Annotated in this window: 47 protein-coding genes (1 of these 47 only partly in view); 43 read left to right on the top strand and 4 right to left on the bottom strand. The window is 49.6% G+C overall.

The window, feature by feature from the left end; all coding sequences use genetic code 11:
- Positions 1-208 precede the first annotated feature (208 nt).
- Positions 209-2,857 carry a cation-translocating P-type ATPase gene (locus CLOSYM_RS05745; RefSeq protein WP_021641332.1) on the top strand — a complete coding sequence of 883 codons (2,649 nt, stop codon included), beginning with the start codon at positions 209-211 and terminating at the stop codon, positions 2,855-2,857.
- A gap of 129 nt (positions 2,858-2,986) precedes the next feature.
- Here the strand turns inward: CLOSYM_RS05745 and CLOSYM_RS05750 are convergent, their stop codons facing one another.
- Entirely contained in the window at positions 2,987-3,496 is a 510-nt protein-coding gene (locus CLOSYM_RS05750; protein WP_003510304.1) for a helix-turn-helix domain-containing protein, read from the bottom strand.
- 21 nt (positions 3,497-3,517) lie between these two features.
- Between CLOSYM_RS05750 and CLOSYM_RS05755 the strand changes: the two genes are divergently transcribed.
- The 9 genes from CLOSYM_RS05755 to lepB all read left to right on the top strand — a co-directional run bounded on the left by CLOSYM_RS05755 (position 3,518) and on the right by lepB (position 15,047).
- Positions 3,518-9,658, top strand: a complete 6,141-nt coding sequence (locus CLOSYM_RS05755) for a hypothetical protein (protein WP_021641333.1) — start codon at positions 3,518-3,520, stop codon at positions 9,656-9,658.
- A gap of 19 nt (positions 9,659-9,677) precedes the next feature.
- Positions 9,678-10,220 (top strand): hypothetical protein, encoded by a 543-nt coding sequence (locus CLOSYM_RS05760; protein ID WP_021641334.1) that lies wholly within the window; start codon positions 9,678-9,680, stop codon positions 10,218-10,220.
- A 189-nt stretch (positions 10,221-10,409) separates the two neighbouring features.
- Entirely contained in the window at positions 10,410-11,078 is a 669-nt protein-coding gene (locus CLOSYM_RS05765; RefSeq protein ID WP_044902171.1) for a hypothetical protein, read from the top strand.
- Positions 11,079-11,205: 127 nt separating this feature from the next.
- Positions 11,206-11,895 carry a hypothetical protein gene (locus CLOSYM_RS05770; RefSeq protein ID WP_021641336.1) on the top strand — a complete coding sequence of 230 codons (690 nt, stop codon included), beginning with the start codon at positions 11,206-11,208 and terminating at the stop codon, positions 11,893-11,895.
- Positions 11,896-11,914: 19 nt separating this feature from the next.
- Positions 11,915-12,499, top strand: coding sequence for a hypothetical protein (locus CLOSYM_RS05775; RefSeq protein ID WP_021641337.1), 585 nt, complete (start codon positions 11,915-11,917; stop codon positions 12,497-12,499).
- Between the two features lie 10 nt (positions 12,500-12,509).
- On the top strand, positions 12,510-13,064 hold the full coding sequence (locus CLOSYM_RS05780; RefSeq protein ID WP_009298336.1) for a hypothetical protein: 555 nt from the start codon (positions 12,510-12,512) through the stop codon (positions 13,062-13,064).
- A gap of 25 nt (positions 13,065-13,089) precedes the next feature.
- A complete protein-coding gene (locus CLOSYM_RS05785) occupies positions 13,090-14,016 on the top strand; it encodes a hypothetical protein (protein ID WP_021641338.1) in 927 nt (308 codons plus the stop codon).
- Entirely contained in the window at positions 14,003-14,266 is a 264-nt protein-coding gene (locus CLOSYM_RS05790; RefSeq protein WP_003510325.1) for a hypothetical protein, read from the top strand. The genes CLOSYM_RS05785 and CLOSYM_RS05790 overlap by 14 nt, the downstream gene beginning before the upstream one ends.
- Positions 14,220-15,047, top strand: coding sequence for a signal peptidase I (lepB, locus tag CLOSYM_RS21960; RefSeq protein ID WP_049943573.1), 828 nt, complete (start codon positions 14,220-14,222; stop codon positions 15,045-15,047). The genes CLOSYM_RS05790 and lepB overlap by 47 nt, the downstream gene beginning before the upstream one ends.
- Positions 15,048-15,196: 149 nt before the next feature.
- Here the strand turns inward: lepB and CLOSYM_RS05800 are convergent, their stop codons facing one another.
- Positions 15,197-16,054 (bottom strand): DMT family transporter, encoded by an 858-nt coding sequence (locus CLOSYM_RS05800; RefSeq protein ID WP_044902172.1) that lies wholly within the window; start codon positions 16,052-16,054, stop codon positions 15,197-15,199.
- A 75-nt stretch (positions 16,055-16,129) separates the two neighbouring features.
- Between CLOSYM_RS05800 and CLOSYM_RS23995 the strand changes: the two genes are divergently transcribed.
- From CLOSYM_RS23995 to CLOSYM_RS05815, 4 genes are all read left to right on the top strand, one after another.
- Positions 16,130-16,345, top strand: a complete 216-nt coding sequence (locus CLOSYM_RS23995; protein WP_334291427.1) for a DUF6783 domain-containing protein — start codon at positions 16,130-16,132, stop codon at positions 16,343-16,345.
- A gap of 203 nt (positions 16,346-16,548) precedes the next feature.
- A complete protein-coding gene (locus tag CLOSYM_RS05805) occupies positions 16,549-17,235 on the top strand; it encodes a TetR/AcrR family transcriptional regulator (RefSeq protein ID WP_021641342.1) in 687 nt (228 codons plus the stop codon).
- A gap of 430 nt (positions 17,236-17,665) precedes the next feature.
- The gene (locus CLOSYM_RS05810) at positions 17,666-19,114 is read left to right on the top strand and encodes an aminoacyl-histidine dipeptidase (RefSeq protein WP_021641344.1); all 1,449 of its coding nucleotides are present in this window, start codon (positions 17,666-17,668) and stop codon (positions 19,112-19,114) included.
- A gap of 60 nt (positions 19,115-19,174) precedes the next feature.
- On the top strand, positions 19,175-20,638 hold the full coding sequence (locus CLOSYM_RS05815) for a YfcC family protein (protein WP_003501228.1): 1,464 nt from the start codon (positions 19,175-19,177) through the stop codon (positions 20,636-20,638).
- 67 nt (positions 20,639-20,705) lie between these two features.
- Here CLOSYM_RS05815 and CLOSYM_RS05820 read toward each other — a convergent pair whose 3' ends face one another.
- On the bottom strand, positions 20,706-21,674 hold the full coding sequence (locus tag CLOSYM_RS05820; protein WP_021641346.1) for a LysR family transcriptional regulator: 969 nt from the start codon (positions 21,672-21,674) through the stop codon (positions 20,706-20,708).
- Positions 21,675-21,965: 291 nt separating this feature from the next.
- Here CLOSYM_RS05820 and CLOSYM_RS05825 point away from each other — a divergent pair, with 291 nt between their 5' ends.
- From CLOSYM_RS05825 to hxlB, 28 genes are all read left to right on the top strand, one after another.
- Positions 21,966-22,667: an RraA family protein gene (locus CLOSYM_RS05825; protein ID WP_003501231.1), complete on the top strand. Its 702-nt coding sequence runs from the start codon at positions 21,966-21,968 to the stop codon at positions 22,665-22,667.
- Between the two features lie 14 nt (positions 22,668-22,681).
- Positions 22,682-23,560, top strand: coding sequence for a DUF1932 domain-containing protein (locus CLOSYM_RS05830; protein ID WP_003501233.1), 879 nt, complete (start codon positions 22,682-22,684; stop codon positions 23,558-23,560).
- Between the two features lie 304 nt (positions 23,561-23,864).
- Positions 23,865-24,227: an Hpt domain-containing protein gene (locus tag CLOSYM_RS05840; RefSeq protein WP_003501249.1), complete on the top strand. Its 363-nt coding sequence runs from the start codon at positions 23,865-23,867 to the stop codon at positions 24,225-24,227.
- A gap of 1 nt (position 24,228) precedes the next feature.
- A complete protein-coding gene (locus CLOSYM_RS05845) occupies positions 24,229-28,167 on the top strand; it encodes a hybrid sensor histidine kinase/response regulator (RefSeq protein WP_021641349.1) in 3,939 nt (1,312 codons plus the stop codon).
- A gap of 246 nt (positions 28,168-28,413) precedes the next feature.
- A complete protein-coding gene (locus CLOSYM_RS05850; protein WP_044902173.1) occupies positions 28,414-29,136 on the top strand; it encodes a polyphosphate polymerase domain-containing protein in 723 nt (240 codons plus the stop codon).
- 18 nt (positions 29,137-29,154) lie between these two features.
- On the top strand, positions 29,155-29,823 hold the full coding sequence (locus tag CLOSYM_RS05855; RefSeq protein ID WP_021641352.1) for a DUF4956 domain-containing protein: 669 nt from the start codon (positions 29,155-29,157) through the stop codon (positions 29,821-29,823).
- Positions 29,824-29,834: 11 nt separating this feature from the next.
- Entirely contained in the window at positions 29,835-30,794 is a 960-nt protein-coding gene (locus CLOSYM_RS05860) for a ComEC/Rec2 family competence protein (protein ID WP_021641353.1), read from the top strand.
- A gap of 14 nt (positions 30,795-30,808) precedes the next feature.
- A complete protein-coding gene (locus tag CLOSYM_RS05865) occupies positions 30,809-31,474 on the top strand; it encodes a DUF4956 domain-containing protein (protein ID WP_021641354.1) in 666 nt (221 codons plus the stop codon).
- A gap of 243 nt (positions 31,475-31,717) precedes the next feature.
- Positions 31,718-32,413, top strand: a complete 696-nt coding sequence (locus tag CLOSYM_RS05870; protein WP_021641356.1) for a sigma factor — start codon at positions 31,718-31,720, stop codon at positions 32,411-32,413.
- 13 nt (positions 32,414-32,426) lie between these two features.
- On the top strand, positions 32,427-33,605 hold the full coding sequence (locus CLOSYM_RS05875) for an anti-sigma factor domain-containing protein (RefSeq protein WP_169728234.1): 1,179 nt from the start codon (positions 32,427-32,429) through the stop codon (positions 33,603-33,605).
- 364 nt (positions 33,606-33,969) lie between these two features.
- Positions 33,970-34,389, top strand: coding sequence for a potassium channel family protein (locus tag CLOSYM_RS05880; RefSeq protein WP_003501276.1), 420 nt, complete (start codon positions 33,970-33,972; stop codon positions 34,387-34,389).
- 32 nt (positions 34,390-34,421) lie between these two features.
- Positions 34,422-35,090 (top strand): potassium channel family protein, encoded by a 669-nt coding sequence (locus tag CLOSYM_RS05885; protein ID WP_003501278.1) that lies wholly within the window; start codon positions 34,422-34,424, stop codon positions 35,088-35,090.
- Positions 35,090-36,583 (top strand): TrkH family potassium uptake protein, encoded by a 1,494-nt coding sequence (locus CLOSYM_RS05890; protein ID WP_021641359.1) that lies wholly within the window; start codon positions 35,090-35,092, stop codon positions 36,581-36,583. The genes CLOSYM_RS05885 and CLOSYM_RS05890 overlap by 1 nt, the downstream gene beginning before the upstream one ends.
- 4 nt (positions 36,584-36,587) lie before the next feature.
- A complete protein-coding gene (locus tag CLOSYM_RS05895; RefSeq protein ID WP_021641360.1) occupies positions 36,588-38,084 on the top strand; it encodes a DUF4118 domain-containing protein in 1,497 nt (498 codons plus the stop codon).
- A gap of 240 nt (positions 38,085-38,324) precedes the next feature.
- Positions 38,325-39,485: an ABC transporter ATP-binding protein gene (locus CLOSYM_RS05900; protein ID WP_009298318.1), complete on the top strand. Its 1,161-nt coding sequence runs from the start codon at positions 38,325-38,327 to the stop codon at positions 39,483-39,485.
- The gene (locus CLOSYM_RS05905; RefSeq protein ID WP_009298317.1) at positions 39,482-40,231 is read left to right on the top strand and encodes an ABC transporter permease; all 750 of its coding nucleotides are present in this window, start codon (positions 39,482-39,484) and stop codon (positions 40,229-40,231) included. Before CLOSYM_RS05900 ends, CLOSYM_RS05905 begins: the two co-directional genes overlap by 4 nt.
- A 69-nt stretch (positions 40,232-40,300) precedes the next feature.
- On the top strand, positions 40,301-41,194 hold the full coding sequence (locus CLOSYM_RS05910; RefSeq protein WP_009298316.1) for a glycine betaine ABC transporter substrate-binding protein: 894 nt from the start codon (positions 40,301-40,303) through the stop codon (positions 41,192-41,194).
- A 155-nt stretch (positions 41,195-41,349) separates the two neighbouring features.
- Positions 41,350-44,046, top strand: a complete 2,697-nt coding sequence (locus CLOSYM_RS05915; protein ID WP_021641362.1) for a translation factor GTPase family protein — start codon at positions 41,350-41,352, stop codon at positions 44,044-44,046.
- 428 nt (positions 44,047-44,474) lie between these two features.
- Entirely contained in the window at positions 44,475-47,330 is a 2,856-nt protein-coding gene (locus tag CLOSYM_RS05920; RefSeq protein ID WP_044902183.1) for a transglycosylase domain-containing protein, read from the top strand.
- A 311-nt stretch (positions 47,331-47,641) separates the two neighbouring features.
- Entirely contained in the window at positions 47,642-48,481 is an 840-nt protein-coding gene (locus tag CLOSYM_RS05925) for a MurR/RpiR family transcriptional regulator (RefSeq protein WP_003501287.1), read from the top strand.
- A 47-nt stretch (positions 48,482-48,528) separates the two neighbouring features.
- Positions 48,529-49,581, top strand: coding sequence for a sugar ABC transporter substrate-binding protein (locus tag CLOSYM_RS05930; protein WP_044902174.1), 1,053 nt, complete (start codon positions 48,529-48,531; stop codon positions 49,579-49,581).
- Between the two features lie 110 nt (positions 49,582-49,691).
- A complete protein-coding gene (locus CLOSYM_RS05935; RefSeq protein ID WP_003501302.1) occupies positions 49,692-51,176 on the top strand; it encodes a sugar ABC transporter ATP-binding protein in 1,485 nt (494 codons plus the stop codon).
- Between the two features lie 18 nt (positions 51,177-51,194).
- Complete coding sequence (locus tag CLOSYM_RS05940) at positions 51,195-52,160, top strand: ABC transporter permease (protein WP_003501304.1); 966 nt, start codon at positions 51,195-51,197, stop codon at positions 52,158-52,160.
- 13 nt (positions 52,161-52,173) lie between these two features.
- Entirely contained in the window at positions 52,174-53,868 is a 1,695-nt protein-coding gene (locus tag CLOSYM_RS05945; protein WP_021641368.1) for a ribulokinase, read from the top strand.
- The gene (araD, locus tag CLOSYM_RS05950) at positions 53,865-54,572 is read left to right on the top strand and encodes an L-ribulose-5-phosphate 4-epimerase AraD (RefSeq protein WP_003501308.1); all 708 of its coding nucleotides are present in this window, start codon (positions 53,865-53,867) and stop codon (positions 54,570-54,572) included. Before CLOSYM_RS05945 ends, araD begins: the two co-directional genes overlap by 4 nt.
- A 19-nt stretch (positions 54,573-54,591) precedes the next feature.
- Positions 54,592-55,182, top strand: a complete 591-nt coding sequence (locus CLOSYM_RS05955) for a KpsF/GutQ family sugar-phosphate isomerase (protein WP_003501309.1) — start codon at positions 54,592-54,594, stop codon at positions 55,180-55,182.
- The gene (locus CLOSYM_RS05960; protein WP_009298311.1) at positions 55,179-55,916 is read left to right on the top strand and encodes a ribulose-phosphate 3-epimerase; all 738 of its coding nucleotides are present in this window, start codon (positions 55,179-55,181) and stop codon (positions 55,914-55,916) included. Before CLOSYM_RS05955 ends, CLOSYM_RS05960 begins: the two co-directional genes overlap by 4 nt.
- Positions 55,864-56,412, top strand: coding sequence for a 6-phospho-3-hexuloisomerase (gene hxlB, locus CLOSYM_RS05965; protein WP_009298310.1), 549 nt, complete (start codon positions 55,864-55,866; stop codon positions 56,410-56,412). The genes CLOSYM_RS05960 and hxlB overlap by 53 nt, the downstream gene beginning before the upstream one ends.
- A 12-nt stretch (positions 56,413-56,424) precedes the next feature.
- On the opposite strand, the gene CLOSYM_RS05970 is transcribed toward hxlB, so the two are convergent.
- Positions 56,425-57,348 (bottom strand): LysR family transcriptional regulator, encoded by a 924-nt coding sequence (locus CLOSYM_RS05970; RefSeq protein WP_242828646.1) that lies wholly within the window; start codon positions 57,346-57,348, stop codon positions 56,425-56,427.
- Positions 57,349-57,611: 263 nt separating this feature from the next.
- Between CLOSYM_RS05970 and CLOSYM_RS05975 the strand changes: the two genes are divergently transcribed.
- Positions 57,612-57,671: the start of an enoyl-CoA hydratase/isomerase family protein gene (locus CLOSYM_RS05975; RefSeq protein WP_003501314.1), read on the top strand. It continues 729 nt past the right edge of the window; only the first 60 of its 789 coding nucleotides appear in the window; it begins with the start codon at positions 57,612-57,614; its stop codon lies off the right edge, out of view.

Genomic DNA, 57,671 nt, shown 5'->3' on the forward strand with positions numbered 1-57,671 from the left:
CTCGCGGAATACATCATGGCTGAACTGTTACCAACAATTTGCATTGCGGGGCATAATCATTGTATGGATCCGGCATAATAACCCAATAACGGATACTGTGCCGGCGCTGCGGATCCTGAGCGTGTGAAGTGCAGATAAAAGGAAAGAAGTTGCGATTCGGCCGGGCGGCAGCCGACCGGTGGGATCGTAATGGTAAGGAGGCAGGTCAATGATAAAGTTTTACATGGAAGACGCCGGGGAGGCGCTCAAAGAGACAGGCAGCACCCTTCACGGACTTGAGAGCAGGGAGGCTGAAATCCGGCTGGAAAAAAACGGTCCCAATAAGCTGGCGGAACCGGAGCGGGAGTCTTTGCTTCTGCGCTTTGCAAAGCAGCTTAAGGACCCGATGATTATTGTACTTCTGGCCGCAGCGCTGGTATCGGGAATTACTGCATTTTATGCAGGGGAATCATTTGCGGATGTGATAATTATCCTGGCTGTGGTGGTGATAAATGCCGTACTGGGAGTGTATCAGGAGAGTAAGGCAGAAAAAGCCATAGAAGCGCTGCAAAAGATGTCGGCGGCCGTTTCCAAGGTGTACAGGGACGGAAAGATGCAGAGCATCAAGAGTGAAGAGCTGGTGGTGGGAGATGTGATACTTCTGGAGGCCGGCGATGCGGTACCGGCCGACGGACGCATACTGGAGTGCGCATCCCTGAAGATTGAGGAAGCGGCTCTGACCGGCGAGTCTGTTCCGGTCGAAAAACAGAGCGAAGCTCCGGGCAGCAGCGCAAGGGCCGGGGATAATAAGGCAAAAGAGATTCCGCTGGGCGACAGAAAAAACATGGTCTATATGGGAGGCACGGTAGTCTACGGAAGAGGAACGGCTGTTGTGACGGCCGCCGGCATGGATACGGAGATGGGAAAAATAGCAGACGCACTTGCCAGGGCCAAAGAAAACCAGACTCCGCTCCAGAAGAAGCTGACACAGCTCAGTAAAACGCTCAGTGTGCTGGTTCTGGGCATCTGTGTGTTCATCTTCATATTCAGTCTGGTCCGGGCCGGAGATTTTCATACTGAGGTTTTGATAGATACATTTATGGTGGCTGTCAGTCTTGCAGTGGCTGCAATTCCGGAGGGGCTTGCAACTGTAGTCACAATCGTGCTTGCGATCGGCGTTACCAATATGTCGAAGAAAAAAGCGATCATCCGGAAGCTGACGGCAGTGGAAACGCTTGGCTGCGCCCAGGTGGTCTGCTCTGATAAAACAGGCACACTGACGCAGAATAAAATGACGGTAACGGAATTTGCGGGAAGTGATGAAACACTTCTGGCCGAAGCTATGGCGCTCTGCAATGATGCCGAAGCGCAGGAGGGGGAGGAAGCCGTCGGAGAACCGACGGAGGCAGCCCTTGTCAATTATGCGTCATCCCTTGGGATTTCCCAAAAAGAGCTGCAAAGCAGAATGCCCAGGGTGGGAGAGGCGCCGTTTGATTCCGTAAGAAAAATGATGTCGACCGTCCATCGTAATGCAAAAGGCCGGTTTATCCAGTATACGAAAGGTGCGCCGGACGAAGTATTAAAATGCTGTACCTCTATCTGGGAAAACGGGGCAGTCCGTCCTATGACGAAGGAAGACAGAGAACGGATTGAGTCGGAAAACAAGAAAATGGCAGATAAAGCGCTCCGGGTACTCGCAGGAGCTTTTAAAGAGACGGAGCTGAAACCGGAGGATACCTCCCCGGCGGCCCTGGAACGCGGGCTTGTTTTTATCGGTCTCACCGGAATGATTGATCCGGTAAGGCCGGAAGTTAAGGCGGCAATCCAGGAATGCCGTCAGGCCGGAATCAGGCCGGTCATGATCACCGGTGATCACCGGGATACGGCTGCCGCCATAGCCATGGAGCTTGGAATCATCACATCCCCAGACCAGGCGGTAACGGGAGCGGAGCTGGATGAAATGAGTGAGGCTCAGTTTTCCGATAAGATAGAGAATTTTTCCGTCTATGCCAGAGTTCAGCCCGAACACAAGGTCCGTATCGTACAGGGCTGGCAGGAAAAGGGAATGGTTACTGCTATGACGGGGGACGGAGTCAACGACGCTCCTTCCATTAAAAATGCCGATATCGGTGTCGGTATGGGTATCACAGGTACGGATGTAACGAAAAATGTTGCCGATATGGTTCTCGCAGACGACAATTTTGCCACCATCGTGGCGGCTGTCAGGGAAGGGCGGAGGATATACGATAATATCCGCAAAGCCATCCAGTTTCTGCTGGCCTCGAATCTGAGCGAAGTCCTCAGTGTCTTTGTGGCCACACTTCTCGGCTTTGTCATTTTAAAACCGGTGCATCTGCTGTGGATTAACCTGATTACAGACTGCTTTCCGGCCCTGGCTCTGGGAATGGAGGAGGCGGAGGATGATATTATGGAACGGAAGCCGAGAGAGGCAAAGGACGGAATATTTTCCGGCGGCCTGGGGACGGACGTAATTTACCAGGGAATCCTGATTTCGGCGCTTACACTGGCAGCCTATTTTATCGGCCACCGGATCGAGTCCGGGATATGGGAGATTGCGCCCAGTGCCGATGGCATTACGATGGCCTTTCTGACCATGTCCATGACGGAAATTTTCCATTCCTTCAATATGCGCTCACAGAGGAAATCGGTGTTCAGCCTGAAAGGTCATAATAAGGTTTTGTGGGGCGCCATGCTGTTCTCGCTGGTGCTGACCACACTTGTCATTTATGTGCCGTTTCTTTCCAGGGCATTCGGCTTTGAGCATATTTCACTGATGGAATATATTACGGCGCTTTTGCTGGCATTTTTAATTATACCGGCGGTGGAAATTGTAAAGTGGATCCAGAGGCATCGGTAGCAGTATTCAATAAAACCTGCAATACCTGAGCGATAAGCAAAAGTTTCAGATGCATTGAAGATAAACAGAGAGCAAAAAAGATCAGAAGGAAAGAAGCGGCAGCCGGTATGCGGCACCGTTTCTTTCCTTCTAATCTTTTTTTAATTCACAGATGCTTTTAGCTTTGTTTATAATCTTAAGCCGTTCAATGGCAATCAGCAAATCCTCCCTGAACAGCTTGGCAGTTTCCGGATAGAGAGCCTCTCCGTCGTAAAATGCAGGCTCCGTTCCTCCGGCAGTCAGCTGGGCCAAAATAAAATCCAGATAAATTTTTATATCACGTGTACCGGATTCCCGATATTTATTAATCATTTCTTCCGACTCAAATAATCGGGCCGCACTTGAACTGCCGGAATACAGTTGTGCGGCTGTATAAAGAGAATCAGACCCCTGCTGATCATTTTCAGCAGATTCCGTACCCATCAGGTTTTCCATGGTGGTATCTAAAAAATCAGATATCTTCCGGAGCTTATCCACACTTGGCTTATTCTTATTAAATTTACTGATCGAGCTTCTGGCAAATCCTAATTCCTGTTCCAATCGGTTAACCGAGTATCCTTTTAATTTGGCGAGATCACGAATTCGTTCATACAATCCCATAATTATACCTCAAATTTTGCGTTGGTATCAAAGGAGGAAAACGCTGCAACTCCCAGCGTGGCGACTGCATGCGATGCAGACGAAATCAAAGACGAAAGCTCCCATGGAGAAACAGATAAGAAGAGGAAAAACCGTAAGTACGAATTAGTCTTAACAGGCGAAGACCTGCTGACAGAAGATGCTTATGTAACAGACATTAAAGGGGAGCGGCAGCCTGATATAGAGGTATCGATTAAAGACGACACAGGTTTACAAGCTGCCGTAAAGATTCAGGAAAATGAGGACGGTAAGGCGGAGGTCTTCCTGCTCCCCGGCACTTACCCTGTCAGGCTGACGGCCACAAATCCGGAAACGGGGAATCCGGTAACCGACGTCCGTTATGTGACGATAGAAGCAGGGGAACAAATCCTGTTCGACGCCCCCACCCTGTTTGTGGGGACAAGAAATACGGGCTTTGATCTGCTCTCCGGAGTGCGCGCAGTCAGTGAAGATGGCCAGACGGTCCCGGTGAAGGTAAAAGACGACAGTGAGCTGGATGCAGCCAGAGTAACCGTTACGGATGAAGAGACAGGGCAGGAGAACGCGAAGCTGAAGCAGGGAGTATACAGCGTGGTATTGGCTGCCGACCATCCGGTGAGCAAAGAGGAGTTCACCTGCAAACGCCGGGTGGAGATTAAAGACGGATATTATATCTATGCTCCTGATTTAGAAGTCCGTGCCAATACGACGGATTACGATCCCCTGGAGGGAGTTGTCGTAAGGGATGAAAAGGACGAGCCCATCGAGCATGCAGAAGTCCGTATCAAAGACATGTCGTCACTTTATACTACCGGAAATCCTCAGAACGCGCTGCCGGACGACGTTCCCCGGCCGGCGACTATGTCCGATGCGGTTCCGGAACAGCCTGCCGGCATGCGTTCCCGCAGGGCCGCAGCAGTTACGGTAACGGAATACCCGCCGCTGCAGGAAGACCAGTCGTATCAGATTCTTCTTGCGTCGGAGGATGAGGGGGGAAACGAGATCACGACAGTGAGAAACATCCGGGCCACTGAGGCGGCTACCCATGTTATCTCCTACCTGTTAAACACGATTGCACCGGTAAAGTATGGGAATGCAGTCGACCTGGATCCGAAAGCTTCCGGCGGGACAACGGCCGGCCAGGTGATAAAACGGCTTACCAGCGACCCGGCATATAAGAAATTGTACAATGTCCAGATTGAAATGGGTAAAAACGACACCCTTGGCGGAACCGGTGCGGCCGGCAATGTATTAGAGGTCGTGCGTCCGGGGATGAACGGCAGCGGCCTGAGCAGTTTTATGATAGTCATTAATGATAAGACATTGACTCTTACAGAAGATATCGAGTTTAGGAGCGGACTGTCTACGTCCTTGCGGAACGGAACCATCGTTACGGATGGAAATCGGCTGTCGCTGGGAGCGAAATCAGCGGGAACCTCCCTTAGCTTAATCAGTATTAATTTTAAGCTTCCGCCCGGAACTACGGACTTTTTGGAACTCAGCAACCGCTTGTTCTTCGATGAAGTGAAGCTGCCCCCGGAAATCGTAAGCAGACAAAGGCCGGATACCTCAGATGTATATATTACTACCAGAAACAGGGTACAATTTGGCGGCGCTCTCGCAGGGAGCGGGCTGGTTTTAAATGTCGATGAGAATACCAGAGAGAGCTTTGTGGGATATAACCGCGGTTTCAATGCACCGACAGGAATCGACGGCGCATCCATAAATATGCGAAAGAACTCGGAGCTGTGGTCGAGCCGGCTGAAGCTTAGCGGGAGCCTGAGTTTTGAGAAGGATAATTCCCAGCTTAAGCTGGTCAGCTGGACGGAGGAGGGGAAGCCTCTTGTGTCAAACGTGAGGGACCTTGAAGTCGCCGGACTCAACAATACGCTCTATCTTTATAACCATCAAAACAGAGATGTAAATTCGGACAACCCGATGCTCATAATCGACAACCGTATGACTACGAGAAACGGGCCATTGATTCTGGATGATCTGGATCAGAATGGCTCCGCTTCCACCAGTGTACAAAAATTTGAAGCGCTGCAGAAAAATAAGGACGCAACTTCCCGTCCATTCAAAGCGGGGGATGTCATAGTTAAGTTTAAGGAGCCGGCCAATGCCGATGCGACCCATTTTGAGAGCAGAATCGATAATGCGGTCCAGGGCTCCGGCACTAAGATATTTAATCTTAAGGCCAACAGGCAGACGGGGGAAATTATCCTTACAGATGAGAAACCCATCCGGATTACGAATGAGGCCAATGGTGACATAAGAGATTTTTCCACCCATAAGGAGGCGATTGATTTTATTACGTCGCTAAGCGGCGATCCGGACGTCACGGTAAAGCTGATGACGGACTATGCGCTGACGAAGGAGGATCGGGATGCATGGGCAGAGCTGAACGGATACCAGGGCATAATCACGCTCACTTCTGACACAGCCCTGGACGGCACGCCGAGAAGGCTTAGGATCCGGAACGGCAGCCCCGCAATGAACTTGCCGGTAGCGGCAAAGGGGGTTGTATTTAAGGATATCGCTTTCCGTGTTGATGAGGCAAAATATTTCTATGCAAACGGCACGCCGGTGACCTTTGGCGAGAATGTGACATTTGTGGATAACAACCCTTTTACCGGGGTTTTTGGCGGCAGCAATCTGACGGATCTATCCGGCGATGCCAGCATTACCATCCGTTCCGGACTCTTTGAAAATGTGTATGGCGGAGGACGGGATAGGAAAGTGGCCAATGCCAGTGTCAATGTTACAGGAGGCACCATAAAGTCACTTTACGGAGGCATGAAAGGCGACAACAGCAAGCCGACAGGAAAAGCGGAATTGACGGTCGGCAATGCCGTCAGTGAACTTGCAATCGACAATATCTATAATTTTGATCAGGTAAACATTGCACAGAATGCAGAGGTGACCGTAAGCGGCAAACTGAACTACCGTCAGTCGGATACCATGGATTATCAGGGAAAGCTGGAACTGGGGTCAGGCTCCATTCTGAGATTCCTTGAGGCGGACAACCGCGTTGGGTCTCTTGGGATAATAACGGGAACCGCGGAACTGCTGCTGAAGCGGACCGGTTCGGGCCTTGTTACGACGCCCCTGGTTCTGGATGATGTAAATCTTCCGCTGGACGTCAAGCATGGAGCTGCGATCCTGCTGGGGTATTCGGGAACGGATCAGGCTCAGATTAATGATATCCTGTTAAGATTTACCCGGAAGGATCGGGCTACTACCGAGGGAATCGAAGCAGGCAGCACGATTCAGGGTGGTTTGATGGCCGACACGGACGACGGGACCGTGGGCCTAGGGTACCCGGTATCGCTCTCAGTCAACGGAGGGCAGCATTCTTATTATGAATCGGTCGCAGATGCTCTGGGAACCGTCAGCACCGGAAACTCATATGAACTGGCATTCAGAAAAGAAGGCTACCGCCTGACGGCAAAAGAGCTGGATGCGATTAAGAAGAGCGGAAGCTCTGCGACTAAAATTACGTTTACCAGCACTTTTGAGCTCTTGGCCAGTGATCCCATACTGCCCGGAGAAATAGTTGGCCAGACGGTTAAACGGAACGTCAGACTGGGTGAGGATCTGGAATGCGGGGCAAACACTGAGCTGACTAAGATCAGGATCACCTTCACTGCGGCGGCAGATATACTGGCCGGCGGCTATGATCTTACAATCGGGCCTGAGACTGAAATTGTACCATTCAGCGGAAAATATCCCGACCTCTATGGGGGCGGTAAGACGGCTATTGTTGGTGATACCAGCCTTAAAATAATGAGCGGTACTTTTGACTCTGTTTATGGAGGCGGGAGCCAGGCATCTGCCGCAGTCGACGGAAGCACCAGTGTAATCTTACCGGCCACAGGTTCAGGCGACATGGCAAAAGTCAGAAATCTGATCACTCCGGGCGGTAAGGGAAATGTGACAAAGACGGCCAGCCTGGAGGTGCGCGGAGGCTTTTTTGGAACTGAATCGGCAGGAGGCCATGGCGGTGCGTTAGAGATTTACGGGGGAATGTCGGGAACCACGGTAGATAAAGTCAGAATAGAAATGTCGGGAGCCGGCTCCTGGGGACCAATTCGGATCTACGGAGCAGGAAACGCTTCAGTCGGTTCCTGTGAGATAGACGTAAAGGATGATCCGGTCGGTTCCATGAAAGAGGTAAAAAAACTGGATGTCTACGGAGGCGGTGCGGGCAGCGGCAGCGTGAACGGGAATGTGTCGATTGCGATAGATCTCAGTACCACATTACTGGAGGATTCGGATCGGATTGGAACCGTCAGCGGCTACGGAGTAGAATCCACGGCAACGGGAGTATTAAAGGAAGACGTCGGAGGGACCAGGACGGTGACTCTGACCAAGCCGGATCCCTCCTCAGCCACTTCCGTGGCAATCAATACGGTTAAGGGCTTTACGGAGCTTACGATCGGAAGCGCTGCCGATACGTCTCATCTGTTGCTGGTGGTAGAAAACCTGGACAGCGATCCCTTTGCGGGGGTAAACAAAAGAACCGGTATCCTGAATATGGTCAACGCAAAGCTGGAATTGACAGGAACAGATGCAGGAAAGGTAGGAGTGTTAAAATCGGGGGGAACCCTGGAGAGCCATATTCATATTAATAAGCCGGACGGCGGCCCGACGATACCTCTTCAAATCGATGAGAGGGCCGACATTACAGGTCCTAAAGTGGATCTCTCCCTGTCCGGCGGAAAAACAGTATCCGCTGGAGACATCATATTGGAATTTGCAGATCCGTCAAAGGCAGATCCGCTCAAGTATCAGAATATGCGGAGTAATTACAATATCATGAAAAAGACCGAAAACAGCAAAGGGTATATTTATCTGGCAAAACCGGCGACCCATACCACCATGGTCCGGGTGGAATATCCCGACGGCCTTGATACGGCCGATGCGGCTGAAAACAGAAAGAACCTTGTCTTCCGTTATGACGGCGATGTGGCCGTAAAAGGCGGTTATGTGATTGGAATGCCGAGAAATGAGGCGGGAGATCCCGTCCAATCTCTGGCGTACACAAGACATGATCCCGGCTGGGATGGAACAAAAGATACAATGCCGGCAAATGCACAGGAGATTGTTTTTACCGGAGAACCTGGTACTACGGCGGCGGACGGACGGCTGGACGGTCTGGTCATAAAACAGGAGACCTTGTATATTGCTCATATCATGGACGAGATGGGAAATGTTGCCACGGTTATCCTGGACACCCTTGCACCGTCACAGTCCGGGACGGATGTTACCGTCGTCTATGACCCCGCCACAGGGGATTACAGCTTCAGCGTCACAGTAAAAGACATGACGGTTGACTGGATGCCTCCGGACCCGCTTGATCCGGCCTCTCATCTGTCCTATACGGCTCACGGTGTCAAACAGTGGGCGTGGGCAGTTGGGCCTGCCGCTGGCAATATAATGGCCGAGGCGGCAGCAAAAGAAGAGCTGATGGCAGCCGCGCCCGATCAGAACGGGATACAGGAAACGGCAATACCTAATCCGCCCCTGATAGACGGAACGGAAGGCAATTACACATTTAGAGTTCCCGGAACTGCATTGACGAAAGATTCGGTAGTGTGGGTCTATGCAAAAGACAACTTAAATAATACGGTAAAGATTGCGATACCGGTAGGTGACAAGATGATTGATGTGGATGTGCCGATGAAGGTTAAGATGGTGGCGCTCAAAGCGGCTCCGGGAGAACCTCTGCCGGCTCCGAGGCTGCTCGCTCCCGTATGTTACATTGCAAACAGGGGAGAATCGAGAGTAAAAGTCGAAATTACGTCCTTTGAAGATACCACACCGTCATCCGGCAAAGAGATTACACTGGTGAACCGTCAGGAGGGGCTCAGCGGCAATGAGATGGGACTGCTTATAGGACCTCTGGCCCCGAGTGACCCCGATTATATCGGAAACTTTGCCACCAGGAACGTATTGGACGGCATCACACCAGCCACGCCGCTGGATATGGGGATTATGGAGCCGGCGGCATCCCGGACCCACGGGCTGAATTTTACTTTTTATGCAGTCTATGATGCTGAGAATATCCAGCCTACCCGCGCGGACGGAATGACGGGCCGGCTTTCATATCGGTTTACCGTCGTGCCTTCTGCTGTGCCTTAAGAAGGAGGTGGAAGATGCCATGAGAGCAAGCAGACATAAAAGAAACAGGCAAAAGATGGCCGGGGCTTCCATGGCCCTGCTGATAACTGCTTTGTTTGCAGCCACATTCAGTCTGGTCCTGTGGAAAAGGGCTGCGGCCGGGAAGTATGCCGCTATGGAGATGGATACCAACGCGCGGCCTGCCGGAGAAAAGGAAATACCGCCGGATCCGGAGGCAATATTGGAGCAGATCCGGGAGGAAGCGGAGGAGAGCAGTTTCCGTTTTAAGATTAACAGCGAGCCGAATTTCACTTCGCCGGAGGCGGAAGGAGATTTGTGTATTATAAACAGCCCGGAAAATACCTTCTATATGCTGGTCGTCATCACGGACGGCAGCGGGAAGGAGCTTTACAGGAGCCGTGAGTTAAGGCCCGGCGGTCAGGAGATGACCGGTGAGCTTAAGGAAGTCCTTGAAACAGGAAAGCATCCTGCGACCGCCACGGCATACGCCATTGATCCCGGGACGGGAACGACGGTCGGAAGCGTGGAGACGGGCCTGATTATCACAATAGGCGGAGGCTGAAATCAACAGGAGCACAGCCGTTATATCGCGGCCTGTGGCAGCCTCTGCGCCCGGAGACGGGTGCGATAACGGTATTGAGGCGTTACCGCCTTATACATAAAAATAAATTCCGGAAGCAGGTTCCATCGGATTCACAGATAAAAACAGGTGGCTATATCTGCTGGCGGAGATAAAGAAGGAGAAAAATGTATGAAGAAGAAAAGATTAACATCATTGGTGATGGCGGCAGTTCTTTCCGCAGCATCGGTGACCCCGGCGGTCGCAAATACCGTAACGAACAACGCGACAGGAGATGAGCATACTACAATCGGTATTATGGAGACGGGGAAAAGCCCGGTAAACGTCAAGTTTGAAGTGCCTCTTTACGTTACAATGGCGGCAAAATCCGGGGATGCAGCGATGGCTACGCCGGACGGATATGACATTTCAAACGCGGCAGCCGCCGGCGCTGATTCCTATGACATCGGCGTTACATCCATGAAGATTCAGGCATTGGGAGACTGGGAAATTGTAGACACCGGTACTCCGCTGAATTCAATGACACAAATGATTTTTAGTATCGGCGGCTGTGATATACCGGCCGTAACCAAGACAGACGGTGTGAAGGAGGTACCCCTGTCCGGGGCCTTTGTAGACACAGGAAAACCGAAAGCCATCGCACCCGGAGCAAGTCTGAGCGGTGATCCGAAGGGGCTAAAATTGCTGGGAACGATTAAAGCGGATACTCGTACTGATAAAAAGGCGGCCGCCCAGTTTAAGATTACATATACCGTGGCAGCTTTGAGCGGTACCGGCGAGGCCCTTGGTTCCGTCTATGTCGGCGATGATAAGACGGCAGCAGGCTTCTCAACTCCATAAACCCCATATTACAGAGTACTCCCCATAAATAAGGGAGTACTCTGTAATATCTCCTGCTGGGCCCCGAAATAACGGGAGGCTGTACTGTAGGGAAGGAACCGGACTAATGAGGAGGTCAGATACAGGAATGAGCAAGAGAAAGAGGAGTTGGATGTTGGCCGCGGCGGCGCTGACGATGGCAGCGTCATTTGACATTATGGAGATTACGGCGATCGCATCAGGAAGTACGGCCGGAAGGACGGAGCTGTCCCTTGGAGTGAGCCAGATGGCGCCCGAGGCCGTGTCCTTCGAAGTCCCGTTATACCTGACCATGTGCGTTGCAAAAGAAAACGGAACGAACACGGTTATTGTGCCGAGTGAGTCTTATTCCATCAGGAATCCTGACAGGAATATCTCCATGGCGGTAACCGGGCTTAAGGTAGCAAGAGTGGACGGCAGTGACTGGGCGCTTGTAACGGATTTTACACCCGATACAACGAACAAGGAGATTCAGCTAAGCATAGGAGGTGTTCCTCTGCCCGGCCTGCCGGTTGGTTCCACCCAGGAAATTACGGTGGATCTGACCCTGCAGGATTCATCTTTCTATAATTATCAGAGTAAAAGCTATAAGCGGATTGGTGAGGCCGACCCGGCAAATAACAGTATGCCGCTGCTTGTAGAGGCCAGTGTGCCAACGGGATATACCCCTGTAGATCAGGCCAGCCCGACGGCGCAGTTTCGCCTCGTGTATACCGTAAGCTGCATCGACACAACAGGAACGGTAATGGATAAGGATTATGCAGGGCCTGACAAGGCGGACGTCATTGCAGTACCGTAAGAGGAAGGCAGGAGAGCGCATGAAATCGGAGGAAATAATCGAAAAGGATCAAAACAGACAGATGCCGGGGGTGAAGAAAAAGAAGAAAAGCATAAAAACCGGCAGCATACTGCTGCTCTTTGCCGTCGTGGTCCTTCTGGCCACAACCGGGGGACTGGCCTTTTGGGTTTATAGCCAGTCCGCACAGCAGAGTAAATTTGAGGAAGACAGGAACGCGTTGGAGGGATTTCTGCCCGGCAAGAGCGAGGCGGAGATACAAAAGGAATTGAACCGTATTATAGATGAAAGCCGTTTAAACATTTCAATGAACCCCACTCCGGTCATCCGGGACGGCAAGATTAACGTGATGCTGGAAAATGTCCCGGCCAATAATTATTATCTGCAGGCAGACGTCTATATCTATACGGATGAAGAGACTTTGGACATGCAGCAGGTATATCAGTCCGGAATCATAAAGCAGGGATTTTACATCGAGTCGGGGGATGTAATGGAAATGCCGGAAGGAGGCCGATATAACGGTATTGCGGTTTTTCATGCTCTCTATCCGGAGACCCTGGAAGAGATTGGGCAGGCGGCCATGAATATTGTGGTGACATCGGAATAGGGGGACGGAGATGGAAGAAAAGAAAATGGGAAAACCTCTGTTCTATGCGCTCATCGTACTGATCCTAATGGCGGTTGTGGCATGGTCCGCGTACAGAGCAGGTCAGGAAAAGCAGGAGGAGGAAGTATCCGGAATACAGCGGGAGCTGGATGCGGAGCTGGGCATCCTTCCCGGCATGAGCGACGAGGAGATTCAGGATCGGTTGAACCGTAAAGTGGCGGAGAGCCGTCTTAATATCTCCATGAACCCGACGCCCGTATTTGCCGACGGAAAAGCGGAAGGAGACGTGCGTATTGAAAATATCCAGGGAAATCAGTACGGGTTCACGGTGACGATCACCGTGATAGGTACGGACGATTCTCCCGGGGCGGGAGACTACGTGGATCAGGAAATTCTGAAGACGGGACTGATTGAGCCGGGGAAATATCTGGAAGCAAAACCTCTTGATGTGGACCTTCCACAGGGCGTCTATGTCTGCATCGCCACGTTTACGGCGTACAGCATGGAAACGGACAGGGAGATAGGTACGGCGGGAATGCAGATTATGCTGACGGTGGAGTCGTAGTGAAGGCAAGGGAGACAGCAAGGTTATGAAGAAATATATTAGAAGAAAGGCGGCCGCGGCCTTTATTGCTCTGGCTTTTTTGATTGTGTTCCCTATGGAGGCATTGGCGGAGCAGGGCGGTACCACCTTTGGAATTGAGCAGTACGGTCAGGACACAGATTATACCGGCTGGCTCGATCTGACAGTGAGGGTTCTCTCACCGGAGGGGATACCCCAGAGCAGGATTTACATCGTTGTCAGGAAGGCCGGGACGACGGAAGAAGCAGGGCAGGGCCCGCAGATCAACGGAGATAAGAGATATCTGACCAACGATAACGGCGAAATTGTATTCCGTGTCTATCCGTCCCCACTCAGCTATGAGGCATATATCCCAAAACAGGAGAAATGGAAGGAACAGGTTCATGGTCCCTATCAGATTACGGACCATACCACGGTAAGCATAACACTTGAACGATATACGGATGGGAGTTCCGGCGGCAATGGAGGCAGTTCCTCAGGTTCCGGGGGAAAACCGTCGCAGCCTGAGTTCCCTGCACAGTCAGAGGCACAGGCGGAAATACCGGAAGTGATATATCCGGAAGAACCATCCGGGCCGGAACAAGGGATAGGTGAGGGACCGTCCGGAACGGAGGAAAAATCCCGGCCGGCCGGAGCAATAGATGCAGAAACCGGGCAGATGAAAGACGCAGGAGCAAAACTGCCGGGGAAGGCCCCGGGGGCAGAGGAGCAGGAGGACGGCAGGGATATAGACTCCATTCTGGTACAAAAAGACACTCAAAATGCGGAAACAGCGGCTCAAGAGGCATATTCCCGGTTATCAAAGCGTGTAAACGTCATTATATGGGGGCTGGCAGTTCTGATGACGCTGCTGTTCCTGCTCCGGCTGCGGCAAATTATTGCCGGCACCCGGGATTTAAGCGGACAGGAGGGACGTAAGGATGGAGAAATATAAGGACATCAATGTCAAAAAGATCCTGAAAGACCAAACATACAGCGTAATTGCGGAGCTGGCGGCGGCAGTTTGTGTCCTGGCGGCCTGCTGGATTTACTTTTATAAGGGCTATTACAGGTTACATCCGATATCCGTTGTCGTGACACTGGGGCTGCTGGTATTGTACGCAGCCATATTGTGGAAGCTTGAGCGGAGATTGAAGAATGAGGCAAAAAGGCAGCTGCAGGAACAGGGAAGTGATGCCGGATGACATGAGCGGGAAGGATAAGGGCCAAAGTATATCGGACCCGGAGGATCCGTCGGCGCTGACACAAGATTTAGAGGAACTGCTGAAACTATGGGCTGTGGATGGAGAGGACGGCGGGACGGATCTGCCGAAAGATGCCTTCCGGGGAATGAGGGAAGAAAGTCCCCGGGAAACGGAGGGCGCAGAGCAGGTGTCCGAAGCAAATGAAACCGGGAAACTGCGGGATGAGGGACCGCAGCTTTCGGTGACCGGCAGGCGGGCGAAATCACGGAAGCGGATCTCCAAACCATGGCGCGGAGGAATCAATATCGCAGCGTTCTGGCTGTTAGCACTTTACGCCATATTTCAATATTTCCTGGGAGTAACCGTTCTGAGCGGTAACTCTATGAGACCGGCTTTATGTCATGGAGACATTCTGCTTTATCAGCGTTTTGGTATCAGAAAGCCGGAGCGGGGGGATGTTCTCATTATTCGAAATGGCGATGGGAACGGTACTGTTGTGGCAAAGAGAGTAATAGCCGTCGCCGGAGATTCGGTATCCGTCGATGATTACGGGCACGTGACATTGAACGGGATGCCGCTGCATGAACCCGAGGTGTTATATGGCTATCAGCCGGGAGATGAATGGATCAAATTTCCGGTAACGCTCGATGAGGGCACATTCTTTTACCTGGGAGATAACCGTCCTGTCTCAATGGACAGCCGCAATGCAACGATTGCTGCCGGAACCATGGAGGAGGTGCAGGGGAGAGTGCTATCCGTATTTCGATTAAAACCACCATAAGATATAACGATAACCTGCACGCTCCGCGCACAGGCCACCGAAACCAATAAAAGGATTGACGGCTGATGATAAATTTAGCCGCCAATCCCTTTTAATTATATAAATAAAATATTTTCTTGACATGAAATATCCGCTTATATAAGATATTTTTATAGAGCAGCCTGCCTGGCCTGCGGCACGTTAATTTTAGAATCTAACAGCATTCCGGCCAGGATAATAATAAATCCGGTAAGTACAAGCGGCGTCGGATATTCTTTTAAGAACAGGGCTACCCAGACAGGTCCGAGAATCATCTCCCAGAGTGCGATGACGGAGGCCTTTTGAGCTGAAATCTTCTGAATTCCCAGGTTGTAAAAGCCATATCCGGCCCCAATTTGGATGATACCGAGAATGAGCAGCACCGTCCAGTCGCCTGCAGACAGCGTTCCCATATAGCCCGCTGTGGAGGGAAAGGCCGTGAAGACAAATACACCGGTGACTAAGTTGGCGATCGCAGTCAGTCCAAGAGGGTTGGTCCCGGCGGATTTTTTTGCTCCGACACTCATGAATGCAAAAAAGATTCCTTCCAGAAGGGCGATCATATTGCCGGAGCTGCTGCTGTTGTCCGTACCGGAGCACATAAAGAAGATTACGCCGGCGAAGATGACACAGACAGGCCAAAATGCTTTTTTATTAAATTTTCTGGTAATTATAAGATTGGCGAGGAACAGCCAGATCGTAGCGGTGTATTGCATCCCGATAGCAATCGCGGCTGACGTTTTCGCAAGCGCCAGTATAATGCTGATGCAAAGCGCGCAGTAGGAGCTGATATAAACGACCATCCAGGGGGTCCAGTTAAGCCGTTTCCATCTGATAAAGGGCATCAGTGTAATTCCGGCTATAATGGAACGGAGGCCGCAAATCAGCAGCGGATCTGCCGTGAGGAACTTCACAAGCGGAGCATTCAGGCTCCAGAATACGGCACCGAGGAAAACCAGGATGGTGCCGGAATTACGGATGTTAGACATAACCATACCTCCATATGCTGGTTGTCGCATATTGTTTCTGCACACCGGTTTTGCAATGGAAATGGGAAAATCCGGGTGCCTGGTTCAGGAAAAACAATAATATATATTACAGTTTGGCCCAGGGACTGTTTGAAAATATTACATCTGCACACTCCGCTTCGCGGCATATTTGGCCCAAATTCAGTCAGCGTAGCCCACTACGCCTCCTTTATTCGTACCAAATCTCCCACAAAGTGTGACGCACAGCTGACAGTAAGCAATTTTCAAAAACGATTTAGAGCCGGACCGTAAGGATTCATATCCGAAAACGGAATATGATGATTGATTATAAAAAAGAAACGTGGTATACTGTATAGGAGGATGAATCTTGATTAAAAAATAATCATGATTACGCGGTTTGATCTCATTATATAGTCGGCAATCTGATTTGTCAATGATTAAAATTCGAAATCCCCGACATAAAACAGACAGGCTGGGAAAGGAGTAGTGGGCGTATGACAGAGATAGAGACAGGCAACGGAGAAGTGGCTTTAACGTTAAAACGCAAACGGATTATGATTTACTTTATTGAGGCGACGGAGAAACTGATCCGATCAGACGGAGTGGAGGGGCTGTCGATACGGAAGATAGCGAGTGAGGCCGGCTATAACAGCGCCACGCTCTATAATTATTTTGAAGATCTGGAGCATCTCGTGCTATTCGGCTCGGTTTGCTACCTGCGTGAATATATTGTACTTCTGGGTAAGTCTTTAAAGCAGAATATGACGTCGGTTGACAGATACAGAACGATTTATCACTGCTTTAACCGGGTTGCGTTCCGGTATCCTGAGATATTTCATAACATGTTTTTTGGACGATACAGCAATAAACTGGGCACGGTAGTCCGGGTATATTATCAGGAATTATTCCCCTCGGAGCTGGAGGGGCTGAATGATCGTATGAAGAAGATGCTGGTGGAGGGCAGTATGCGCGAGCGCGACGAGATCACGATGGAGAGCATGGTTCAGGAAGGTTTTGTATTAGAAGAGAAAGCCGATATTACCCTGGAACTGATCATCGCGCTCCATCAGAATTTCATCTATGAAGCCTACCTTAAAGGCGACAGCCTCAATATAGAAGAACATGAAGAGAAGTTTAACCGGCTTTTTGAATATATACTTGCGATGGCAGGAAAACAATAAGAGGCCGGAATTTCAGTAAGAACATAATGAAAACTGCAATAAGAACGGGAGATGTACTTCCGGACGCCGGTACGGCATGCTGTACCGGATATCCGGGACAGCATCTCCTTTTTTGCGCTGATTGGCGGTAAAGGTTGTGAGTGTGAGCAGTATATTTTTTTGACTGATTTTCTGCAAAAGATACACCAAAACAAATGCAATTTAACAAATAATTGGGAAGTATTTTGAATCTTATTGGAAAAACATCGGGAAAAATGAATATAAAAACATAAAATATTAAAACATTCTGCGTAAGTGTAAAAATTATATTAAAAATTTAGTATTGACAGATAAACAAAGTGGATTTATAATCATGATTATAAAGTAAACATTGATTATAAAAAGTGGGCAGAGGGTTAGAAAACGGTTAAATTTTTAGGAAGGAGTTTCTATGGGGTACAGTAAAGAGGAGTTACTGAATGAACGGGTTTTTTATCACTTCCATCGGATTTGCCAGATACCGCACCCAAGCGGCGGGGAAAAAGCGCTGAGTGATTTTATTTTGAAGTGGGCGCTTGATTTGGGGCTGGAGGCGAGACAGGACCCGGTAAACAATGTTTTTATCAGGAAACCGGCGTCGCCGGGATATGAAGCTGCGCCTGCCGTCATGTTGCAGGCACATTTAGACATGGTGTGTGAAAAGAATGAGGGGAGTTCCCACGATTTCTCCAAAGACCCAATCACATGGGTGATTGACGGAGACAATTTATCGACAGGGGGACAGACTACGCTGGGGGCGGATGACGGGATTGGAGTCGCCTTTGCAATGGCAGTCCTGGAGGATAAAACCTTATGCCATCCGGAACTGGAGATTTTATTCACCGTGGCGGAGGAATCGGATTTTACGGGAGCTGTTGGCTTTGATGTGTCCTGGATGAAAGCGGATTATCTGATTAACCTGGATCACGCATGTGACAGGGAAATTCTCAGCGGGAGCTGCGGGGGAATGGATGCGGAAATCAGACTGCCGATTGAACATCGCAAGCTGCCGCAAGACTGGAAAACATATACCGTTATGATAACAGGCCTTAAGGGCGGTCATTCCGGTGAGGATATCCACAGGGGCCACGGCAATGCCAATTCACTTCTCGGCCGATTTATGGCGGAGGCCGGAAAACGCTTTACATATGGAATTTCCGCTGTAAAAGGAGGAACCTACCGTCTGGCAATCCCAAGGGAAGCGAGAGCGGACTTAAGCCTGGCTGCCTCAGACTACGGTAAACTGGTACAGCTCGCAGAGGAATTGCAGGCCGTATACAGGGAAGAATTGCAGCAGACTTCATCATCGCTGAAGATTACCGTGGAGGAAATCCCTTTAGCGGGGACCCAGGTTTCCCCGGATAAGATTGTCATACTGTTACTGCTGGCTCCGGACGGAATCTGCCAGATGAATGAGGTGCTGACCGGGCTTGTAGATACATCCGACAATCTCGGTGAACTTCATATGGACAGCAGGGAATTCAGGATGGTATTTGAGATACGGTCGGCACAGGACAGTCTGAAATACTATATCTATGAGAAAATACAACGTCTCTCTTCCCTGGTGGGAGCAAAGTGCAGCACGGAAGTTGAGTACGCAAGCTGGCATTTCCGGGCAAATTCGCCGCTTCGTGAAACTGCGGTGGAGGTTTACAAAAAGAAATACGGTTCGGAACCGACAGTTCTGACCGTCCATGCAGGGCTTGAGGTGGGCTGCTTTTTCGAGGTCAAGCCCTGCATGGACGCCATCTCGCTGGGACCCGACTGCTGGAATTTCCATTCTCCTTCCGAGATGGTAAGCATTCCATCCGTCAGAAAAGCATACGGATTTTTGTGCAGTATTTTAGAGGAACTCAAATAAAGAATCATAAAGGGGAAATTAAAAAAGCTTTATATCTTATGTATGAGAAAGGAGAGCAGTATGGAAGATAAAAGGGAAGATAAAAATCTAAATGAAGCGGAAGGACGGGTAGTGGAAGCGGAGAAAAAGAAACTCGCCCTAAAAGCGGTAAATCCAATGATTTTCCTGGTTGTGATAATCGCGCTTTGTGCCATAGCTTCTTATATCGTTCCGGCTGGCACATATGACCGCGTGCTGGATGCGGCCAGCGGCAGAGAGATAGTTGATCCTGCCAGTTTCCATTATATAGCCAGAACGCCTGTAACCCTGTTTGGACTTTTGATGTCGGTAACACAGGGATTGCAGAATGCGGCTTATGTTATATTTTTCCTGATGATTATAGGCGGCACCTTTGCAGTACTGGATGCCACCGGTGCCATGAATGCCGGAATGGCGAATGTAGTTAAGGCGACAAGGGGAAAAGAGCTTCTGATGATTCCTATTTGTATGATCGTCTTTGGCTGTGGTTCCGCCTTCTGCGGAAATTTCGAAGAGTTCCTGGCCTTTGTTCCGCTGGTCCTGGCATGCTGTCTTACTATGGGCTTTGACTCGCTGACGGCAGTCGGCATCATTTTCTGTGCGGCAGGCGCCGGTTACGGCGGAGCGATTACGAATGCTTTTACCATCGGCGTGGCCCAGAGTATTGCGGGGCTTCCGATGTTCTCAGGAATCGAGCTCAGGGTCGTCCTGTTTATCACACTTGAAACTGTAAGTATCCTGTACGTTATGTGGCATGCCAGCAGAGTTAAGAAAAATCCGAAATCAAGCTCTGTATATGAGTATGATATGGCCCATGCCCATGAGCATGTGATTGATATTGATAATATTCCCAAGATGACCCTGCGCCAGAAACTTGTATTGATTATATTTGTTCTGGGAATCATCTTTACCGTACATGGCGTAATTGTTAATGGTTACTATATCGATGAGCTTTCGGCAGTATTCCTTGCGATTGGTATCCTGGCCGGCATAGTCGGCGGACTCCGTCCCGGTGAGATCTGTGATAGCTTTGAAAAAGGTTTTGGCAACATGTTGTTCCCCTGCATCATGATCGGTTTGGCAAATGCGGCGATTGTTATTCTTCAGGATGCCAATATCATGGATACAATTGTACATGCGCTTGCCAGCACACTGAATAATCTCCATGCCTCCATGATGGCCTGCGGCATGTTCGTAGTACAGGATATATTTAATGTACTGGTTCCATCCGGTTCCGGTCAGGCGGCGATTACGATGCCGATTATGGCGCCGCTTGCCGATATGCTTGGAGTTACCCGTCAGACTGCAGTTCTCGCATTCCAGATGGGAGATGCGTTTACCAACGTACTCGCTCCTACCGGAGGAGAAATCCTGGCCGCCCTTGCCATGTGTAAGACCCCTTACGGAAAATGGGTAAAATACCTGCTGCCTCTCTTTGTTATGTGGTGGATCGTTGCTTTTATCTTCCTGATTTATGCGACGAAGATCGGATTCGGTCCATTCTGATACAGCAGTTAACTAAACAGCCAATACATATTAACATACCCCCTTGCGGGCCGGACTTAACTTGCCATTATGTCCGGTCCGCTTTTTTGTCCAGACGGATATCCGAGAGATCGGCAAATACATCCCTCGTTATATCAATGAAATCTTTCATATATTTAGGAAGGTACCTGTCCTTATGATAGGCCAGGACAAGCCGGTGCCTTACAGGCTCTCCGTTCAGCATGAGGGGGAAGGTATTGGCGTCCGGAGCTTTTTCCTCAAGAAGCGGGAGCCTCATCTGCGTACAGAAAAAAGCGCCGTAATCATAGGGATAAAGGGAAATTAAAAGCTCCGTAGTGCTGGATTCCAGAAACACCTTCGGCACGAATCCGGCATCCAGAAAACATTGGTCCACCATTTTGCGCAGACGCATCGGCGGCTTTGGCAGCAGGAAGGGAAAGTCCTTAAATTCCTTCAGCTTAACGCCGCCGGCGGACTGGCGTTTCACTGTGCCGCATTCCTCTCCCAGCTGCTTTACCATCAACGAGTCGGAGACAACGAGAAACAGATTGTCATCCAGCAGCGGAAGGATTTCGAGATGGGGATCCGCCGTATACTTGATGCCGATATAAAGATCCAGTTCTCCGTCAAACACCATCTGCTCCATCACTTCCGAGGAGGTATCCACTAGCTGGATCGATACGTAGGGCCACAGCTCATGGAAGCGGGGAAGAATGGACGGCAGGCAGATTTCGCCCCGGTAGGAAGGAATTCCAATTTTTAAGTTTCCTGCTCCCAGGAGGGAAATATCGCTGAGCCGGTTTTTTAAATCATTTTCTTCAGACAGGATCCTGCCGGCGGCCAGAAGAAGCTGCTCTCCGGCATAGGTGAGGGACAGCTTTGGTTTGCGGTAAAAAAGCTCCACGCCATAATATTGTTCCAGCCGCTGGATATGCTGGCTCAGATTCTGCTGAGTGATATAGAGTTTCTGGGCTGTGTTTGTCATATGCAGCTCTTTGGCCAGTTCCGTAAAATAATAGAGGCTTATCAGGTTCATGTACGGCACTCCTTTTCCAGATTCTTGTTAAGCTGCATTGAGCGGCAGCGTTTATCTCAGTATATCACTAAAACAGATACATAACAAAGAAATATTGTTAAAAACATAAAAATACCTTGTTTGAAATTGTTCTCTCTGCTGTGCTATGATTCAGATATAGAAAATAAGCGGTGAATAAAAGATGGAAACGGCCGTATGCCTCCGGGAGCCGGTAATCGCAAGGAGGCGTTAAAAGACCGTAAGAATTCAGGAATATTCATTTAACTGAAAAAGAAAGGTATGGTGGACAGTATGGCAGTTGGTAAGAGAATTTATTTGAAAAGGAAAATGCCGGATCACGAGGTGATGATGCAGTTTAAGGAGATTCCGGCTTCAAATGTGGCGGATGTAATGGAACGAAGCTGCGCGATGAACCCAAGAATCCGTCTGGTGAGCAGTCCGAAGGCGCAGATGATGGTCGGGCCGGCATTGACGATAAAAGCAAGAAGCGGAGATAATTTAGCGCTTCACGCTGCGATTGATATGGCCCAGGAAGGCGACGTACTGGTAGTTTCCAATGAGGGCGATAACACCAGGGCACTGATGGGAGAGATTATGATGGCCCTTCTCTACCATACGAAGAAGGCGGCAGGAATTATTCTGGACGGTCCGATCCGCGATATTGATGAGATCGGAAAATGGGATTTTCCTGTGTACGCTACGGGAACTACACCGGGCGGCCCATACAAAGAGGGACCGGGTGAGGTGAATGTGCCGATTTCCTGTGGTGAGATCAGCGTGAACCCGGGAGACATTATCCTGGCGGATCCGGACGGAATCATCGTAATTCCCAGAAAAGACGCGCCTCAGATTCTGGAGGATGCGAAAAAATTCCAGGCTGCGGACGAGACAAAGCTGGCTGCTGCAAAGAACGGTACATCCAAGCGTGAATGGGTGAAAAAATCTCTGGAAGCAAAAGGATTTGAATTTATCGATGACGCATACGAAGCATAAAGGAGAGTATTGAAATGAAGATAGGTTTTATCGGTTTCGGCGAAGCTGCATATAATATTTCCCTTGGACTGAAAGGGGAAGGCGTAACAGGAATTATTGCATACGATAAGATGGCCGGGGATCCTGTGATGGGACCGATGGTGGCAGGCCGCGCCGCGGAGGCGGAGGCAGCCCTTCTTGATACGGCGAAGGAAGTCGCTGAGCAGGCGGACGTAATTTTTGGGGCTGTACCTTCCTCTTTTGCCCTCGATGTCTGTGATGAGATTAAAGATGTGCTTTGCGAGGGGAAAATCTACGCCGACGTCAGCGCGTCGACACCTGCGGTGAAAGAAAAAATCTGGGAGGCCGTCAGGGATACGGGAGTCAAATTCGTTGATGCCGCGATGTTAGGTTCCCTTCCAAAAGACAAACACCAGGTTCCGATTACCGCCAGCGGAAACGGAGCCGATACACTGAAAGAAATGATGACGCCTTACGGCATGAAGATTACAACGGCCGGGGAAAAGGCAGGCGCGGCCTCGGCAATCAAGCTGGTGAGAAGTATTTATATGAAGGGAATTGCCTCCCTGATGATCGAGATGCTACAGGCGGCCGATGCCTATGACGTATCAGAGGAAGTCGTTTCTTCCATTGCGAAGTCCATGGATAACATCCCCTTTACCTCCCACCTCGACAGGCTCGTTACCGGAACGGCAATCCACTGCCACCGCCGGGCGGCTGAGCTGAAAGGCTCCATCGCCATGCTGGAGGAATGCGGCTTCAGCTCCGTCATGACGAAAGCGGCCAAGGAGAGAATGGAAGATATGGAACAGTTTGACTTTGCGGCACGCTATGTGGAGAAAAAGCCGGACGGATGGAACGAGATTATCCAGGTTATGAAGGAAGAAAAATAACACGGGGCGGCAGGCGTTCTGCCGTTCTGCCATGGCCAATCATTCCAGATGGCAAAGAAAAACGAAATAGAAGGCCTGATATCTGCCCCCACCAGATATCAGGCCTTCTATTTCGTTATGGCTCTTTTGTCTGTTATGATCAGTATCACCGGTCAGGCTTATCTACAGGTATCAGTTTTCCACCCCCCGGCTGCTTCTAATAAGCGCATATTTGTCTTGTTAATAAGCCTAAAAAAGTGTAAAATAAAGATAGTTACAGCAGGATTACAAAATACATAAGAGGGCTGCTGCCGAGGGGGATGATATGGCTGATACGTTAAAAAAAGTACTGACTGAATATGGTGTGGATATGAAAAAGACAATGGAAAGATTTGTGGGGGATGAGGATTTATATGCAGAATGTCTCACAAAATTTCTTTCTGACAGCAGCTGGCCTCTTTTAAAAAATGCATATGAACATAAGGAATACAAAGAAATGTTTGAATACGCCCACACGTTAAAGGGCGTCACAGGAAATTTGGGACTTACACCGCTGTATAATGCCGTCAGCGATATGGTAGGGGCATTAAGATTTGAACAGTATGAAAAAGTGGACGGACTCTATGAACTGGTGGAGGCGGAATTAAGTCGGCTTCTGAGGGTCCTGGGACAGTCAGGAGAAGAATGATATGACGGGGAATTTGAATGCTGCGCTGGTGCTTGTCAATAAATTGAACGAAGCATATTTTCTGCACAGGAATCTGGAAATCATACTGTCCTGTTTTTCTGCGGATGCCCATGTGGTAGGAGTCAGTACAGGCGAGGTTTCAAACGGACTGGAGCAGATACGTACGGCAGTGTCCAAAGGGCTGGCAACTGTGCCCTTTGTATCAGGAAGAGAGACAGAGGTCCTTATGCTGCGGGAACGGCGTAAGGACCTGGTTGAAGTTTCCGTGAAATATACGTTGCTGTCACAGCAGGGAGAGCCGGTTTTAGCTCCATTTATTGTTACGGCAAACTGTGAGGAGGAGAGTCATGGATGGAAAATCACATTGATTCATTCTTCCATGCCGGGGGATTATGTTGAGGCATTTTTCCTGGAAACGAAGCTGCAGAACGTAATTGATGCCATCCCCGGCGGGGTCGCGGTTTACAGGGTTTCAGATGTATTTGATATGCAGTATTTTTCCAAAGGAGTTCCGGAACTAACCGGTTATACGCCGGAGGAGTACAGACGGGTGATAAAGGACGAGCCTTCAGCAATGCCTTCCTCGGAAGACACACAGACGGCAATGCGGAAACTGCGTTATGCTGCGGAACATAATGCTTCCGCTGATTTCGAATTCCGTATGTACCACAGGAATGGGGATACGGTATGGGTCCGCATACAGGCAAAGGTCATAGGCTATGAGGATGGATACCCATTGCTGCACTGCGTGTACCATAACATAACTGCCCGTAAAAAAGCAGAGCTTGAACTGCTGAAGGCCCGGCAGGAGAATGACCGTCTCTTGGCGGAATATTCCGATTCGGTAAATAATTCCCCCGGCGGCCTGGTGACCATTGAGATTACCGGCGCGGGAATGCCCTATCCCATTTTTGTCAGCCAGGGATTTTTGAACATAACCAGGATGACCAGGGAACAGTTTTATCAGGTATATGTGGACAGCGCCTTTGACGGCCTCCATCCGGATGACATCCAACGTGTGATTGCCGCCTACCGTAAACTTCAAAAGCCCGGTGACCAGGTGGACGATACCTTCCGGCTTGTCTGCGGGGACGGGACCTATGTGTGGGTGCAGGCGAGGGCAACCCTGACTGAAAGGGAAGGCCGGAGAATTATATACATCGGTTATCTGGATGCCACTGACCGCATTGAGGCACAGAAGAAGCAGTACCTGCAGCAGCAGGCGCTGGAACAGGCCATAGACCACTCCAACCTTATGTTCTGGGAATATGACTGCGGCAGCCATACGGCTTATTCGGGACAAAAGGTACAGAGCCTTTTCGGCCTGGGGAAAATAGTGGATAATTTCCCGGAAACCTGGCTGAGGATGGGATATATTCATGAGGAGGATCAGAAGACCTACCGGAAGGCTTTTGCGGATATTGACAATGGCTCCCTCCAGGAGGAATTCAGCGCCAGGGCAAAGATTCCCGGCTCAGACAGATGGATATGGATGAATTTCCGCTGCAATGTTATCTGTGATGACACCGGCAGGGCGATCCGGACAATCTGCACGGCTGAGAATATTGACAGATATAAGGAGCTGGAACAGACGTTTTTTGAAGTCATGCGGCAGAACGGCGTGACCTCATGGAAATATGATATGGAACGGCAGGCTGTCCTTGAGGGGAATAAGGTGGTCAGCGCTTACGGCCTGCATGCGCATCATATACAGGAAGGGCTGATAGAGGGAAAGCTGTTCCATCCGGAGGATGCCCCAAAAGCCCGGCTGCTGCTTCAGCATATAAGGGAAGGGGAACGGGAGGTTTCGGGAATATTCCGGGTATTTGATAAAAAAGCCGGGGAATATTCCTGGATCAGGCTGTCCTATACCGTATTGGTGGACGCTGACGGTATACGCAGGACAGCGTTGGGAAGCGCCATGGATATCAGCCGTGAAATACAGCACAGGCAAAAATTCGAAGAAATGCTTCTGCTGCACAAAAATAAGAAGAACCTGGACACTCTTCTCACCGGATACTGCAGCCTGAAAGAAAATATCATAAAGGGGCTGAACGATTTCTCGGGCCAGGATTTTGGACAACGCTACGGCTCTGTACGAGATGAATTTTTCACACGGTTTGCTGACGCTATTGTGGATGAAAAGGAACGGAGCCAATTTTTGGATACATATCTGGCGAAACCGCTGCTGGCTGATTTTGCAAAAGGAATCAGTAACCATAACAATATCTACTACTGCAAATTCAGGGATGAGGACGAAGGGCTTTATGTACAGGTAAATGTGGATACAATGCTGGCTCCCGACAAAAACGATGTAATAGGCTTTTTGACCGTGAGTGACATGTCCCAGCAGGTGATTGCCGAGAAAATCATAAACCGGGTTGTGGAACAGGAATTTGATTTTATTGCGTTGATTGACATAGCAAGCGGGAATATTGACAGGATCATTGACCGCATGGGGGAATATGATCATCCTGCCAGGGGAGAGAACTACGATATGCGGGTTGGAAACGGGCTGCTTACCTATGTGGTGGAGGAAGAGCGGGAAGCATGTTCCAATACCAACACGATACAGGGGATATTAAAAGGCCTGGGAGAAGCGGGCAATGATTATCAGACCGCATACTCTATCGTCAATCCGAAAACCGGGAAACGGGAACGGAAGCTGTGGACATTCTCCTATTTTGACGATACAAAGAAGAAAGTGATACTTACAAGGACTGATATGACCGCCACATATTTAAAGGAACAGGTACAGCAAAGGAATCTGTCGGAAGCCCTGGAATTTGCAAAAGCTGCCAATAAAGCGAAAAGCGATTTCCTGGCGGCCATGAGCCACGATATCAGAACGCCGATGAACGCAATCATAGGCATGACGGAGCTTGCCCTTTCCGATCTCTCGGACCGGGAGCAGATCCATGAAAGTTTCACGACAATTAAATCCTCTTCAGCGCACTTGATTTCCATAATTAATGATATTCTGGACATAAGCCGTATTGAGTCAGGCAAAGCGGAAATGCTGCAGGAACAGTTCAGCAGCCGTGAGGAGCATCAGAAGATTATAAAACGAATTGCCCCGCTGGCCGAGGCTAAAGGGCTAGTCTTCACACATTCTCTGGATATACGGCATGACTGCTGTATCGGAGATGTGGCAAGGCTTAACAGGGTCGTGGATAACCTTTTGAGCAACGCCATTAAATTCACGCCGGAGGGCGGCAGGGTAGATTATTCTTTCGCGGAACTGCCTTGCTGCAGGCCTGATCACATATTGTGCAGGATAACCGTAACCGACACCGGAATCGGCATGGATGAGCATACAAGGGCATGCCTGTTTGAACCGTTTTTCCGGCACCTGGACTCTGCGGCAGGCAATGTGGAGGGAACAGGCCTGGGAATGTCAATTGTCAAAAGCACAGTGGAATTAAGCGGCGGCAGCATTGAAGTGGAAAGCGAACCGGGCAGGGGCAGTAAATTTATCGTGAAAATACCAATCCGTCTGGCAGGTGAGCAGGAGGTTCCCAAAAAAGAGCCGCCGAAACCGGAGATACAGAATCTTTCCGGCATCACGATTCTTTTAGTTGAGGACCATCCCATTAACCAGAAGGTCGCAAAGAAGATGCTGGAAAAAGCCGGCGCCAGAGTTGTCGTGGCAGAGAATGGAAAGATAGGCTGGGAAGTCTTTGCAGAGAGCAGCGAGAATGAATATGATGTCATTTTGATGGATATTCAGATGCCGGTAATGGACGGTTACGAAGCCGCAAAGGCGATACGGGAGAGCAGGCATCCTCAGGCAAAGACGATTCCAATCATAGCCATGACGGCCAACGCCTTTGTGCAGGATGTTAAGAAGTCCCTGGATATCAGTATGGACGCCCATCTGTCTAAGCCGATTGAGCCGCAGAAATTATTTGAGACCTTATTCCGGTATGTTTCAAAATAGTATAGCCGGAGAAATTCTCTTATGACGAACAAATCAACAGACATGACAGGGTAAAAAGAGATAGGACACCCATGAAAGGCAGAGGAATTCATCCTCTGCCTTTCATGCTGCCGGAACCGGGTCACTGTCAATCTTATCATGTAAAGTTTAATTCTTTCAATATTTTTCATATTTTCTCAGAAATGGTCCCCAAATCCAGCCCCACCCTTGTATTATATAGTGACCAAAAAAGGGAGGGATAATGAAATGGCTTTATCACAAAAAGAAAACGCCGTTCTGGCAGTTTCCAGAAGGGAAGTTAAATATTTATTGAATCTGTCGGACCGGCTCTATTTAATAAACGCCCTCGACCGGCTTCTGATTCCCGATGCCTACGGAGGCTATAACGGATATACGGTGCGCAGCGTGTATTTCGACAGTATCATAAATGAGGATTATATGGATAAACAATGTCACAAGGACGAAAAGAAACGCATCCGGCTGAGAGTTTACCACCCGAACGATACAAAGGCAAAATTTGAGCTGAAGCGGAAGAGCTTTGGCCGGGAACTTAAGGAAAGTGTCGTGGTCACAAGAGAGGACGCCATACGGATTCTGCAGTGCAACTACAGCGTGCTTCTCAACTACAGCCATCCCACGGCCCGTTACGCTTATGAGCTTATGACACATTCGCTGTACCGCCCGGTTTCCCTGGTAGAGTATGACAGGAGGGCCTATACCCACCCGGATTTCAACACAAGGGTGACGCTTGATAATAATATGCGCTACTGCGGATTCTGCCACGACCTGTTTTCCCACCGGCTGAATTTCAAGGCCGCCATGCCAAAGGATGACACCATCCTGGAAATCAAATACGATCGATACCTGTTCCGGCAGATTCAGCAGGCGCTGTCCAACTGTGACCTTACGAGAAAGCCGCCCAGCAAATTCGGAACATCGCGTGAAATATTAAAAAGCTATTATAATTAATAGAGAGGAGATTATGAAATGAGTAAATTATCAGCAATATTTTTAGAACAAAACCTGGCTGAGCCGTATATTCTGACACCTATGCACCTGCTGGTCAGCCTTATATTTACCATGTGCCTTGGAGGGGGCATGTTCATCACTTACCGGATGTGCCACGATTCTCTTACTTACAACAAACAGTTTAATGTGATGCTCCTTATGCTCTCTTTTATTTCCACCCTGCTTCTGGCGCTGATTCAGAATAATCCTCTGCTGTCCCTGGGCATCCTTGGCTCTCTTTCCATCTGCCGGGTGCGCGCCAATACCAGGGATCCCAGAGATTTGGGCTTTGTGTTCTGGGCTTTGGCCATCGGGATTTCATCGGCCATCGGCGCATTTGCCGCAGGGATTATGGCAACCCTGCTTCTGGCCGTGATTATGCTTGCGTTCAGCCTAAATATTAAAAGTAAAAATGCTCTTACCGTTGTGGTGAGGGGAGATAAATGCCAGATTGCCAATGTGGAACGGATTATGGGCCAGGCCCGCGGCAGCGCCGTGCAGTGCAAAAATATATTCGCCAATACCTTTGAACTGGTATATGAAATGAAGCTGGGACAGAAGGATGAGGAATCCATACTCACCCTTTTGAGTACCATGGACGGGATACACGGCGTCAATGTCCTGGCCCCTGAGACGAAGGTGGCATAGGGGGAGCGTAAATGATAAGAAAAAAACATTTTATAATTTTGGCAATGATCCTGGCAACGGTTATTCTGGGAGGCTGCGCGCCTAAATCAACGGGTGATCCCTCTGGCGGTAATGCCGTTTCACAATCAGATGAACGCCTGCGGGTATCCTTTATCAACATCGGTAAAGGAGATGCCCTGCTGATTGAAACACCGGAGCACGGATTTTACTTAAGCGATACAGGGAAAGCCGGGGATTTCCCGCAGATTGCAAGAGTTCTGCGGGTCAAGGGAATCGCAGGTCTGGATGGAATTTTCCTGTCTCATGGGCATAAGGACCACGCCGGCGGCCTGGAGGCTCTGATGAGAGAATTTCCCACCCGCGCACTTTACCTGTCCGCCCTTGACACCGTATCCTACCGTGATATCGATGCCGTGGAAACAGCCGGGGAGCTTGGGGTTCCGGTTGTAAAGCTAAAGGGAGGCGAGCAGCTTAGCCTGGGGAGCGCCCTGCTGGATATATGGGTGCCCGGCAAGGCGGATTTAAAAAACGGAAACAATAATTCCGTGGTTATGCGCCTTTCCTGGAAGAACACGGCCTACCTCTTTACTGGTGACATGGAAAAGAGTGAGGAAGCAGAATTTCTGCATTCCGATATGAAAAAACGCGCGGATGTCCTGAAACTGGGACATCACGGAGAAACGGATGCCACTTCGGTCGCTCTGCTTGAGAAGGTCAAACCAAAATTCGGCCTGATTTGCGGCAATATGGAGGAAAATCCGGATTCATGCACACCCGAAATGGCCGCCCGCTTAAAGAGCTTCAAGGTAACTGCCTTTTATTCCGAGGGACCGCAATTGGCTGTGGATTTTGTTTCCGACGGCTCTGCGGTATGGCCGGAGACTGTCATGGATCAGGAAATGCCCGGGGTGTCCGCGCTGTCTCTGAAGGAGGTTAGCGGCTTTAATTTATCAGATAAAAAATTAGATTAGGGGGAGTAAAAACTATGAACGAACAATTTCAAGAGAATATGGATCAGCTTCTGTGTTTAATCACATCAAAACCGGATACAAAGGCCATTATGGGCAGCCTTTTATGGGCAGCGCTTTTAGCGGCGCTGATGTGGGGAACATACCGGCTTGCCAACAAAGGAAAAGGTTACAGGCCCCAGTTCGGCGTCACCCTCATAAGCCTGGCGCTGATCTCCACGGTACTGATGGATTTGATTCAGTCCAATCTTGCACTGTCTCTGGGAATGCTGGGTTCCCTGTCCATTGTGCGCTTTAGGACTAATATCAGGGATCCGCGGGACATTGGATTTATTTTCTGGAGCATGGCAATCGGAATTGCCGCGGCTACCGGCAGTTATTTCATCGGAGGCACAGGCAGCCTCTTCCTTGCAGGAATCATGCTGGGCACCAGAAAATCGGCTGTAAACGATCAGCCCATGCTTCTGGTGGTGCGGGGGAGCAGCACAGATATTGACGAGATTCAGGATGTAGTGAACCAGCTGGCCGGAACCAGTGCGGTGAAAGCAAAGAACATCCTAACTGATTCCTTTGAGCTGGTCTATGAGGTCAGCATTGCCCGGACAGAAGAAAACCGGATGATTGACAGGCTTTTCGGGCTGGAGGGAATCGACAGCGTCAACCTTCTGGCCTGTAATGCTTAGCCGGCGTAGCCGGCGTTACTGTTCACAGATTGTATTCCGCGAGGTGTTTTCGTGCGCATTTTGCACGAAAATCCCGAGTTTCACGGCGCGAAACGGCGCTTTTGCAGTTTCTGTACATCGCGAAGCGTGTTATTGTTTACAGCATGCCGCTTTTTGGCATGGTGTGAACAGTAACTAACCGGCGGCCGGTGAGGCCTATGGCCATTTTATAGATTGTAAGTACCGGGGACTTTTGATATAATTTTGATAAAGGTAACTGGGGAGGTGCTGAATAATTTGTCGGGGGAGAAGATTGAAAAAGAAAATTTAGAGGGGCTTATAAAAGAGCATATGCCATTTCTCATTCGGACGGTCAGCGAATTTACCGGGAGATATGTTTCCACCGAAAATGATGATGAATTCAGCGTTGCTCTGGCCGCGTTTGCGGAAGCGGTGGAAAAATACGAGCCTGAGCGGGGGGGATTCCTCGGATTTACCAGGCTGGTTATTGACAGCAGGCTAAAAAACTTTGTACGGAAGGAAAAAGGACGTCTTAAGACAATATCCTTAGAGGAGATGCGGGAAGCCGGGCTGGAGCCATCCTGTGAGGACCCGGCTGAGAAAAACGGACTGAGGGAGGAAATCCTGCAATACCGGGAGGAATTGCTGCTGTTCGGACTGACCCTTGAACACCTTGCGGACGCGGCGCCAAAGCATAAGGATACACGGATTGCAGCCATGGATGTGGCGAAGACAGCCAGCCAGGATCAGCACACGGTGGAACTGACATACCGTAAAAGAAAGCTGCCCGTGCGGGAGGTGGCCCGCATCGCAAGGGTGACGGAAAAAATCGTAAAGGGAAGTAAGATTTTCATTTTGGCCACAATGATCATCTTTGTCAGGCAATTTCCGGAGCTGCTTGACTGGATTCAGGGAGTGAGGTGCGTCCGCCATGTATGACAAAGGGATAATTTTGGATATAAAGGACAAATACTGCCTCGCAATGACAGAAAAAGGCGCCGTGATCCGGATTCATAAGAAACAGGGAATGCGTGTGGGCGACCAAATATATATTTTGCCGGAGGATCTATACCAGGAGGAGAAGACAACCAGGACGGTTCCGTTTCCCATAGCAAGAATGAGACGTTCCTTTGTGAAAGCGGCTGCCTGTGCTGCAGCGGCCTTCCTGCTGATATTTGTCTCCGTATTTATGGGGCAGGAAAAAGCCTACGCTATGGTATCGGCAGTAGGAACCGGTGATGTGGAGCTTGAACTGGATAAAGAGTACCGTATTATCCGAGTGAAGTCTTATGGAGCATCACAGGATGAAAATCAGCTCAATGGCCTGGTGGGAAAGAGGCTGGAGGAAGCGCAGCCGCTCCTTGGCAGCATGGCAGGATCGGAAGGGGTTATCGTGGGATATGCCCTGATAAAGCAGGGGAATCCTGACGAGGAGGCGGCTCTGGCCAGTCACCTGGAATTTGTATTTTCCGGCGAGGCTGCGGTATACCTGAAGGGCGATGCACGCGATGTTAAGAATGCAAAGGCAAAAACGGTCAGCCTTGGTATCTATATGGCTCAAAAAGCGGCGGAAAATGGCAATCGTGAGCCGATGGATCTATTGGAATATCATCAGAAATTCCAGGAACAGAAGACTCATGGCGATAGACCTGACAGCGGTGATGCAGACGATGATGACATGAAAACGGATGTTACTGACAGCGGTGATGCAGACGATGACGACATGAAAGCGGATGCTTCTGACAGTGATGATGCAGACGATGACGACATGAAAGCGGATGTTCCTGACAGCGATGAGAAGGACGATGATGACCGGGACAGCGATGATGCCAGAAAGGACGGCCCGGACGGAGGCGATAAAAAAACGGACGCAGGTGATAAGGCAAAGCCCGTCCACATTCAGCCAGTCCGAATACCAGAGGATAATAAGCCGGAATCTGCCGGCGGGACGGATGAGGAGCAGAAAGAAGAAGCTGACACAGACGATAGCAAAGTCAGGAGCGACAGTGGAAGCAGCGGCAGCAATGATGAGGAGGATAATAGCAAAGACGATAAGGACAGTAATGAGGACGACGAAGATGGCGGAAGTGAGAATAGCGATGATGACGGCGACAGTGAAGAGGAAGATTAACGATTTGAAGAGATTTGAAGGGGCAATGAAGGAATCTGCATGGAAAGAGTGACAGCTTCCGGTTTATAGGAGAAGCTTCCCCGATTTGATACGTTGTACAGATATGTCAGGAGCAACCGGAGTGCCGGCTGCTCCTTTTTTTGAAGACAGTGACCTATGTGCGTATGGGCTGACCGCAAACCTGTGGATTTGAATAAAGAGATAAAGAACGTATTAAGATTTCAGCCACGGCATTAAGACGATAGTAAATTCCTGCCGGGATGATTGATATTCACGATTTCTGAGATTATAATTTGGAAAAGACTTTGTGAAAATGGAAATATAAAACAGCGTTCAGCAGTTGAAATGTAAGGCGGGATCTTATATGTGGAATAGAAGAAAAACTGTAATTATTGCGGGGTGCAGCCGGTTTGGCGCAAGTCTGGCCGGAGAGGTGTCTGAGCATGGCAATAATGTAATTGTAGTGGAAAAAGACGGAGGCGCTTTCCGTAAGCTGCCGGCAAATTTCAGCGGTTTTCAGATTGTAGGCAATGTACTCGATCCGGATGTTCTGGAAGAGGCCGGTATCTGGAAGGCGTCTGTCGTCGTTGCAGCAACGAACGATGACAATGTCAATTGTATGCTGGCCCAGATGGCACGCCGGATTTATGATGTTGAAGAGGTGTTTGTCCGTCTCAACGATACCGATAAGGAGCATCTGATTGGCGGGCTGAATATCCGGGCGATCTATCCGGCCCGTTTGTCTGTCGAGAAGTTTTGGGAATTGAGTTCTACGGTTCTATAACGATAAGGATCATCAGATGGGAGATGGTATAGATGAAGATTGTAATAGCGGGCGGCAAAGCGAAAGCAGATTATCTGATACGCCTTTTGAACGGGAAAGGGCATCAGCTCATAGTGATCAACGACGATTTGGAATTTTGTACCTATTTAAGCCAGGCTCATCAGATTCCGGTGGTGCATGGCGATCCGTGCAAGCTATATGTATTAGATGAAGCAAATATTGAAGACGGGGATGTAATTATTGCGTTGAAAGCTGCAGATGCGGATAATCTGGCAATTTGCCAGACGGCCAAGAGACTTTACCGCGTTAAGAAAACGGTTGCCGTTGTCGGCAATCCGAAAAGTGTCGATATCTTTAAAAAACTTGGAATTAATACGGCTATCAGCGCCACTTACATGGTTGCCGGCTTTATTGAGCAGATGTCGGTGGTGGAAAATTTAGTTAATTGTCTGCCGTTAGACCAGGGGAATCTCGTAATTAATGAATTGATGATTGGAAAAAACAGTCCTGTTGCAGGGAAAAAACTGTATGAAATCGAGCTGGGGGATGGCGTGATTATCTGCTGTATTGTCAGAAGCTCGCAGATCATCGTTCCCAAGGGACAGACCGCCATACAGGTTAATGATAAAATACTGGTGCTGTCGACTCCGGAAACTCAGAATGAGGCAATCCTGCAAATTATGGGAAGGGAGCCTTTATAATGGATGAGAACAGGAACGAGGTAGGCGGCGGGCAGTTGATTGCAGGGTATCTCGGAATCATACTGATGCTGATCGGCGGAATCATACTTCTTCCCATCATGCTGCTTGCGGTTTATCCGGAGGAATCTGTGTATGCCAGCTGCTTTACGATACCGGGCGTTACGGCAATACTGGCAGGTTATGTTATGTCTCTGTTTATCCGCGGCCGTGATAAGCGGAGGCTTATTGGACATCAGGATGCGCTGATCGTAGTGTTTTCCTGGCTGCTGGCAATTCTTTTTTGTTCTGTTCCCTTTATGCTGACGGGAAAGTATAATTTTACGCAGTCTGTTTTTGAGTGTACGAGCGGATGGAGCACTACGGGGCTTTCCGTGGTCAATGTCGAGGACTGTCCGAAAATTTTTCTGCTGTTCCGCAGCGTAATGCTCTTTTTTGGCGGAGTGGGTCTGGTTCTTGTGATGATTTCGGTTCTGTCGGACCGGCACGGAATGAGGCTCTATTGTGCGGAAGGACATACGGACCGGCTTGTGCCGAACCTGGTAAAGTCGGCAAGGATGATAATCGTTATCTATACGGGATATATTATTTCCGGAACCTTACTTTACATATATTTTGGAATGAACTGGTTTGACGCGCTGAATCACTCCATTGCGGCCTTATCCACCGGAGGCTTTTCTACAAAAGCCGAAAGCATCGGCTATTATGGGAGCTTTGGAATTGAAGCAGTAACAATCGTGCTGATGCTGCTCGGAAGCACCAATTTTTTAGCGCATCTTTATCTGATCCGGGGTGGGGGAAAGAATTTTTTCAGATACTGTGAAGTAAAGTTTCAACTCATTCTTTGTGCCCTTGCCGCCCCTGTACTATCGGCCTTTTTGATTTATGGAGGGCTGGAGGGCCATGTGGGACAGGGCTTTCGGGACGGTCTGTTCCAGGTTGTGACGGCATTGACAACGACCGGGTTCCAGACAGTGCCCTCATTTGCCGTCTGGAGCAGTCCTCTTATCCTGGTGATGACACTGCTGATGCTGATTGGCGGAGGCACGGGCTCTACGGCGGGGGGGATCAAACAAATCCGTGTCTGTATAATGCTGAAAAGCCTCTGCTGGAGTATCCGATCTAAGATCAGCCAGAAACGGCTGATTCATGCAGACGGAATCTACAGAATCAGCGGATATGAATATTTGAAGGCAGAGGAACGGCTGGAAGCTTCCGATTTTATTTTGTTATATTTGGGAGTATTTGCGGCCGGAACTTTTATACTCTGCGCCTGTGGGTTCGGAATCGGGGATTCCATGTTCGAATTCGCCTCAGCCCTTGGAACGGTGGGGTTGTCGGTGGGGATTACCGGTTATGACGCAAGTCCGGTGGTGCTTTGGACTGAGACGGTTGGAATGTTAGCCGGGCGCCTTGAAATTTATGTGATATTTGTTGCGGCTGTCCAGTTCGGACGGGAAATAAAGGACGGTTATAAAAAGACTGAAGGGAGATAGGAAGATGGCATCTGAGCAGAGGGGAGAAACGGACTCTCTACCGAAAAAAATAGTAAAAATGACAGTCATATACATCCTGGCAACACTGCTGGCACTGGGACTGTGGACGATACGTGTAAGAGCTGAAAACATTATTATGGTTTACCTGATAAGCGTAATCATTCTGATGATAGAGATACACCAGTTTCTGTGGGGAGGCATCTATACCGTAATCTGCATCCTCTCTTTTAACTTTTTCTTCACTGCGCCGCGCTATACGCTGCGGGTCAATGATCCGAATTATATTGTGACGATGGTAATTTTCCTGATAGTCTCGGTGATAACCGGACTATTGGTTTCCAAGCTGAGGGAGCAGGTTGAAGTGTCGCAGCGCAATGAGAACCGGATGAAGGCATTGTTCGAAATCAGCTGCGGTTATTTGAAACTGTCGGGTCTTGATAATATTGTGTATTACGTTCTCAAGAGCCTGTTCCAGGCGGCTGGCGAACGGTGTGTCGTATACCTTGCCAAAAGTCCCGGTGAACTGGGAAAGCCATATTTTATCAAGAGCCATTTTGATGAAAATATGGTGGATAATAATACGCCTGCGGTCTGGTGCTTTATTAACAATACGGTATGCGGAGCCGGAACAGGTTTTTTCTCCGATTCCAGATGGGTCTATATGCCGGTAAAGAACAGGGAATCCTGTATCGGAGTAATCGGGATTTATACGGACGGAAAAGAAGTTGACAGCAATCATATGGTTTTTGTCAATACGGTTATGTCTGAAATGGTCATGGCGGTTGAAAAAGAGAATATCGAGCTGGAACGGTCAAGAGTGGAACTGGAAGGACAGAGGGAAAAATTTCTCGATGCATTAAATCATTCCCTGCAATGTAATTTCATCCGGCCTTTTACTTCGAATATGGAGGAATTTAAAAATGTGATTGCCGGATGCCGGGAGGAAGACAGGCAGAGGAATCGTCTCTCAGAGCTGTATCTGAGATTCAGAACTCTCTATAACCGGACAGTAAATACAATCCAAATGTATAACATCGAATTTGGGGAAGTATATGCCGAAAGGGAGAAAACAGATTTTCAGAAGCTTGTGGATGAAGCGCTGGCCTGCTATGAAGAATGTGCCGGGGAGAGAATTGTCTGGCTGAGAAGGCCGGATGGAGAATTGCCTGTCAGGGTGGATGCCGGGCAGATGAAACAGGTAATTTCAAATATTCTAAATAATGCGCTTGTTTATACCCCTGAAAACACGAAAATTTACATAAGCCTGACGAAAGATCAGGGGAAGGGAAAGCTTGAAATATCCGACAGCGGAAGCGGGATTACACCGCAGTTATTGCAAAAAAGCATGAGTGACGAAGAAAAACAGGAGAATATACTCGGCTGCGGACTGATTGCGGCAAGTGAAATCGTGGAAGCAAACGGAGGAAGAATGATAATCCGAAGCAGTCAGTATGGAGGCACCCTGTTCATGATTTTATTAGAGGAGGCAGAACCTGATTAAGAAGGGGGCTGCCCCCTTTTTTTGTTGATGGCGGTGACGTGGAACAATATGCTCCGCGGAGTATCGCTCTGCGCCGGCAGGGAATTATGCCGCCGAAGCGCCCCGCCGCAGGCGGAGAATCACGCTCGCGGGCTTCTTTCTCTTTCTTTATGGAAACTTTAGCAGGGCAGCCTTCTGCTAACACGTTTTTTATAGTATGAATGCTACAATAAAGACTCATAAAGGAGAGGAGGAAACCTTATGATTGAGTTTGAACATGTGTACAAATCATATTCAGATACTAAGGCGGTGCTGACTGACGTGTCTTTGAAGATAGAGACAGGGGAACTGTTTACCCTGATAGGTTCAAGCGGATGCGGAAAAACGACGCTGCTGAAAACAATTAACAAGCTGAATACCTTTGAACAGGGGGAACTCAGGATCGATGGAAGGCGGGTGCAGGATATCGGAACTGCCGAGCTGTCCGGGCTGATAGGATATGTGGTACAGGAGGGAGGGCTGTTTCCGCATCTGACGGTAGGTGAAAATATTGCCCTGATTATGAAGAGCAGCCATATACCTGCGGAAAAGATAAGAGAGAGGGTATGGGAGCTTCTGGAGCTGGTGAATCTTGAGCCCGAGATTTATAGGAACAAATATCCGGCTCAGCTATCGGGAGGACAGAGGCAGAGAGTGGGCGTGGCCAGGGCCTTTGCCATGGATCCCGGCATCATACTCATGGATGAGCCATTTTCCGCCCTGGATCCGTTGACCAGGAGCGAATTGCAGGATGAGGTGGTAAGGCTGCAGAAAAAATATAAAAAGACGGTGGTATTCGTTACCCATGATATGGATGAGGCGATCAAGATAGCCACGCGAATCTGTTTTCTTTATAATGGCCGCGTGATCCAGTGCGATACGCCGGAAAATATCCTGAAAAATCCGTCAAATGATTACATACGGAATTTTATCGGAGAAAACAGGCTGTGGCATAATCCCGAATTTATCCGGGTAAAAGATATAATGAGGAAACGTCCATTCACAATTTCGAGGGAACGGACGATTCTTCAGGCAATGCAGATTATGAGACAGAACAATATAGACAGTTTATTGGTAACAGGGGAAAAGAACCGGTTCCTGGGGATGATCTGGATGGATTCCCTCAAGAACGTAACGGACTACGATAAAAGCGTCAGCAATTATATCTCTGATGATTATCTGAGCGTCAGAGAGGAGGACAGTTTCCGTAATGTGTTGTCGATGCTGAAGATAAGGAATTACGGGCACCATTTCGGCATCATACCGGTTCTCGGGGAAGAACGTGAGATCAGGGGGTATTTGACAAAGAGCAGTCTGCTGGCAGTACTGAGCAGACAGTTTATCCCGGAACAGTCAGAGCTGGAAGGAGGCGCGGCATCATGAACAGTTTTATAGAATTATTTTGGTCTAAAAAAGAAGAACTGTGGATACTTTTTTTGCAGCATATCAATATGACGACGATTGCAGTCCTGATCTCACTGGCAGTCGGTGTGCCGGTGGGAATACTAATCACAAGAAATAAGACGGCGGCCGGAGCGGCTTTAACTATTGCGAATCTGATGCAGTCCATTCCCTGCCTGGCTCTGCTGGCGATTTCCGTAATCTTCATTGGAATCGGTACCAAACCGGCAATAATGATGGTCTTTGTATATGCGTTTCTCCCTATCCTGAAAAATACATATACGGGCATTATGAGTGTGGATCCGAAAAATATTGAAGTGGCCAGGGGAATCGGTCTTTCCAGATGGAAATGCCTGTTTGAGATAGAGATACCTATCGCAGCTCCGTTTATTATGTCAGGCATTCGCATCGCGGCGGTGGCGGCGGTGGGGACCATGACGATTGCAGCATTTGCAGGGGCAAAAGGTTTGGGGTGGTTCATCAATCTGGGGCTGAATTCGTTAAATTACCAGCTGATCCTGCTGGGAGCGATTCCGGTATCCGCCCTGGCTCTGCTGGTTGATTTTATTTTCGGACGCCTGGAACGGGCCATAACCAGCGAGGGGCTCCTGGCTCCGGAACAGATTAAAAACAAGTCGGAGAGGGAAAAGAAGAGGGAGAAGGCAGCAGCCTTCTTACTGTGTGGAATGATTATCCTGGTATCAGCGCTCTACTATACGGCAGCTTGATACGGTCCGGCGGCAGTAATAATGAGACTATAAGTAATAAAGTAATGCTCTATACAGGAGGAAAATTAAATGAGAACAAAAAGTATATGGTGTCTGGCGGCGGCAGCGGCCGTATTGTCACTCAGCGCCTGCAAAGCAGAAGAAAAAAAGGCGATAACCATCGGAGCCAGCAATTTTACCGAGGTGAATATTCTTGGTAATATTTACAGGGAGCTGATCGAAGCTGACACGGATATTGAGGTTAAAACATCATTTGGACTGAATGGCGCGTCCTTTTGTTTTGCCGCCCTGGAAAAAGGCGACATTGACATGTTTGTCGAATATACCGGAACAGCACTCTCAAATCTGCTGGGACAGCCGATGGACTCAGACCCGGAGCGCGTATATGAGACGGTTTCCGCACAGATGAGGTCGGAGCATAATATCCACACGTCCAAGCCTCTGGGATTCAATAACACTTATGTGATGAGCGTTAAGCCGGAAACAGCAGAGGCTTACGGGCTTGAAACGCTGTCGGATCTAATCGGAAAGTCGGAGGAACTCCGGCTTGGCTGCACCGTGGAATTTGTAGACAGGGACGACTGCCTTCCCCTTCTGGAATCAGAGTACGGTGTGAAATTCAAGGAAGTCAGCGGATTGGACGCCAGTGTCCGCTACACGGCCATTGACAGCGGAAAGGTCGATGTTGTGGATGCATTTTCTACAGACGCGCTGCTTTACAAGCTGGGCCTGACGGTCCTTCCGGATGACATTGGATTTTTCCCTCCCTATTATGCGTGCAACTTTGTAAGGCAGGAGACGCTTGACAAATATCCGGAGCTGGAACAGGTGCTCTCAAAGCTGGATGGCCGGATCGATGAAAAAACGATGGCGGAAATGAACAGCAAGGTGGACGTTGAAGGGAAAAGCGCTGAGGAAGTTGCCCATCAGTTCCTTGAGGAGAACGGCCTGCTGGGAAGATAGGTTTTTGCCGGAACTGAAGACTGCCCCCTCACCACACCGGCCCAGGTCCGTTCCGGACGCGTCCTTCTCCATCAAAACATTTTTACATTCCGCCGGTTCCGTGATAAACTGTCAGGAGAGAATATTTTTAGAACTGATAAGGGAGAGCAGGACAGATGAAGAAACTGGCAGTCGGCATTCTTGCCCATGTGGATGCGGGAAAAACTACATTATCGGAGGCTATGCTCTATACGGGCGGAGCTGTGCGGAAGCTGGGCAGGGTTGACAAAGGCGATGCTTTTCTGGATACCTATGAATTGGAGAAGAAGCGGGGAATTACCATCTTTTCCAAGCAGGCAATACTTGAATGGAACGGAATGCAGGTCACACTTTTAGATACTCCCGGCCATGTGGATTTTTCGGCTGAGATGGAGCGTACACTGCAGGTGCTGGATTATGCGGTTCTTGTAATCAGCGGCACGGACGGCGTGCAGGGACATACGCAGACATTGTGGCGGCTTCTTGCCAGATATAAGATTCCCGCCTTCCTGTTTGTCAATAAGATGGATTTGGCAGGAGAGAGGAAAGAGGCCATACTGGAAGAATTGACTAGGAAACTGGACGGAAATATTGTGGATTTCGGGGAACAGGGGACGGAAGGTTTTTATGAGAATCTGGCCATGTGCGGCGAGGCGGCCCTGGATCAGTTCCTTGAGAACGGAATGATTCACAGGGACGATGTGACAAAGATGATTCTGACAAGGCAGGTATTCCCCTGCTTTTTCGGATCGGCGCTGAAGCTTGACGGGATCGAAGCCTTTATGCAGGGGATGGAGGACTATATGTCCATGCCGGATTATCCGTCTGAATTTGGTGCGAAGGTGTTTAAAATCGCAAGAGATAACCAGGGGAACAGGCTGACCTATATGAAGATTACCGGCGGGAGCCTGAAGGTCAGGGAACTGATAGGAGAGGAAAAGGTCAACCAGATCAGAATCTATTCCGGTGAGAAGTTTGAAGCCGTTCAGGAGGCAAAAGCAGGGACGGTCTGTGCGGTGACAGGGCCGTCCGGGACGGTTCCCGGCAAGGGCATCGGCATTGAGGAGGCAGGAGCCATGCCGGTTCTCGAACCGGTGCTTACCTACCGGATACAACTGCCGGAGGAGGCAGATGCCGCAGTAATGCTGCCGAAGCTGGCACAGCTTGAGGAGGAGGAACCACAGCTCCACATTACCTGGCAGGAGGAAGCAAAAGAAATCCATGCGCAGATCATGGGCGAGATCCAGATGGAAATTTTAAAGGGCCTGGTCAGGGAACGCTTCGGAATCAACATCGAGTTCGGCGGAAGGAGTATCGTTTATAAGGAGACAATTCAGAATACGGTGGAGGGGGTGGGCCATTTTGAACCTCTCCGCCACTATGCGGAGGTCCATCTTCTGATGGAACCGGCCGAAGCCGGGAGCGGCCTTTCATTTTCAACGGAATGCAGTGAGGATGTACTGGATCGGAACTGGCAGAGGCTTATTCTGACTCATCTGGAGGAGAGAGAGCATAAGGGAGTCTTAACCGGGTCAGCTATTACGGATATGAAGATTACGCTGATGTCGGGCCGCGCCCATCTGAAACATACGGAGGGCGGCGATTTCAGACAGGCGGTGTACCGGGCGGTGCGTCAGGGACTGATGCAGGCAGACTCAGTATTGCTTGAGCCTGTCTACGGATTCCGCCTGGAGGTGCCGGAACGGATGCTGGGCCGTGCGATGACGGATGTGGAACGGATGCACGGACAGTTTGAACCTCCGGTGATGGAAGGAGAGTATGCAGTCCTGTCAGGCAGCGCTCCGGTGGCCTGCATGGACGGGTACCAGCAGGAGATGACGGCTTATACCGGAGGTCTGGGACGTCTGGCCTGTACACTGAAGGGATATGCCCCCTGCCATAACGCAGACGAGGTAATTGAAGCCTCCGGGTACGATGCGGACAGCGACACGGAAAATCCGTCAGGCTCCGTATTCTGCGCCCATGGGGCCGGTTTTGTCGTGAGCTGGGATGAGGTGCCTGATTATATGCACCTGGAGAGCTGCCTGCCTCCGGAGATATCAGAAGGCAATGACGGTGAGGACGGGAGCGGTACAGCGGGGCGAAACGGAAGGAAAAAGAGAAGGAAAGACGAAGGCCATGAGGAAATCTGGCTCGGTACAGATGAGATAGACGAGATTCTTGCGCGCACCTATCATGCAAATAAACGAGATAAGACGGGAGCACAGAAACGCCGTTGGGGCAGTAAGAGTAAAACACCGTCAGGAACTTATACGGCAGGCCGTCTCTCCGGAACAGGAGCCACGGCTGCCAGGCTTGCCAAAAAGGAAGAAAAACGGGAACAGTATCTGCTTATAGACGGCTATAACATCATATTTGCCTGGGAAGAGCTCCGGGAATTGGCCGAACGGAATATAGACAGCGCCAGGGGAAAGCTGCTGGATATCCTTTGTAATTACCAGGGAGCTAAAAAATGCCAGGTGATTGCGGTGTTTGACGCTTACCGGGTGCAGGGGCATAAGACGGAGTTCCTGGACTATCACAATATTCATGTGGTCTATACGAAGGAAGCCGAGACTGCGGACCAGTATATTGAAAAATTTGCCCATGATAATGCATCAAAATACGATGTAACAGTGGCTACTTCAGACCGCCTGGAACAGATTATCATCCGGGGGCAGGGCTGCCGTTTGATTTCGGCCAGGGAATTTTGGGAGGAGACAGAACGGACAAATGAAGAAATCCGCCTGGAATTCGAGGATAAAAAACCTGCTGAAAAACAGTATATGGGCGAGTTTATCCCGGAAGAGATAAAAAGAAACATGGAAGACTGACGGCCTGCGTTCTTCTTCGGAGAGAGGCTTTTAAGTTTTAGGAGAGAGATTTACCGCTCTTATGTTAAGCAGCAAAAAGGGGCTGTCACACTGCGAGTTAAAAACTTGGGTGTGACAGCCCCTTTTCTTAAAGGCGGCGACGTGTACGCGGCCTTTTTTCCATAATTGATAAGAATCTATCAGCCGACCGGATATTTCTTGTGAATTTCTGTTAAAACTGTAAGGATAGGTAATACTGATCAAAAGAGATATTTTAATGCAGTTTGGCTGAAATCCGGCATATGACAGACGGGCGGGCCGAAGTGCTTGGAGGCATTATGGAAGATAGAAAAAACAGTTCAAATAGATATGATAATGAACGTCCGATCCCAAAAAGGAGAGGCAGACAACCAGACAAGGCGAAAGGCAGCCGCAGGAAAAAGTCATCCGTGTGGAAAGTGATACTGGCGTCACTTATACTCTGTCTTCTCGCCGCTGCCGGTACCGGAGCCTATATCCTGAAAGGCATCATTGACCAGGCGCCTGATATAACGGCGCTTAGCCTGCGTCCGGAGGGATTTGCCACTACAATTTACGACAGCGCCGGCAATGAAACAGAGAGACTGGTGATGGAAGGTACGAACCGGGAGGAGGCCTCCTATGAAGAATTTCCGGAAGACCTGGTCAACGCATTTATTGCCATCGAGGATGAACGGTTCTGGACAAATAAGGGAATTGATATCAGGGCGATTTTAAGAGCCGTAAAGGGCGTTCTGACCCGGAATTCCTCTGCCGGAGGCGGCAGTACCATAACCCAGCAGCTCATCAAAAATGCGGTGTTCCAGGGCGGCATGGAGACATCGTTTAAGGACAGGCTGGAGCGGAAAATCCAGGAACAGTATCTGGCGGTCCGGCTCAATCAAATGGTGGATAAAAAGACCATCATGACCAACTATCTGAATACCATTAACCTGGGTTCCAATACCCTGGGGGTGAAAGTGGCAGCCAGAAGGTATTTTGACAAAGACGTATCGGACCTGACGCTGTCGGAGTGCGCCGTACTGGCCGGAATCACGAAAAACCCGTCAAAACTGAACCCGCTGACCGGAGCCGGAGAAAATGAAAAGCGGCGGAAAATCATTCTCGGAAAAATGCAGGAGCAGGGAATGATTACGGAGGAAGAGAAGGAGGAGGCCCTGGCCGATGACGTCTATGACAGAATCCAGAATGTGGATGTGACGGCCAGGGCATCGGCCACGCCGTACAGCTATTTTACCGATGAAGTCATTGAGCAGGTGACGGAAGCCCTGATGGATCGTCTGGGATATTCCGAGGCCATAGCGCGGAAAATGTTATATGGCGGCGGTCTTTCCATTTATACGACACAGGATGCACGCATACAGGCGATAGTAGACGAGGAAATCAATAATCCTGAAAATTACAAGGCCGCATACCTGTCGGCGGACTACCGCTTATCCATCCGCCATTCAGACGGCAGTATGAGTCATTATTCAGAGCAGGATATCCGGAAATACCACAACGAGGAGCTGAAAGACAATTATAACGGCCTGTATGCAAATGCGGAAGAAGTACAGGCCGATGTGGACCGTTTCAAAGCGAAGTATATTGCGCAAGGGGATGAGATAGCCGGGGAGAGCTTACAGACGGTGATACAGCCGCAGGTGTCTTTTGTGCTGATGGATCAGCGGACCGGTGAGGTGAAGGCGATCAGCGGAGGGCGCGGAGAAAAGACGGCCAGCAGAACTTTGAACCGCGCGACCAATACCCTGCGCCAGCCTGGGTCTACATTTAAGGTGATAGCCTCCTTTGCACCGGCTCTGGACAGCATGGGAGCGACGCTTGCCACAACGTACTATGATGCCCCCTATTCCGTGGGAAAAAAGTCCTTTCGGAACTGGTACAGCAAGTTTTTGGGATATTCCAATATCAGGGAAGGTATTGTGTATTCCATGAATATCGTGGCGGTCCGATGCATGATGGAGACGATTTCACCGGAACTGGGCGTTCAGTACGCCGAAAAAATGGGAATCACAACCATGTCGGATAAAGATTACAATGCGTCCACAGCCCTTGGCGGAATCACGTCCGGGGTGTCTAATCTGGAGCTGACCGGCGCCTATGCCGCTATCGCAGCGGGGGGAGTGTATACAAAACCCGTCTTTTTTACGAAAATTGTGGATCATGACGGCAAGGTTCTGATTGAGAACGTACCGGAACGCCATCAGGCCCTGAAACCGCAGACGGCTTTTCTGCTGACCGACGCCCTGAGGGAAGCCGTATCCGGCGGAGCAAAGTTTGCATCTGTCAAGGTAAGTCCAACCGGCGGGCGGGCCAGGGTGCCCGGCATGACGACGGCGGGAAAAAGCGGGACTACGACGGCCAGTAAGGATTTGTGGTTTACAGGCTTTACCCCCTATTACACAGCAGGTATCTGGAGTGGGAACGACGCAAGCCAGCCGATCAGCGGAGGAAGCTCCTATCACAAGGATATATGGAAGAAAATCATGGAGCGCGTCCATGAGGGACTGCCTGATCCGGGGTTTCCCGTACCGGACGGCATAGTAAAAGTACAGATTTGCCGCAAATCGGGTAAACTCGCGATACCGGGCGTATGTACGAACGAGCCGAGGGGAAATGCCGTATACACGGAATATTTTGAAGCAGGCACGGAGCCGACCCTGCTCTGCGACCGGCATGTCAAAACAGAAATCTGTACGGAATCAGGACAGGCTGCAACAGAATTTTGTCCGGAGACCGCTGAAGGCGTATTCCTTGTCGTTCCGTTTGGAGAGGGAGCAACGGATGACTCCCAGTATACCCTGCCGCCCCGGTGCGGACTGCATGGTGATTTAAGCTCCGTTATTCTTCCCCCGGGGACAGAGGGAGGAGAACAGAAGGAGACGGAAGGCTCAGTAGAGCGTGAATCGACTTCCTGGTGGGAGAGCTGGCCGTCATGGGAGAGCCGGCCGACACAGCCGCAGCCCAGCAGACCGTCATGGGAGACGAAACCGACACAGGAGAGCCGGCCGCCGTGGGAGACGAAACCGACACAGGAGAGTAAACCGCCGTGGGAGCCAAAACCGACACAGGAGAGCAAGCCGTCATGGGAGACGAAACCGACACAGGAGAGCAAGCCGCCGTGGGAGCCAAAACCGACGCAGGAGAGCAAACCGCCGTGGGAGCCAAAACCGACGCAGGAGTCCAAGCCGTCGTGGGAGACAAGACCGGCGCAGCAGGGCACCCAGAGTGGGGGAAGTCAGGAAAATAATTGGTGGGGGAGATAATGTGTTACCGGCCGCAGCACTGTTTAACGACAGTGCTGCGGTTTTTTGCGCAGACCTGTCTGGCCGTTAGAAAAATCCGCTGTTGTAATAGGAAAGTGAAGTATTCCTCCAAAAATAAATTTCAGAAATGAAGTGAAATAACACCCTTGTTGTGTAAAATACATAAAAAATATAACGAAATTTCCATTTTATAGGTAAAAAAACAGGTAAAACGATGAAAAACATACCGAATATTTACTTCATATTGAAGCGACTATATAATGAAAACATAGAATTACTTCAAAAACTATAGTTAAAAATGAAGGGGGACTATGAACGATTTATTGGTGCGCATCAAATTTCAACTGCCGTCTCTGCCAAGAGCTGAAAAGATTGTAGCCGAGGAACTGCTGGAAAATCCCGAGGCAATAATCGATATGACGCTGGCGGGAATGGCGAGAGAGACTGGGAGTAGTGAGGCATCGATCATACGCTTCTGCAGGAGAATGGGCTTTAATGGTTATACGGAATTAAAGCATGCTTTCATGAAAGCAGTCGGAGAGGGAGGGGAAGTACAGTCTGAGAAAATTGAAAATCAGGACGATATGAGAACTATATTGAAAAAAGTTTTCCAGAGTAATATTCAGACGCTTAATGATACTCTGTCGCTGGCAACTGATAACTACGATAAAGCCCTGGACGCGCTGCTGAAAGCAAAGTCGATTCATTTTTTCGGAACGGGCGATGCATTTTCTGTATGCCAGCTGGCTTTCATGAAGTTCAACCGGCTGGGGGTGTCCGGCAGCGCGCACAGCGATGTGATGCTGCAACTGATAGCGGCGGCCAACATGAAACAGGGAGATGTGGCGTTTGCAGTATCCTACGAGGGACGTTCAAGAAATATCGTGGATGCAATGCGAATTGCAAAAGAGATGGGAGCCGTAACCATCTGTATTACCAAGATGAATAAATCACCGATGCTGAAATATACGGATATTAATTTATTTACATCGATCAGTGATTTAACCATTGGAAGGGACAAGGTGACAAGGAGGGTTTCCGATCAGGCAATCCTGGATGCCCTGTACCTGGGATATATTACGAAATGCGGACAGAACACCAGCAAATATCTGAAAAAAGTGCAGAACGCGATTGATTGCAATAAAATGTAACAGTTCATCGGATGCAGCATGACAGAGGCAAAATACAGGAGGATATCATGAAAAAAAGATTATTGGGAGTAGGATTAAGTATTTTATTGGCGGCCGGCCTGGCAGGATGCCAGACAGAGGGAAAGAAAGAGACACAGTCAGCGCCTGCGGAGACGGCATCGGAGACAGCCGGGGCGGAATCTGCCGCTGAAAAGACGGAGGAAGCGGCTAAAACCGTGGATCCCAAGTCGGTGAAGCTGGCATACGTCAGCATGAACCTGGCTAATCCGTGGAATGCCACTGTTAAAAAGGGATTTGAGGCAGCCTGTGAGGAACTGGGCTGTGAATATATTTCTATTGATTCGGAATATAAGGTAGACAAGCAGGTAGCATCACTGGAGAGCTTGGTAAATGACAAATACAGCGGCTTTGTATTTACCCCAATCGATCCGAATGCAACGTGGGATATCGTGGAACAGGCCAAAGCTCAGGGAGTAGCCACCGCTACGATTGCCCAGCAGCAGGATAATGTAAACCTGATTTATGGAATGAAGGAATATGATTACGGCCACACCATCGGTACACAGGCCGGACAGTGGATTAAAGACAACTTAGGCGGTAAAGCCAAGGTGGCAATCATTTCCCAGGATAATGTGGAGTCTGTCATTGCAAGGGGCGACGGCGTGGAGGACGCTTTAAAGGAAATCTGTCCGGATGTGGAGATCGTTGCCAGACAGGCAGGCGATACACTGGAAGGCGGTATGAAAATTGTGGAATCCGTACTGGCGCAGACGCCTGATTTAAATGTTGTGGTGGGCACGAATGACTCCGGCGCAATCGGCGGCTACCAGGCTATGGTTAATGCAGGCATGACCGGTGAAGATAAGGCGGTATTTTCCGGCGATGCAACGGCAGAGGCCATCGAATACATAGGCCAGGAAGACAGCATCTACCGCGGCACCGTGGATCTGGAGCCGTATGTGGGCGGATATAACTGCGCGAGGATATTATATAAATATGCCACAGAGGGAATTCCGGCCGAGCAGCAGATTGAAATGCTGAATTATAAACCGGTACCGAAGCAGGATGTTCTGGACGGAACATTTAAAGCAGTGCAGTGATTGTAAAGAGGACAAGGCATACTCGCAGTATGCCTTGTCCTGGCTTAAACCCGGTACGGCATTGCAAATGGCCGGATACACTACCGGACTAGATGACAGGAGGAGAAAATGTGGGAGATGTAATTTTAAAGGTTAACGGTTTGTCAAAATACTATGCCCAGGTGAAAGCTCTCGATAATATATCCATGGAAATCAGAAGGGGAGAAACCCATGCGCTCTGCGGAGAAAACGGCGCGGGGAAATCGACATTTATCAAATTGCTGACCGGTGCGATCCCACCCTCTTCAGGCACTATCGAGTTTGAAAATCAGGTTTATGACAGATTAACCCCCTCTCTGGCGATGAAACTCGGCATTGCCGTGATCTATCAGGAGTTCAGTCTTGTGCCGTATCTGACGGTGGCGGAAAACATTTTTTACGGTCGGGAAATTTCTAAAATGGGCGTGCGTTCTGTCAGGCAGATGAATCTGGAGGCGGAAAAGTTCTGCAGGGAGATGGGAGTAGATATCGATGTAAAAGCGAAGGTATGCGGGCTGGGAGTTGCATATCAGCAGATAGTGGAAATTCTGAAAGCCGTATCGAAGAATGCAAAATTCATCATTATGGATGAACCGACCGCTCCCCTGACCTTGAAGGAGACGGAAATATTCTTCAGAATTATCCGGAAACTGAAAGAAAAAAAGGTGACGATTATCTTTATATCCCACAGGCTGACGGAGGTCTTTGATTTATGTGAGCGTGTGACCGTTTTTTGTGACGGCAGGTTTGTGACTACCAAAGAGACGGGAGAGGTAACGAAAAAGCAGTTGATTTCATATATGGTGGGCCGGGAACTGGCGGACGATTATCCGGCAGGAAACGGGAAAACCGGAAACGTCGTGCTGGAGGCAAGACATATAACGGGAAAACGTGTGCATGACGTCTCGTTTGAACTGAGAGAGGGAGAGGTTCTGGGCATCGGCGGCCTGGTCGGGGCCGGGCGGACGGAGCTTGCAAGGGCGGTTTACGGCGCTGATCCGGTTCTGTCGGGAGAATTTCTGCTGGATGGGAAGCGCTTCGTTCCTAAATCACCCAGGACAGCCCTGGAACATGGAATCGGACTGATTCCCGAGGACAGGAAAAAGCAGGGACTTATCTTAGATGCAACGGTAAAAGAAAACTCCGCACTCAGTATCCTGCGCAGGTGTTCTGACTTTGGCGTTATTAATAAGAAAGAGGAAGAACGCACCGTGCACCGGTACATAAAAGACTTAAATATTAAGACGCCCGGGATGAACCAGCTGGTCAAGAATCTTTCGGGCGGAAACCAGCAGAAGGTGGTGCTGGCCAAAATGCTGGCTACCAACTGCAAAATCCTTATTTTTGACGAACCGACAAGAGGAATCGACGTCGGCGCAAAACAGGAGATTTACCATCTGATCCGTGAAATGACGGATCAGGGCAAAGCCGTTATCATGATAAGTTCAGAAATGCCGGAACTGATTGGAATGTCGGACCGGATTCTGGTAATGGCCGACGGCAGACTGAAAGGCGAAATCGGCAGGGGGGATTTTACCCAGGAACATATTTTGGAAATGGCATCGGACTTGGATTAAATGCGGAGGAAACAGCAAATGAAAAAGAATAAGCAAATAGTCAACCTTCTTTTGGAATACGGGATCGCAGTAGTATTGCTGCTTCTGATTATTATTTTTGCCACTCAGTCTTCAAACTTTTTATCTGTTAATACGGTGATGACGATTTTGAAGCAGGTTTCCATCACAGGGATTATATCTGTGGGCATGACATTCGTGATTCTGACAGGGGGAATCGATCTGTCGGTCGGTTCAATCGCCGGTGTGTCCAGTGTTACGGCGGCCATCTTTATGCTGAATGGATTCAGTATCCCCTTAACCTGTATTCTGACGGTGCTTATCGCCCTGATTTACGGAATTTTGAATGGACTCTGTGTCACTAAGCTGAATATGCCCCCGTTAATCGCGACGTTGGGAACGCAGACCGCGTTGAGGGGAGCCGCCTATATTATAACAGGGGGCCTGCCGGTGTTTGGTTTCAGCGCGGTATTCGGAGATTTTGCAAAGACCTCGGTTGCACGGATTCCCCTGATGGTCATTTTGATGGCAGTTATTTTTCTCATTGGAAAGTTCGTTCTGGATCAGTGCAATTTCGGCCGGTACATATATGGGACAGGCGGCAATGAAGAGGCGTCGTTCTTATCAGGAATCAGTGTAATCAAGACAAAGCTGTCTGCCTACGCAATCAGCGGCATGCTTGCGGGAGTGGCCGGTCTTGTGCTGCTGTCAAGAACAAACAGCGGCCAGCCGTCTGCCGGAATCGGGTATGAGATGGACGCCATCACGGCCGTGGTGCTTGGCGGCGTAAGCCTGAGCGGGGGCCAGGGGAGAGTGTCCCAGGTTATGATTGGCGTACTCATAATGGGAGTGTTATCGACCGGGATGATTATGCTGGGAATCAATGACTATGTACAGCAGTTGATTAAAGGACTGGTTCTGATTGCGGCTGTCACATTCTCAGAGTTTTCAGCCAGGATGAGAAATGTAACTTCGGCAGAGAAATAAAAGGGTGATAATTATGGGAAAATACACAATCGGAATTGATTTCGGAACCTTGTCGGCGAGATGCGTGCTGGTCAATGTCGCTGATGGAAAAGAAACTGCCGTATCGGTATGCGGGTACCGGCACGGTGTGATGGATGAGAAGCTGCCGTCAGGCAAAGCGCTGCCGCCCGGAGGCTTTGCGCTGCAGGAACCGCAGGATTATGTGGAGGCGCTGCAAACGACAATCCGGGAGGTGATAGAGAAAGGCCGGATCCGGCCGGAGGAGATCTGTGCGGCCGGGGTGGATTTTACCTCCTGTACGATGCTGCCTGTAAAGGAGGACGGAACGCCTCTGTGCGGGACGGAGCGCTATCGTGATGAGCCGAATGCCTATGTAAAATTGTGGAAGCACCACTCGGCACAAAAATATGCCGACAGGATAAATGAAGTGGCTAAGCAGCGCGGGGAAGACTTTTTAAAGAGGTACGGAGGAAAAATTTCCAGCGAATGGATGTTTCCGAAAATTATGGAGACCTTTTGTGATGCGCCCGAACTGTACGGTGAAACCGGTTCATTCATGGAAGCAGCCGACTGGATCGTGATGCTTCTGACCGGCAGGATGACGAGGAATACCTCCTCCCTTGGATTTAAGGCTATCTGGAATCCGCGTGACGGCTATCCGCCGGAGGATTTTTTTAAAGAGCTGATGCCGGGAATGGAACACGTTGTGTCTGAGAAACTGAAAGGGGAGATAATCACGATCGGCTCCTGTGCGGGCCGGGTAACCCGGGAGGCCGCTGCACTGACCGGCCTTAAGGAGGGAACGATTGTCGCCGCCGGCCATCTGGATGCGGCCGGAGCCAGTGTCGGAGCCGGTGTAATCACGCCGGGAAGAATGCTGATTATGATGGGGACTTCAAGCTGTCATGAGCTGCTGGCGGAGCAGGAGCTTTATGTGCCCGGGGTATGCGGATATAATCACGACTGTGTTATTCCCGGTTATATCGGGTATGAGGCAGGGCAGAGCTGCGTCGGAGATCATTTTGAATGGCTGATTAAGCACTGCGTTCCTGAAGTGTATTGCAGGGAGGCGGAGACGTCGGGATTAGATTTAAATACGTATTTAAGCGGAAAAGCTGCCGGGAAGCTGCCCGGGGAGACGGGGCTGATTGCTTTAGACTGGTGGAACGGGAACCGCTCAATCCTGGTGGATGGGGACTTGACCGGAGTTCTGGTGGGAATGACGCTTAAAACAAGGCCCGAAGATATCTATCGGGCGCTTGTGGAGGCGACCGCATACGGGACGAGAAAAATCATAGAAAACTATACGGCATGCGGAATTGTAATCGATGAGGTGATTATTTCCGGAGGAATAGCCAGAAAAAACCCGTTTATTATGCAGATTTATGCAGATGTCCTGGGTAAGCCGATACGGATTGCAGGCTCACGGCAGAATGCGGCTTTGTCCTCCGCTATCTGGGCTGCGTATGCGGCCGGAGAAGCAAACGGCGGTTACAGCTCCCTGGAGGAAGCGGTCGGCCATATGGCGGCCCCCATCGTCAGGACCTATGAGCCGGATGAAACGGCAAAACCGGTTTATGACATCCTGTATCAGGAATACGGGCGCCTGCACGACTACTTTGGCCGAGGCGCGAACCCGGTGATGAAAACACTGAAGACGTTGTCGGTGGAGCAGAAGAAAGCAAATGAGAGAGGAAGATACGCATGAGCATCGAGACATTAAAGGAAGAGGTCCTGGCAGCAAACCTGGATCTTGTTACAAAAAACCTCGTCATATCCACTTGGGGAAATGTGTCCGGTTACGACGGGGAGACGGGGGTTATGGTAATCAAAGCCAGCGGCGTACCATATGACAAAATGACGAAGGAGCATATGGTAACCGTAGACCTGGATGGAAATGTAATTGACAGTCCATATTCGCCGTCCACAGACACCTGGACCCATATTGAACTCTATAGAGCCTGGAAGGACAAGGGGATCCGCGGGATTGTACACACTCATTCCCTGAATGCCACAATGTGGGCGCAGCTCGGCCAAGATATTCCTGTTTACGGAACAACCCACTGCGACTATTTTAACGGCGATATTCCTTGTACCAGGCTGATGACCGGGGAAGAGATTGGAACAGATTACGAGAGAAACACGGGAAAGGTTATCCTGGAGAGAATGGAAGCCCTCGATCCGGTCCGTATGAACGCTGTGCTGGTCCGCAGCCATGGGCCGTTTGTATGGGGGACTTCACCTTCCGCGGCTGTCTTAAACAGCCAGGTATTAGATTATGTGGCAAATATGGCCTATATGAACTACACGATGACCGGCGGACAGTGCGGCAGGGTGCAGAAGGAACTTTTAGAGACTCATCAGAACAGAAAATTTGGTCCTGGCGCATATTATGGCCAGAAAAACCATTAAAGAATGCCGGAGATGCGATATGAGGGAATTGATTAGTAATGTATTGAACCGGGAAGCCGAGGCAATCCGGGAGCTCGTATTTTCACTGGATGAAGCCCAGGTGGATGCAGTCACAGAGACGATAAAAAACTGCCGGGGCAAGGTGGTTTTAAGCGCTTGCGGGACCTCCGCCCAGGCGGCCAGGAAGATTGCCCATACCTTATGCTGTGTCGGCTGCCCTGCATTTTTTATCCCGCCCTCAGACGCGCTTCACGGCGGACTGGGTGTAATCGGGGAGCAGGATGTGCTGTTACTGCTATCAAAAGGCGGATATACGAAAGAAATCAATGAGATGATTCTGCCCGCCCGCCGGTCGGGCGCCAGAGTTATTATGGTTACTGAAAATGAGGAGGGGGAATATGCGAAGAGCTGCGACCTCATTTTAAGAATAAAGGTTAAAGAAGAACCGGACCGGTTCAATATGCTGGCAACAGCGTCAACGCTGGCGGTAATTGCTGTATTTGACGCAGTCAGCATCAGTCTGATGGAGGAAAAGCAGTTCACAAAAGAGCATTTTTACAGAATCCATCCCGGGGGCGGGGTGGGAAAACGGCTGGCCGAGGGGGAATGACAGTGAGTAAAATATTTGCTTCCGTATTTTCTGCCGACTGTTTACGATTGGGAGCGGATATCAGGCGGATTACGGCAGCAGGCGCCGACGGCCTGCACATAGATATAATGGACGGGGAATTTGTACCGCTGTTTGGCTTTAACAATATATGGATACAGCAAATCGGAGCTGCCAGTACCCTGCCTCTTGATTTACATATCATGTCGGGAGAATCCGCAAGGATTTTGGAGCGGCTTGACTTAAGCCGGGTAGTATCGGCTGCGGTCCATGTTGAGAGCGGACCCGGATCCGGCCTGCAGACCGTGTTTAAGCTCATGAGGAAAAGAGGGATTTCCTGTGGTCTGGCCATTTCCCCCCGCACATCAATTGAAAAACTTGAGCCTTATCTGGAAGAGATTGACGGGATACTGGTGATGAGCTGCCAGCCGGGGGTTCAGAATGCCGGTTTTCTGGAAGACACCTACAGCAGGATCAGGGAAATCAAGGGTATGCTGAGGGACAGGCCGGAGTGTTATATCGGCGTAGACGGCGGTCTGGATCTGGAAAAGGCGGAGCGGTGTATAAAGTGCGGAGCCAGCCGGGCCGTGATTGGACGGTATCTGTTCCGGCACCCGGAACCGGACCGCGTGATCAGCCGTCTGCAGGCTGCGGGCAATATTCTATATGAAAGGGGGGACGCCGGTGCTGAAAGAACATTTAAAGGTGATTGTCAAAGAGCTGCAGGAGGCCTGTGACGGCTATGACGAGACGAACGATGCTCCGATTATTGAAAGTATCATGCATTCCGGAAAGATCTTTATAGCCGGCGCCGGGCGGACGGGCTATATTATGCGCTGTTTTGCCATGCGTCTAATCCACCTGGGTTTCTGTGCATACGTAATTGGGGATACGGAAATGATAGCCGCGAAGGCGGGAGATCTGCTGTTGATTGGAAGCGGATCCGGAGAAACAAAAACGCTGCGTGTGTATATGGAAAAAGCCAAACAGCTGGGGATGAAAACGGTTGTGTTTACCTGCAACAGGGAATCCGCTTTGGCCAGAGAGGCGAAATTCTCCTGCGTGATCCGCGCCCAGAGCAAATTTCAGGATGGCCGGATTTCGGTTCAGCCGATGGGCAGCCTTTTTGAACAGCAGCTTCTGCTGCTCACCGACTGCATTACCCTGGAGCTGGCCCGGCGGATGAATATTGATTTTGAACAGCTTAAGAACAGGCATTCTAATTTAGAATAAGCAGAAAACGAATTAGTCCGGTTTCCTCCGGACTAATTCGTTTTCTGCGTTACTGAAGTAGTCCAGTGTAAAACGCACAGCTTCTTTTACAGCGCAGGACAAATAACGCTCCCGGCTGTATATTACAGCCATCTCCCTGGTAATATTATGGCGGAATGGCTTAACAATCAGTTCTGGATAATCTTTTTTTACATATTCATTTACATAGGAACTGGGCAGGAAAGTCAGTCCTCTGCGCAGTTTCAGCATATATATCAGCAAATGAATCCGGGGAGCCATATTGATGACATTTGGTGAGAATCCGTCACGCAGACATAAATTCATGATATCAAGATGCGGCTGATAATCATCACTGAACAATATCAGCCCCCTGTTTTTGAGGTCATCTACAAGTATCACATCCTTTTCCGACAGAGGATCATCCCCGCACATAACAATCTGCATTGGTTCCTTGGTTATGACATGGGCCTGGCAGCCATTGAGATTTCCGGCAGGCAGAAGAACAAAGCCGATATCACAGTGGCTGGCCTGTATGTCATTTAGGATTTCCATGGAGGGCTTTTCCCTGATATTGACGGAAACGCCGGGGTAATTAACTGCAAAATGCCGTATCAGATCCCGGAAAAAAGTACTGGCGACGACCATAGTACCGATATTTACCGTACCACAGGCAAAGGAGGAGGAATCTTTTGCGATTCCGTAGAGATCCTGAAAACGGTTGTAGACATCCCGGGCATGCTGATAAAAGAGTGCTCCCTTGTCGGTTAATTTGAAATAGCTGGTACTTCTGTCAATCAGCTTAAACCCCAGTTCATCTTCCAGCAGCTTTATTGATTTAGTCAGCGCAGGCTGTGTTGTGTAGAGTGTGGTGGCAGCTTTGGAAAAGCTCTTAGAATTGACGATCTCAATAAAATATTTCAACTGTCTCATCTCCATATCTGAATCCCCCATTCATTCCGGTTAACGACAGTTACTGTGGTATTATCTATTATCATATAATAAATTCAATGAAAAATCACGACAAAACAATGAAAATGGCGATAATATTTAATTATAAGGCTTATAAATTCTATTCATTTCTAATAATAAAAAAGTTTTGATATTATTAACTTACAAATTTGTGATAGCCGGCCGGACCTGAAAATGTTGAATTGGAAAAGGGAGTAACTTTTTCAAGTGATAAGGGAGGAGTGAATGAGATGACAAATATGCCGGAGCTGGAATTTATTCAAATTTCAATTCCTGAGGAAGCAATTGTT

It is taken from the genome of [Clostridium] symbiosum ATCC 14940, from assembly GCF_000466485.1.
In the GTDB taxonomy this organism is placed as follows: domain Bacteria; phylum Bacillota; class Clostridia; order Lachnospirales; family Lachnospiraceae; genus Otoolea; species Otoolea symbiosa.

Coding starts and splice junctions, on each gene's coding strand:
- CLOSYM_RS05860 (WP_021641353.1), top strand. CDS start 29,835: ATGATAAGAAAAAAACATTTTATAATTTTGGCAATGATCCTGGCAACG.
- CLOSYM_RS05865 (WP_021641354.1), top strand. CDS start 30,809: ATGAACGAACAATTTCAAGAGAATATGGATCAGCTTCTGTGTTTAATC.
- CLOSYM_RS05830 (WP_003501233.1), top strand. CDS start 22,682: ATGAAGATAGGTTTTATCGGTTTCGGCGAAGCTGCATATAATATTTCC.
- CLOSYM_RS05940 (WP_003501304.1), top strand. CDS start 51,195: ATGAAAAAGAATAAGCAAATAGTCAACCTTCTTTTGGAATACGGGATC.
- CLOSYM_RS05785 (WP_021641338.1), top strand. CDS start 13,090: ATGAAGAAATATATTAGAAGAAAGGCGGCCGCGGCCTTTATTGCTCTG.
- CLOSYM_RS05915 (WP_021641362.1), top strand. CDS start 41,350: ATGAAGAAACTGGCAGTCGGCATTCTTGCCCATGTGGATGCGGGAAAA.
- CLOSYM_RS05970 (WP_242828646.1), bottom strand. CDS start 57,348: ATGGAGATGAGACAGTTGAAATATTTTATTGAGATCGTCAATTCTAAG.
- CLOSYM_RS05925 (WP_003501287.1), top strand. CDS start 47,642: ATGAACGATTTATTGGTGCGCATCAAATTTCAACTGCCGTCTCTGCCA.
- CLOSYM_RS05880 (WP_003501276.1), top strand. CDS start 33,970: ATGTGGAATAGAAGAAAAACTGTAATTATTGCGGGGTGCAGCCGGTTT.
- CLOSYM_RS05955 (WP_003501309.1), top strand. CDS start 54,592: ATGAGGGAATTGATTAGTAATGTATTGAACCGGGAAGCCGAGGCAATC.
- CLOSYM_RS05750 (WP_003510304.1), bottom strand. CDS start 3,496: ATGGGATTGTATGAACGAATTCGTGATCTCGCCAAATTAAAAGGATAC.
- CLOSYM_RS05855 (WP_021641352.1), top strand. CDS start 29,155: ATGAGTAAATTATCAGCAATATTTTTAGAACAAAACCTGGCTGAGCCG.
- CLOSYM_RS05805 (WP_021641342.1), top strand. CDS start 16,549: ATGACAGAGATAGAGACAGGCAACGGAGAAGTGGCTTTAACGTTAAAA.
- CLOSYM_RS05760 (WP_021641334.1), top strand. CDS start 9,678: ATGAGAGCAAGCAGACATAAAAGAAACAGGCAAAAGATGGCCGGGGCT.
- CLOSYM_RS05790 (WP_003510325.1), top strand. CDS start 14,003: ATGGAGAAATATAAGGACATCAATGTCAAAAAGATCCTGAAAGACCAA.
- CLOSYM_RS05910 (WP_009298316.1), top strand. CDS start 40,301: ATGAGAACAAAAAGTATATGGTGTCTGGCGGCGGCAGCGGCCGTATTG.
- CLOSYM_RS05885 (WP_003501278.1), top strand. CDS start 34,422: ATGAAGATTGTAATAGCGGGCGGCAAAGCGAAAGCAGATTATCTGATA.
- CLOSYM_RS05930 (WP_044902174.1), top strand. CDS start 48,529: ATGAAAAAAAGATTATTGGGAGTAGGATTAAGTATTTTATTGGCGGCC.
- CLOSYM_RS05815 (WP_003501228.1), top strand. CDS start 19,175: ATGGAAGATAAAAGGGAAGATAAAAATCTAAATGAAGCGGAAGGACGG.
- CLOSYM_RS05765 (WP_044902171.1), top strand. CDS start 10,410: ATGAAGAAGAAAAGATTAACATCATTGGTGATGGCGGCAGTTCTTTCC.
- CLOSYM_RS05890 (WP_021641359.1), top strand. CDS start 35,090: ATGGATGAGAACAGGAACGAGGTAGGCGGCGGGCAGTTGATTGCAGGG.
- CLOSYM_RS05810 (WP_021641344.1), top strand. CDS start 17,666: ATGGGGTACAGTAAAGAGGAGTTACTGAATGAACGGGTTTTTTATCAC.
- CLOSYM_RS05820 (WP_021641346.1), bottom strand. CDS start 21,674: ATGAACCTGATAAGCCTCTATTATTTTACGGAACTGGCCAAAGAGCTG.
- CLOSYM_RS05905 (WP_009298317.1), top strand. CDS start 39,482: ATGAACAGTTTTATAGAATTATTTTGGTCTAAAAAAGAAGAACTGTGG.
- CLOSYM_RS05900 (WP_009298318.1), top strand. CDS start 38,325: ATGATTGAGTTTGAACATGTGTACAAATCATATTCAGATACTAAGGCG.
- CLOSYM_RS05770 (WP_021641336.1), top strand. CDS start 11,206: ATGAGCAAGAGAAAGAGGAGTTGGATGTTGGCCGCGGCGGCGCTGACG.
- CLOSYM_RS05960 (WP_009298311.1), top strand. CDS start 55,179: ATGACAGTGAGTAAAATATTTGCTTCCGTATTTTCTGCCGACTGTTTA.
- CLOSYM_RS05825 (WP_003501231.1), top strand. CDS start 21,966: ATGGCAGTTGGTAAGAGAATTTATTTGAAAAGGAAAATGCCGGATCAC.
- lepB (WP_049943573.1), top strand. CDS start 14,220: ATGAGGCAAAAAGGCAGCTGCAGGAACAGGGAAGTGATGCCGGATGAC.
- CLOSYM_RS05840 (WP_003501249.1), top strand. CDS start 23,865: ATGGCTGATACGTTAAAAAAAGTACTGACTGAATATGGTGTGGATATG.
- CLOSYM_RS05850 (WP_044902173.1), top strand. CDS start 28,414: ATGGCTTTATCACAAAAAGAAAACGCCGTTCTGGCAGTTTCCAGAAGG.
- CLOSYM_RS05780 (WP_009298336.1), top strand. CDS start 12,510: ATGGAAGAAAAGAAAATGGGAAAACCTCTGTTCTATGCGCTCATCGTA.
- CLOSYM_RS05775 (WP_021641337.1), top strand. CDS start 11,915: ATGAAATCGGAGGAAATAATCGAAAAGGATCAAAACAGACAGATGCCG.
- araD (WP_003501308.1), top strand. CDS start 53,865: ATGAGCATCGAGACATTAAAGGAAGAGGTCCTGGCAGCAAACCTGGAT.
- CLOSYM_RS05945 (WP_021641368.1), top strand. CDS start 52,174: ATGGGAAAATACACAATCGGAATTGATTTCGGAACCTTGTCGGCGAGA.
- CLOSYM_RS05800 (WP_044902172.1), bottom strand. CDS start 16,054: ATGTCTAACATCCGTAATTCCGGCACCATCCTGGTTTTCCTCGGTGCC.
- CLOSYM_RS05845 (WP_021641349.1), top strand. CDS start 24,229: ATGACGGGGAATTTGAATGCTGCGCTGGTGCTTGTCAATAAATTGAAC.
- CLOSYM_RS05895 (WP_021641360.1), top strand. CDS start 36,588: ATGGCATCTGAGCAGAGGGGAGAAACGGACTCTCTACCGAAAAAAATA.
- CLOSYM_RS05745 (WP_021641332.1), top strand. CDS start 209: ATGATAAAGTTTTACATGGAAGACGCCGGGGAGGCGCTCAAAGAGACA.